This window comes from Myceligenerans crystallogenes (assembly GCF_039529775.1).
GTDB lineage: Bacteria > Actinomycetota > Actinomycetes > Actinomycetales > Cellulomonadaceae > Myceligenerans > Myceligenerans crystallogenes.
This window is the reverse complement of the sequence record NZ_BAAANL010000008.1, coordinates 1-56,697: the sequence shown is the minus strand read 5'-3', so window position 1 is coordinate 56,697 and position 56,697 is coordinate 1. Positions and strand designations below refer to the sequence as shown.

General features: G+C 73.5%; 56 protein-coding genes (1 of these 56 only partly in view). 9 read left to right on the top strand and 47 right to left on the bottom strand.

What is annotated here, in order from left to right; genetic code table 11:
- Together dxr and ABD208_RS17490 are read right to left on the bottom strand one after the other, a co-directional pair.
- On the bottom strand, positions 1-689 hold the 5' portion of the coding sequence (gene dxr / locus ABD208_RS17495) for a 1-deoxy-D-xylulose-5-phosphate reductoisomerase (RefSeq protein WP_344105412.1). 481 nt of this gene lie to the left of the window's left edge; the window shows 689 of its 1,170 coding nt (coding positions 1-689); its start codon is at positions 687-689; its stop codon lies beyond the left edge, outside the window.
- A gap of 114 nt (positions 690-803) precedes the next feature.
- Entirely contained in the window at positions 804-3,662 is a 2,859-nt protein-coding gene (locus tag ABD208_RS17490; protein ID WP_344105410.1) for a tetratricopeptide repeat protein, read from the bottom strand.
- A gap of 197 nt (positions 3,663-3,859) precedes the next feature.
- On the opposite strand from ABD208_RS17490, the gene ABD208_RS17485 reads away from it, so the two are divergent.
- The 5 genes from ABD208_RS17485 (at position 3,860) to ehuA (ending at position 8,468) form a co-directional block, all read left to right on the top strand.
- Complete coding sequence (locus ABD208_RS17485; RefSeq protein WP_344105408.1) at positions 3,860-4,723, top strand: hypothetical protein; 864 nt, start codon at positions 3,860-3,862, stop codon at positions 4,721-4,723.
- A gap of 397 nt (positions 4,724-5,120) precedes the next feature.
- Positions 5,121-6,014 carry an ectoine/hydroxyectoine ABC transporter substrate-binding protein EhuB gene (ehuB, locus tag ABD208_RS17480; RefSeq protein ID WP_344105406.1) on the top strand — a complete coding sequence of 298 codons (894 nt, stop codon included), beginning with the start codon at positions 5,121-5,123 and terminating at the stop codon, positions 6,012-6,014.
- Positions 6,015-6,029: 15 nt separating this feature from the next.
- Complete coding sequence (locus tag ABD208_RS17475) at positions 6,030-6,776, top strand: amino acid ABC transporter permease (protein ID WP_344105404.1); 747 nt, start codon at positions 6,030-6,032, stop codon at positions 6,774-6,776.
- Positions 6,776-7,630, top strand: a complete 855-nt coding sequence (gene ehuD, locus ABD208_RS17470) for an ectoine/hydroxyectoine ABC transporter permease subunit EhuD (protein ID WP_344105402.1) — start codon at positions 6,776-6,778, stop codon at positions 7,628-7,630. Before ABD208_RS17475 ends, ehuD begins: the two co-directional genes overlap by 1 nt.
- The gene (gene ehuA / locus ABD208_RS17465; RefSeq protein ID WP_344105400.1) at positions 7,617-8,468 is read left to right on the top strand and encodes an ectoine/hydroxyectoine ABC transporter ATP-binding protein EhuA; all 852 of its coding nucleotides are present in this window, start codon (positions 7,617-7,619) and stop codon (positions 8,466-8,468) included. Before ehuD ends, ehuA begins: the two co-directional genes overlap by 14 nt.
- Positions 8,469-8,506: 38 nt before the next feature.
- Here the strand turns inward: ehuA and ABD208_RS17460 are convergent, their stop codons facing one another.
- The 9 genes from ABD208_RS17460 to ABD208_RS17420 form a co-directional block, all read right to left on the bottom strand.
- Positions 8,507-9,295, bottom strand: coding sequence for an SDR family NAD(P)-dependent oxidoreductase (locus ABD208_RS17460; RefSeq protein WP_344105397.1), 789 nt, complete (start codon positions 9,293-9,295; stop codon positions 8,507-8,509).
- A gap of 60 nt (positions 9,296-9,355) precedes the next feature.
- Positions 9,356-9,898, bottom strand: coding sequence for a DivIVA domain-containing protein (locus tag ABD208_RS17455; protein WP_344105752.1), 543 nt, complete (start codon positions 9,896-9,898; stop codon positions 9,356-9,358).
- An 8-nt stretch (positions 9,899-9,906) separates the two neighbouring features.
- Positions 9,907-11,001: a dual-specificity RNA methyltransferase RlmN gene (gene rlmN, locus ABD208_RS17450; RefSeq protein ID WP_344105749.1), complete on the bottom strand. Its 1,095-nt coding sequence runs from the start codon at positions 10,999-11,001 to the stop codon at positions 9,907-9,909.
- Positions 11,002-11,122: 121 nt separating this feature from the next.
- Positions 11,123-12,046: a phosphatidate cytidylyltransferase gene (locus tag ABD208_RS17445; RefSeq protein WP_344105394.1), complete on the bottom strand. Its 924-nt coding sequence runs from the start codon at positions 12,044-12,046 to the stop codon at positions 11,123-11,125.
- 59 nt (positions 12,047-12,105) lie between these two features.
- A complete protein-coding gene (frr, locus tag ABD208_RS17440; protein ID WP_344105392.1) occupies positions 12,106-12,663 on the bottom strand; it encodes a ribosome recycling factor in 558 nt (185 codons plus the stop codon).
- 84 nt (positions 12,664-12,747) lie between these two features.
- Positions 12,748-13,503, bottom strand: a complete 756-nt coding sequence (gene pyrH, locus ABD208_RS17435) for a UMP kinase (RefSeq protein ID WP_344105747.1) — start codon at positions 13,501-13,503, stop codon at positions 12,748-12,750.
- Between the two features lie 149 nt (positions 13,504-13,652).
- Positions 13,653-14,492, bottom strand: coding sequence for a translation elongation factor Ts (gene tsf / locus ABD208_RS17430; RefSeq protein WP_344105390.1), 840 nt, complete (start codon positions 14,490-14,492; stop codon positions 13,653-13,655).
- Between the two features lie 33 nt (positions 14,493-14,525).
- Positions 14,526-15,491 (bottom strand): 30S ribosomal protein S2, encoded by a 966-nt coding sequence (gene rpsB, locus ABD208_RS17425; protein WP_344105387.1) that lies wholly within the window; start codon positions 15,489-15,491, stop codon positions 14,526-14,528.
- Between the two features lie 314 nt (positions 15,492-15,805).
- Positions 15,806-16,495 (bottom strand): YoaK family protein, encoded by a 690-nt coding sequence (locus tag ABD208_RS17420; RefSeq protein WP_344105385.1) that lies wholly within the window; start codon positions 16,493-16,495, stop codon positions 15,806-15,808.
- A 142-nt stretch (positions 16,496-16,637) separates the two neighbouring features.
- On the opposite strand from ABD208_RS17420, the gene ABD208_RS17415 reads away from it, so the two are divergent.
- A complete protein-coding gene (locus ABD208_RS17415) occupies positions 16,638-17,345 on the top strand; it encodes a murein hydrolase activator EnvC family protein (RefSeq protein WP_344105383.1) in 708 nt (235 codons plus the stop codon).
- A gap of 9 nt (positions 17,346-17,354) precedes the next feature.
- Here ABD208_RS17415 and ABD208_RS17410 read toward each other — a convergent pair whose 3' ends face one another.
- From ABD208_RS17410 to ABD208_RS17275, 28 genes are all read right to left on the bottom strand, one after another.
- On the bottom strand, positions 17,355-18,308 hold the full coding sequence (locus tag ABD208_RS17410; RefSeq protein WP_344105381.1) for a tyrosine recombinase XerC: 954 nt from the start codon (positions 18,306-18,308) through the stop codon (positions 17,355-17,357).
- Positions 18,309-18,417: 109 nt separating this feature from the next.
- On the bottom strand, positions 18,418-19,638 hold the full coding sequence (gene dprA, locus ABD208_RS17405) for a DNA-processing protein DprA (protein ID WP_344105379.1): 1,221 nt from the start codon (positions 19,636-19,638) through the stop codon (positions 18,418-18,420).
- A gap of 169 nt (positions 19,639-19,807) precedes the next feature.
- Complete coding sequence (locus tag ABD208_RS17400; protein ID WP_344105377.1) at positions 19,808-21,340, bottom strand: YifB family Mg chelatase-like AAA ATPase; 1,533 nt, start codon at positions 21,338-21,340, stop codon at positions 19,808-19,810.
- Positions 21,340-21,744 (bottom strand): YraN family protein, encoded by a 405-nt coding sequence (locus ABD208_RS17395; RefSeq protein ID WP_344105375.1) that lies wholly within the window; start codon positions 21,742-21,744, stop codon positions 21,340-21,342. Before ABD208_RS17395 ends, ABD208_RS17400 begins: the two co-directional genes overlap by 1 nt.
- Before the next feature lie 200 nt (positions 21,745-21,944).
- On the bottom strand, positions 21,945-22,244 hold the full coding sequence (locus ABD208_RS17390; RefSeq protein WP_344105373.1) for a DUF2469 domain-containing protein: 300 nt from the start codon (positions 22,242-22,244) through the stop codon (positions 21,945-21,947).
- Entirely contained in the window at positions 22,241-22,924 is a 684-nt protein-coding gene (locus ABD208_RS17385) for a ribonuclease HII (RefSeq protein ID WP_344105745.1), read from the bottom strand. Before ABD208_RS17385 ends, ABD208_RS17390 begins: the two co-directional genes overlap by 4 nt.
- Positions 22,925-23,003: 79 nt before the next feature.
- The gene (lepB, locus tag ABD208_RS17380; RefSeq protein ID WP_344105371.1) at positions 23,004-23,783 is read right to left on the bottom strand and encodes a signal peptidase I; all 780 of its coding nucleotides are present in this window, start codon (positions 23,781-23,783) and stop codon (positions 23,004-23,006) included.
- An 11-nt stretch (positions 23,784-23,794) separates the two neighbouring features.
- Positions 23,795-24,568, bottom strand: a complete 774-nt coding sequence (gene lepB, locus ABD208_RS17375; RefSeq protein ID WP_344105369.1) for a signal peptidase I — start codon at positions 24,566-24,568, stop codon at positions 23,795-23,797.
- Between the two features lie 152 nt (positions 24,569-24,720).
- Positions 24,721-25,077: a 50S ribosomal protein L19 gene (gene rplS / locus ABD208_RS17370; RefSeq protein ID WP_344105367.1), complete on the bottom strand. Its 357-nt coding sequence runs from the start codon at positions 25,075-25,077 to the stop codon at positions 24,721-24,723.
- A 214-nt stretch (positions 25,078-25,291) separates the two neighbouring features.
- Positions 25,292-26,134, bottom strand: coding sequence for a tRNA (guanosine(37)-N1)-methyltransferase TrmD (gene trmD, locus ABD208_RS17365; RefSeq protein ID WP_344105742.1), 843 nt, complete (start codon positions 26,132-26,134; stop codon positions 25,292-25,294).
- Position 26,135: 1 nt separating this feature from the next.
- Positions 26,136-26,777 carry a ribosome maturation factor RimM gene (gene rimM, locus ABD208_RS17360; protein ID WP_344105365.1) on the bottom strand — a complete coding sequence of 214 codons (642 nt, stop codon included), beginning with the start codon at positions 26,775-26,777 and terminating at the stop codon, positions 26,136-26,138.
- 136 nt (positions 26,778-26,913) lie between these two features.
- Positions 26,914-27,153 carry an RNA-binding protein gene (locus ABD208_RS17355; protein ID WP_344105363.1) on the bottom strand — a complete coding sequence of 80 codons (240 nt, stop codon included), beginning with the start codon at positions 27,151-27,153 and terminating at the stop codon, positions 26,914-26,916.
- Positions 27,153-27,605, bottom strand: a complete 453-nt coding sequence (gene rpsP, locus ABD208_RS17350) for a 30S ribosomal protein S16 (RefSeq protein WP_344105361.1) — start codon at positions 27,603-27,605, stop codon at positions 27,153-27,155. The genes ABD208_RS17355 and rpsP overlap by 1 nt, the downstream gene beginning before the upstream one ends.
- Positions 27,606-27,818: 213 nt before the next feature.
- Complete coding sequence (locus tag ABD208_RS17345) at positions 27,819-28,928, bottom strand: amidohydrolase family protein (protein ID WP_344105359.1); 1,110 nt, start codon at positions 28,926-28,928, stop codon at positions 27,819-27,821.
- Positions 28,925-30,553: a signal recognition particle protein gene (gene ffh, locus ABD208_RS17340; protein WP_344105357.1), complete on the bottom strand. Its 1,629-nt coding sequence runs from the start codon at positions 30,551-30,553 to the stop codon at positions 28,925-28,927. The genes ABD208_RS17345 and ffh overlap by 4 nt, the downstream gene beginning before the upstream one ends.
- 23 nt (positions 30,554-30,576) lie before the next feature.
- A complete protein-coding gene (locus ABD208_RS17335; RefSeq protein ID WP_344105355.1) occupies positions 30,577-32,322 on the bottom strand; it encodes a [protein-PII] uridylyltransferase family protein in 1,746 nt (581 codons plus the stop codon).
- A 52-nt stretch (positions 32,323-32,374) separates the two neighbouring features.
- Positions 32,375-32,713, bottom strand: a complete 339-nt coding sequence (locus ABD208_RS17330; protein WP_344105353.1) for a P-II family nitrogen regulator — start codon at positions 32,711-32,713, stop codon at positions 32,375-32,377.
- A gap of 65 nt (positions 32,714-32,778) precedes the next feature.
- Complete coding sequence (locus ABD208_RS17325) at positions 32,779-34,077, bottom strand: ammonium transporter (RefSeq protein WP_344105351.1); 1,299 nt, start codon at positions 34,075-34,077, stop codon at positions 32,779-32,781.
- A 222-nt stretch (positions 34,078-34,299) separates the two neighbouring features.
- Entirely contained in the window at positions 34,300-35,592 is a 1,293-nt protein-coding gene (ftsY, locus tag ABD208_RS17320) for a signal recognition particle-docking protein FtsY (protein ID WP_344105740.1), read from the bottom strand.
- Between the two features lie 31 nt (positions 35,593-35,623).
- Positions 35,624-36,139: a hypothetical protein gene (locus ABD208_RS17315; protein WP_344105349.1), complete on the bottom strand. Its 516-nt coding sequence runs from the start codon at positions 36,137-36,139 to the stop codon at positions 35,624-35,626.
- 108 nt (positions 36,140-36,247) lie between these two features.
- Entirely contained in the window at positions 36,248-40,135 is a 3,888-nt protein-coding gene (gene smc / locus ABD208_RS17310) for a chromosome segregation protein SMC (RefSeq protein WP_344105347.1), read from the bottom strand.
- Positions 40,136-40,263: 128 nt separating this feature from the next.
- Positions 40,264-40,710: a nucleoside-diphosphate kinase gene (gene ndk / locus ABD208_RS17305; protein ID WP_344105344.1), complete on the bottom strand. Its 447-nt coding sequence runs from the start codon at positions 40,708-40,710 to the stop codon at positions 40,264-40,266.
- A gap of 93 nt (positions 40,711-40,803) precedes the next feature.
- Positions 40,804-41,271 (bottom strand): DUF4233 domain-containing protein, encoded by a 468-nt coding sequence (locus tag ABD208_RS17300; RefSeq protein WP_344105341.1) that lies wholly within the window; start codon positions 41,269-41,271, stop codon positions 40,804-40,806.
- A 9-nt stretch (positions 41,272-41,280) separates the two neighbouring features.
- A complete protein-coding gene (locus tag ABD208_RS17295; RefSeq protein WP_344105339.1) occupies positions 41,281-41,979 on the bottom strand; it encodes a TetR/AcrR family transcriptional regulator in 699 nt (232 codons plus the stop codon).
- On the bottom strand, positions 41,976-42,692 hold the full coding sequence (gene dhaM, locus ABD208_RS17290) for a dihydroxyacetone kinase phosphoryl donor subunit DhaM (RefSeq protein WP_344105337.1): 717 nt from the start codon (positions 42,690-42,692) through the stop codon (positions 41,976-41,978). The genes ABD208_RS17295 and dhaM overlap by 4 nt, the downstream gene beginning before the upstream one ends.
- On the bottom strand, positions 42,689-43,357 hold the full coding sequence (gene dhaL, locus ABD208_RS17285) for a dihydroxyacetone kinase subunit DhaL (RefSeq protein ID WP_344105335.1): 669 nt from the start codon (positions 43,355-43,357) through the stop codon (positions 42,689-42,691). Before dhaL ends, dhaM begins: the two co-directional genes overlap by 4 nt.
- An 88-nt stretch (positions 43,358-43,445) precedes the next feature.
- Complete coding sequence (gene dhaK, locus ABD208_RS17280; protein ID WP_344105333.1) at positions 43,446-44,441, bottom strand: dihydroxyacetone kinase subunit DhaK; 996 nt, start codon at positions 44,439-44,441, stop codon at positions 43,446-43,448.
- 122 nt (positions 44,442-44,563) lie between these two features.
- On the bottom strand, positions 44,564-45,910 hold the full coding sequence (locus ABD208_RS17275) for a bifunctional folylpolyglutamate synthase/dihydrofolate synthase (RefSeq protein WP_425561124.1): 1,347 nt from the start codon (positions 45,908-45,910) through the stop codon (positions 44,564-44,566).
- A gap of 124 nt (positions 45,911-46,034) precedes the next feature.
- Here ABD208_RS17275 and ABD208_RS17270 point away from each other — a divergent pair, with 124 nt between their 5' ends.
- Together ABD208_RS17270 and ABD208_RS17265 are read left to right on the top strand one after the other, a co-directional pair.
- Entirely contained in the window at positions 46,035-47,981 is a 1,947-nt protein-coding gene (locus tag ABD208_RS17270; RefSeq protein WP_344105330.1) for a hypothetical protein, read from the top strand.
- A 4-nt stretch (positions 47,982-47,985) separates the two neighbouring features.
- Positions 47,986-49,272: a folylpolyglutamate synthase/dihydrofolate synthase family protein gene (locus ABD208_RS17265; RefSeq protein ID WP_344105328.1), complete on the top strand. Its 1,287-nt coding sequence runs from the start codon at positions 47,986-47,988 to the stop codon at positions 49,270-49,272.
- Positions 49,273-49,402: 130 nt separating this feature from the next.
- On the opposite strand, the gene ABD208_RS17260 is transcribed toward ABD208_RS17265, so the two are convergent.
- The 8 genes from ABD208_RS17260 to ABD208_RS17225 all read right to left on the bottom strand — a co-directional run bounded on the left by ABD208_RS17260 (position 49,403) and on the right by ABD208_RS17225 (position 56,380).
- Positions 49,403-50,047, bottom strand: a complete 645-nt coding sequence (locus tag ABD208_RS17260) for an MSMEG_1061 family FMN-dependent PPOX-type flavoprotein (protein WP_344105325.1) — start codon at positions 50,045-50,047, stop codon at positions 49,403-49,405.
- A 67-nt stretch (positions 50,048-50,114) separates the two neighbouring features.
- Complete coding sequence (locus ABD208_RS17255) at positions 50,115-50,723, bottom strand: response regulator (RefSeq protein WP_344105323.1); 609 nt, start codon at positions 50,721-50,723, stop codon at positions 50,115-50,117.
- Positions 50,720-52,129: a sensor histidine kinase gene (locus ABD208_RS17250; protein ID WP_344105321.1), complete on the bottom strand. Its 1,410-nt coding sequence runs from the start codon at positions 52,127-52,129 to the stop codon at positions 50,720-50,722. The genes ABD208_RS17255 and ABD208_RS17250 overlap by 4 nt, the downstream gene beginning before the upstream one ends.
- On the bottom strand, positions 52,119-52,994 hold the full coding sequence (locus ABD208_RS17245; RefSeq protein WP_344105319.1) for an ABC transporter permease: 876 nt from the start codon (positions 52,992-52,994) through the stop codon (positions 52,119-52,121). Before ABD208_RS17245 ends, ABD208_RS17250 begins: the two co-directional genes overlap by 11 nt.
- Complete coding sequence (locus ABD208_RS17240; protein WP_344105317.1) at positions 52,991-53,923, bottom strand: ABC transporter ATP-binding protein; 933 nt, start codon at positions 53,921-53,923, stop codon at positions 52,991-52,993. Before ABD208_RS17240 ends, ABD208_RS17245 begins: the two co-directional genes overlap by 4 nt.
- A gap of 133 nt (positions 53,924-54,056) precedes the next feature.
- Complete coding sequence (locus tag ABD208_RS17235) at positions 54,057-54,935, bottom strand: hypothetical protein (protein ID WP_344105315.1); 879 nt, start codon at positions 54,933-54,935, stop codon at positions 54,057-54,059.
- 92 nt (positions 54,936-55,027) lie between these two features.
- A complete protein-coding gene (locus ABD208_RS17230; RefSeq protein ID WP_344105312.1) occupies positions 55,028-55,969 on the bottom strand; it encodes an HNH endonuclease in 942 nt (313 codons plus the stop codon).
- 27 nt (positions 55,970-55,996) lie between these two features.
- Positions 55,997-56,380: a helix-turn-helix domain-containing protein gene (locus tag ABD208_RS17225; RefSeq protein WP_344105310.1), complete on the bottom strand. Its 384-nt coding sequence runs from the start codon at positions 56,378-56,380 to the stop codon at positions 55,997-55,999.
- 171 nt (positions 56,381-56,551) lie between these two features.
- On the opposite strand from ABD208_RS17225, the gene ABD208_RS20480 reads away from it, so the two are divergent.
- Positions 56,552-56,697: DUF1156 domain-containing protein (locus tag ABD208_RS20480; RefSeq protein ID WP_425561129.1), on the top strand; the 146-nt coding region annotated here is incomplete at its 3' end.

Sequence of the window (56,697 nt, the reverse complement as noted above, 5' to 3'; positions counted from 1 at the left end):
ACGTCGAACAGCAGGTGGGCCTCGATGACCTCCAGGCCCTTGTTGACCAGCGTCGCGGAGTTCGTCGTGATGACGCGGCCCATCGAGAAGTTCGGGTGCCGCAGCGCCTGCGCGGGCGTCACGTCGCGCAGCTCGGCCCGGGTGCGGCCCCGGAACGGCCCGCCCGAGGCCGTGACGACCAGCTTGCGCACCTCCGCCGTCGTCCCCGAGCGCAGGGACTGCGCGATCGCGGAGTGCTCGGAGTCGACCGGCACGATCTGGTCCGGGCGCCGCACGGCGTCCTTGACGAGCGCGCCGCCGATCACGAGCGACTCCTTGTTCGCGAGCGCCAGCGTGGAGCCCGCGGCCAGGGCCGCGAGGGTCGGCCGCAGGCCGACCGACCCGGTGATCCCGTTGAGGACGACGTCGCTGCCGCGGCCCGCGAGCTCCGTGGCGGCCCCGGGGCCGGCCAGGATCTCCACGGGGCCCGCGCCCGCGGCGGCGAGCGCCTCGCGCAGGTCGCCGGCACGCGCGTCGTCGGCCACGGCGACGGTGGGTACGCCGAGCTCGGCGGCCTGTCTCGCGAGGGCGGCGACGTCGCGCCCGGCGCTCAGCGACTCGACGCGGAAGCGGCCGGGATGGCGCCGGACGACGTCGATCGCCTGCGTGCCGATGGAACCGGTGGAACCGAGGATGCTGACGCTGCGCACCGGACCATCCTTCCAGACTCTGTTTTCCCGAGCCGCCGGGCGTCGGCCGTCCTCGGCTCGTTCCTCGCCTCCGGGCGGCCGCCGCTACGCTCCGGCGGCCGGGGACCGGCTGAGTCACGTGACCTGGGCGCGGGACCTCGCCGTGGTCGGCACGATACGCGGGTCGCACGCCCCCGCGAGCACCGCGAGCGACGTCTCCAGGTCCTCGCGGAACCGGTCGCCGTGCAGGGCGACGAGCTCCCGGCGGATCGCGACCGCCTCGCTCGCGTGCTCGACCGCGGCCTCGCCGCGGCCGAGCCGCCCCTCGAGCCCGGCGAGCATGGAGCAGGCCTGGGCCAGGTCCGGCCGGAACCTCGCGGGGTACACGCCGGCGAGGCCGCGCAGCAGCTCCACGGACTCGGTCAGGAGATCCGCGGCCTCGGCCGTGCGGCCGAGGTCCGTGTACGTGGCGCCCAGGTTGACGCAGGCGGAGGCGAGGTCGGGCTGGTGGCGGTCCGGATCGGTGCGGGTGAGGCGGCGCAGGATCGCGACGGCCTCCTGGGTGGGCTCCACGGCGAGGGCGGGCTCGCCCAGGTCGGAGTGCCGCACGCCGAGGTTCGACAGCGAGCGCGCGAGGTACTGCTCGTACCGCGCGGGCACCTCGTGGGCGAGGTCGCGCCGGATGGCCAGCGCCTCCCGTTCCAGGGGCAGTGCCTCGCCGTACCGGCCGAGCCGGGAGCAGGTCACGCCGAGGTTGGACAGGGAGGACGCGAGCGCGGAGGCATGGCTCCGCGCGTTCTCGCGGGCGAGCCGGCGGCGGATCGCGAGCGCCTCGCTCTCCAGCGCGTAGGCGTGCTGGGCGCGCCCGAGCACCGAGAGGTGGGCGCCGAGGCGCGCGAGCGAGGTCGCCAGGTCCTTCTCGAACCGGTCGGGCCCGGCCGCGGCGAGGTGCCGGCGCAGTTCCAGGGCCTCGGTCTCGGCCACGATGGCCTCCTCGAGCCGCCCGAGCTCCGCGAGCACGCGGCCGCGCGCGGAGAGGGTCCGGGCGAGCTGCGCCTCCACCCCCGCGGCGTGCTGGCGCGCGAGCCGCCGCCAGAGCGCGAGGGCCTCGGTGGAGACCTCGAACGCCTCGAGGGGACGCCCGTGGTCCACCAGGACGAGGCGGCCGAGCAGTGCCCGGCCGAGCTGCGCCTCGAACTGCGCGGGGTCGCGGGCCACCAGCCGGCGCAGCACCGCGATCTCCTCCAGGCCGGTCCGCTCGAGGTCGGCGTCCCGCCCCAGGTCCTCGTAGGTCTCGGCGAGGGCACGCAGCGTGGCTGCCAGCTCGGGTTCGGTCCACTCCGCGTCGTCGGGCGACGCGTTGCGCAGGATCGCGAGCGCCTCGGTCAGCACCTCCAGGGCGTCGGCGTGCCGGCCGAGGCTGTGCCGGACGGCGCCGAGCCCGGTCAGGGCGCGGGCCAGGCAGGTGCCGTAGCGCCGGGGCTCCCCGGCGGCGAGGGTCCGCCAGGCGGCCACGGCCTCGGAGGCGACCTGGAGGGCGTCGGCGTGCCGGCCGAGGGTCCACAGCGCGCGGGCGCGGTGGGTGAGGGTGTCCGCCCAGTTCACCGGGGTGGTGTCGAGGGCCAGGAGGCGCCTGGTGAGCGCCTCGGCCAGCTCCCCGGGCAGCACGGGTCGCTGCGGGAGCAGGCGCAGCACGGCGGCGAGCGCCTCGGCGTCGGCGGGCATCTCCTCCACGAGGCGGCGCAGCACCGCGTCGACGGGGGCGCGTTCCGTCTGCGGCGCGGCGTCGGCCTGGATGCCGGCGACGACGACGGCGACCCGGTGGGCCGCGTCGGCCGGGAGCCTGCGGATCCATTCCTGGGCGAACCAGGGCGTGGCGGTCAGGCAGCGTGCGACGTGCCGCTCGGCCAGGCGGTGCGGCAGGGCGGGGATCGCGCGGAGCCAGGCGACGCCGGCGCCGGTGGCGAGCACGGGGGCGGTGCGGTGCAGCGCCTCGCGGGCGGCGTCGTCGGTGGCGGCGCCCAGCAGCATGCCGGCGGCGACGGCGCGGTCGACGTCGTCGGTGGGCAGGCCAGCCCGGGCGGCGGTGGTCATCCACCGGCTCCGCTCGCCGTCGAGCAGCGCGCCGACGGCGCGCGCGGGGTCGACGAGGATCGCCGTGCCGTCGGCGGACGACGGCGCGCCCGCCCCGATCGCCGCTCCTGCCGGCATGAGGCGCCCGGTACCGGGCGTGGCTCCCGCGGCCGCGCCGGTGACGGCGCCGGTGACGGCCTCGAGGGCGGCGGCGTGCAGGTCGAGGGTGCAGGAGCGGTCCACCGACCGGGGGACGGCGAGCCGCGGCGCCGTCGTGCCGAGGCGGTGCGCGAACGCGCGCGCGGCGAGGTTCACGAGGGTCTGCTCGTCGTGGTCGCCGGCCGGGGTCAGATGGGTGTGGGAGGTGCCGACGACGTCGTCGCGCCACAGGTCGCACGCCCAGCGCAGGCGGTGCCACCACTCGCGGCCGGTGCGGGCCAGCAGGAGCACGCGCAGGCGGGTCCCGGGCACCACGGGCAGCCCGCCGAGGATCGCGGACAGGTCCGCCCGGCGGGCGGCGTCGTCGACGATCACGAGGAGGCGGCGGCCCGACGCCGCGTCGCGCGGCAGGCCGGCGGCCGGGGTCCCGGGCCGTACCCACACGCAGCGCCAGCCCGAGCGGGCCAGGCGGCGTGCCGCCTCGACGGCGAGGCGCGTCTTGCCGACGCCGCCGGCGCCGGTGGTCAGGCGGACCTGGGCGGGGTGGGGGGCCCGGCACCATTCGAGCAGTTCGGCGAGCTCCGCGTCGCGGCCGGTGAACGGCACGACGCGGGACGCGGGGTCGAGGAGTTCCGCGAGGCCGTCGCGCGGCCCGGCGGCCTCGGATGCACGGGGGCCGACGGTGCGGACCACGTTCCGCCAGACCTTCCGTGCGCTCGGCAGGCCCGGCAGTCCTGGCGTGCCGTCGATGTCCAGATTCATGCCGCACAGTGAACCGGCGGCGCCGGGCCGGATCCAGTGCTGGATGTGATGCGCTCTCACCGGGGTTGCCCGTGATCGACCTTATGGCGCTTATATGAGTCTTCAATCCGATTCAGAAGACTAATGGGGCCAAACGATAGTTAAAAATCTGAAGATTCACGTTGCGGTAGAAGATGAGGCCATTTAGCGTCTCAAGCATGGAAGCTCAATCCGACCAGAAGCCACGAAGGCCACGGGTCGTCGCGCTCCGCAGGCGGCCCACCCCTCTCGCCACCCTCACCGCCGCCGCCGTCACCCTGGCCGCCGTCGTCGCCCCCGTCGCGGCGTCCGCGCCGGCCGCGGCGGCGACCGACCCCTCGGGCGCGCCGGTCTACCGCGTCTACGCGACCCGCGAAGGGCTCGTCGGCGGCACCACCGCGAACGGGCACCGGATCGTCACGCACGACCACTTCGTGGCGCTGCCGTCCCCGCTCGCGCTGTCCGACGACGGGCAGGGGAGCTACTCGGTGCGGGTCTGCGCGCCGTCCACCGGACGCTGCGAGTACGCGCCGGTCTGGGACGTGGGGCCCTGGAACATCCGGGACAACTACTGGAACTCCGCGCCCTACCGGGAGCGCTTCAAGGACCTGCCGCGAGGGGTCCCCGAGGCCCAGGCCGCCTACCTGCAGGGTTACAACGGCGGCAAGGACGGGTTCGGCCGCAAGGTCACCAACCCCGCCGGCATCGACCTCGCCGACGGCACCTTCTGGGACGGGCTGAGGCTCCAGGGGAACGCCTGGGTCGACGTCACCTACCTCTGGCTGGGCGACGGGCCGCGGGGCACCATCCGCACCGGCACGGGGCGGCCGCTCAACGTGCGGTCCGGGCCCGGCACCAGCCATCCGGTGAAAGGGATGGCGGCCGCGGGCGCGCGCGTGAACATCCGGTGCACCGTGTGGGGCGAGTGGGTCGACGGCCACCTGGGCAGCACCCCGCTGTGGAACAAGATCGGGCCCGGGCACTTCGTGTCCGACGCCTACACGCGGACCGGGACCGGGCGGCCGGTGGCGCCGCCGTGCTGAGCACCGGCGACCCAGGGCGCGCCATGGCATCAACCGGCCGGTACGCGTTACCACCGTCATCAGGAACCCATGGCTTGCCTATGCCAAAGGGTCACGGATCCGTAACGATGCCCCTGGACATTCCGGGCGCCCGCAGGACTCCCGGGGAAGCCGATGAAAGTGCAGGTCATAACGTATTTTCACCCTCGCGCGCGACACGCGCGCACGCGCGCGAAAGTGCGAGTCACCGCGGTGACCGGCCTCGTTGAGGATCCGGACGGCATCCGCATAAGGTCAAAAGCGCTCCAGGCAAACCAAAGGCGTGCCAGGACCGCGCGCCGCACGCAACCGAAAGGTCGTAGCCACGATGGCCCTCCGACTGGCCCTCCGACGGAAGCACGCTCCGACCACGAGCTCGGTGACCGCAGCGACAGCCGTGATCGGCGCCCTCGCCCTCGCGGGCTGCGGGGGCGGCACCACGGGCGGGACGGAGACCGGCGGCGCGGACGCCGGCACCGGCGACCCGGGGAGCACGAGCCTGACCATCGGCATCGCGAACGAGCAGCCGTACGGCTACATGGGCGACGACGGCGAGGCGACCGGCTTCGACCCGGAGATCACCCGGCAGGTCCTGGTGAACCTGGGCTACTCCGAGGAGAACCTCGAGTTCAGGGTGGTCGAGTTCGGGCAGCTCATCGGCGGGCTCCAGGCCGGCCAGTTCGACCTCGTCGCGGCGGGCATGTACATCAACCCCGAGCGTCTCGAGCAGGTGCTGTTCACCGATCCGGACTACTGCACGTACGAAGGGCTCGCGGTCGCCGAGGGCAACCCCGAGGACATCGCCGACTACCAGTCGTTCACCGAGAACCCGGACCTGACGATCGCCGTCGCCACCGGCACCGTCGAGGAGGGCTACGCCAAGGACGCCGGGATCCCCGCGGAGCAGATCGAGAGCTTCCCCGGCATCGACCAGATGTACGAGGCGCTCGCCGCCGGCGAGGTGGACGCCGTGACCGGGACGGCCGCGACGGTCAACACCCACGTCGCCGCGACCGAGGGCATCGAGGCCGTCGAGCCGTTCTTCCCCGAGGACGCCGAGGGCAACGAGACGCTGCCCTGCGGCGGCATCGCCTTCGCCCAGGACGACGGCGCGTTCCGCGACGAGTTCAACGAGGAGCTGAACACGCTCCGCGAGGACGGCACCACCACCGAGATCATCACCTCCTACGAGGACCAGGACGGGAACCCGTACTTCACCGAGCAGGACGTCGAGACGGCCAACGAGCTGACTGTGGACGACTTCCGCGGGTAAGGGGGCTGATCGCCGATGGACTCGTGGCTCCTCACCGGGAACCAGTACGGCCTGCTGCTCGGCAGCTCGCTCGTCACCATCCAGATCCTGGTGTACTCGTTCGCGCTCGGGATCGTCCTGTCGCTCGTCGTCGGCGTGGGCCGCCTCTCGCGGCACGCGTGGGTCCGCGGGATCTCGCTGGTCTTCGTGGAGCTCGCCCGCGGGATCTCCTCGATCGTGCTGCTGTTCGTCGTGGCGATCGCGCTGCCGATCCTGTTCGGGCTCGACCAGGCGAACCTGATCCTGCTGGCCACCATCGCCCTCGGGATCAACATGGGCGGCTACGGCGCGGAGATCATCCGCGGCGCGATCCAGTCCGTGCCCAAGGGGCAGACGGAGGCCGCGATCTCGCTGAACCTGACCCCGTTCCAGCGCCTGCGGCACGTCGTGCTGCCGCAGGCCATGACGGTGATCCTGCCGCCGCTGGGCAACCTGACCATCGAGATCCTCAAGGGGACCGCGCTGGTCAGCCTGGTCGGCACCACCGACATCATGCAGATGGCGCGCAACATCCGGCAGCAGCAGCTCGCCGAGGCCGTCGGCACGCTGCCCGGGCTGTACCTCAACGTGCTGATCCTGTACTTCGTGCTCGCCCAGGTGATCAACCTGCTGTTCAAGCTGGCCGAGCGCCGCAACGAGGCGCGGTACCGGGGCGGGCCCGCGCTCACCGGGAGCGAGCTCGCGCCGCTGACCGCGGCCGCGAACCGAGGGGGGAACCGCTGATGGGCGCCACCAGGACGCGGCAGGCGCCCGAGGCGCCGGATCCCGCGGCAGTGTTCCGGCCGCACCGGCGGTGGTACCGGCGCCCCGGCGTCGTCGTCCCCGTCGCCCTCGTCGTGATCGGGTACGCCCTGCTCGCGGGCGCCGTCCAGGAACCGGGCAGCTACGCGCCCGAGGTCTACCCGGACGGGGACCTGAGGTTCGACTGGAACTTCTTCGTCTACCTCGTCCCGATGATGCTCACCGGGCTCCTGGTGACCGCGAAGGCCACGCTGTGGGGATTCGCGGCCGCGCTCGTGCTCGGGTTCCTGCTCGCGCTGGGACGGCGCTCGCGGCGGGCCTGGGTGCGCTGGCCGGTCACGGCAGGGATCGAGTTCGTGCGCTCGACGCCGCTGCTGGTGCAGCTGTTCTTCTGGCAGGCGTCCGTGCGGGCCGTCGACTGGATCGCCCTGCAGCCGCTGGAGATCCTGACCCTCGGCCTGGGCATCCACTACGCGACGTACTGCTCGGAGGCGTACCGGGCCGGGATCAACAGCGTTCCCGCGGGCCAGTGGGAGGCGGCGACCTCCCTGAGCCTCGGGCCCGTGACGACGTGGACCCGCGTGATCATCCCGCAGGCGGTGCCCAACGTGCTGCCGGCCCTGGGCAACTACCTGGTCGCCGCGTTCAAGGACGCGCCGATGGGCTTCATCGTCAACGTGCACGGCCTGCTGTTCTTCGCGAACTCCATCCGCGACACGGCCTTCCGCCCGGTCGAACCGTACCTGCTGGCCGGGCTCGGGTTCCTGCTGGTGAGCATCCCCGCGGCCTGGGCCGTCCGCCTGCTCGAGAAGAGGATTTCCTATGAGCGCATCTGACACCGCCTCCGGGGCCCCGTCCGGGGCCGCAGCCGCCGGCCGGGGCCTGGACCAGATCTCCCCCGAGGGCGCGGCGGGCGTCCGGTTCCGGGGCGTGACGAAGGCGTTCGGCGCCAACGTCGTGCTGCGCGACCTCGACCTGGACGTGGCGCCCGCCGAGCGCGTGGTCGTCATCGGCCCGTCGGGCTCCGGCAAGACGACGATCCTGCGCACCACGATGACCCTCGAACGGCCCGACTCCGGGACCATCGAGATCGGCGGCAGGCACCTCTACCACGAGGAGTCCGACGGCAGGCTGCGGCCCGCGCGTGAGAAGCACATCCGGGAGGTGCGGTCCGACGTCGGCATGGTGTTCCAGCACTTCAACCTCTTCCCGCACCTGACGGCGCTGGAGAACGTGATGCTGGCGCCGATGAAGGTGCACGGCAAGTCGCGGGAGGAGGCCCGGGACCGCGGGATGTACCTGCTGGACACGGTCGGGCTCGCGCACGCGGCCAACCAGACGCCGGGGCAGCTCTCCGGCGGCCAGAAGCAGCGCGTGGCCATCGCGCGATCCTGCGCGTGCGAGCCGAAGGTCATGCTGTTCGACGAGGTCACCTCGGCCCTCGACCCGGAGCTCGTGGGCGAGGTGCTGAGCGTGCTGCGCGACATCGCGGCTCTCGGCACGACGACGATGCTGCTGGTCACCCACGAGATGGGCTTCGCGAGCGAGATCGCCGACCGCGTCCTGATGTTCGACGACGGCCAGGTCATCGAGCAGGGCCCGCCGGACCAGGTCCTCGGCGACCCCCGCCACGAGCGCACCAAGGCCTTCCTGGGCGCGGTCAGGTCCCACTGACCGGGGGCCGGGCCGCTCGCGGGCGGCCCGGCACCGGCTCACCTCGGCTGCATGCGGATGCCGCCGTCGAGGCGGATCGTCTCGCCGTTGAGGTAGGGGTTGGCGATGACGTGCCGGACCAGGGCGGCGTACTCCGCCGCGGTGCCCAGGCGCGACGGGTGCGGGACCTGGGCCTCGAGGGAGGCCCGGACGTCGTCGGGCATGCCGGCCATCATCGGCGTGTGCATGATGCCGGGGGCGACCGTCACCACGCGGATCAGCTGCCTGGCGAGGTCGCGCGCGATCGGGAGGGTCATCGCCGCGATGCCGCCCTTGGAGGCGGCGTAGGCCGCCTGCCCCACCTGGCCGTCGTAGGCCGCCACGGACGCGGTGGAGACGACGACGCCGCGCTCCGGCGTCTCCGGCCCGCCCGGCACCTGGCCGACGGCGGGATCGTTGGCGGACATCGCGGCCGCCGCCAGGCGGATCACGTTGAACGTGCCGATCAGGTTCACCGCGATCGTGCGCTCGAACACGTCGAGCGGGGCCGGGCCCTCGCGGCCCACCGTGCGCGACGCCGAGACGATGCCCGCGCAGTTCACGACGGCGCGCAGCGGCGCGATCCCCTGCGCGGCGGTCACGGCGGCCCGGACCTGCTCCTCGCTCGTCACGTCGGCGGCGACGAACCGCGCGCCCTCGCCGATCTCACGCGCGGCCTCCTCGCCCCGCGAGGACGGCAGGTCGAGCAGGAGCACCGTCGCCCCGTCGCCCGCCAGCGCCTTGGCCGTCGCGAACCCGAGGCCCGAGGCCCCGCCCGTCACGATCGCCGATGCTCCGTCCAGCTTCATGCTGCCTCCTAGTCGTCACGCGGGGTCTCCGCGTCGGACCCAGCCTAGAAGGAAGCGGGCCTACTCGACGCCCAGCAGCACTTCCACCGCGCGCGAGAAGAACGCGTCCACGGAGGCCTCCTCGTACGCCTCCGGGCCGCGGGCGCGGCCGAACGTGGCCGAGCGGACGTCGGCGGCGGTCAGCGGCTCCTGCCGGTCGAAGTAGCCGACGAGCCGGTCGCACAGGTCGTCGACGTCGTCCATGTTGTAGCCCTGCTGGCCGCGCTCCGCGGGGGCGAACTTCTCGCCGTCGGGCCGCCCCAGGCGGCCGTACAGGGTGCGGGCACGCTCGGCCAGCGCGTTCATCCACGCCTGCTGCCCGTTCGCCGCCACGTACTCGGAACGCTGGCGCGCGATGAACGCGGCCTCGAGGCGGTCCAGCGCGGCGTCGACCTCGTGGGTGTTGTAGCCGCCGCGCACCAGGTCGAAGGTCGAGGCCTGGATGTCGGCGCTCGTCACGCGCTCGGCGGTGCGGCCCTCGTACGCCTGGCGCGCGTGCTCGAAGAACTCGTCGACCTCGTCACGGTCGTAACCGGTGCGGTACGCGGGAACGTTGTTGAACATGCCACCACTCACTCGTCGTCCTCCTCAGCGGCCAGCTGTCCGCAGGCGCCGTCGATGTCGCTTCCGCGGGTGTCCCGGATCGTCGTGGGAATACCGTGACCGCGCAATCGTGCCACAAACTCGTCCTCGACCTCGCGATCCGAGGCCGTCCAGATCGAGCCGGGCGTGGGGTTCAGGGGGATCGGGTTGACGTGCACCCAGCCCCGGCCCCGCGCGTTGAGCTTCTTGCCCAGCAGGTCGGCACGCCAGGCGTGGTCGTTCATGTCCTTGATGAGCGCGTACTCGATCGAGACGCGGCGGCCCGTGACCTCGTAGTAGTGCCGCGCGGCGTCGATCGCCTCGTCCACGCTCCACCGCGTGTTGATGGGGACGAGCTCGCTGCGCAGGTCGTCGTCGGGCGCGTGCAGGCTCAGGGCGAGGGTGACGGGGATGCCCTCGTCGGCGAGCTTGCGCATCGCCGGGACCAGGCCGACCGTCGAGACGGTGATGTTCCGCGCGCTCATGCCCAGGCCGTCCGGCTGCGGCGCGACCAGCGTGCGCACGGTCTCCATGATGGCCTTGTAGTTGGCCAGTGGTTCCCCCATGCCCATGAACACGAGGTTGTTCAGCCGTGCCCGGCCGCCGGGGATCTCGCCGCGGTCCAGCGAGCGGAACGCGGCGCGCACCTGCTCCAGGATCTCGGCCGTGGAGAGGTTGCGGGTGAGGCCGAGCTGGCCGGTCGCGCAGAAGGGGCACGCCATGCCGCAACCCGCCTGGCTCGAGACGCACAGGGTGGTGCGGTTCGTGTACCGCATGAGCACCGACTCGACCTTGGCGTCGTCGAACAGGTGCCAGAGGGTCTTGACGGTGGTGCCGCCGTCGGCCTCCATGACCTTGGTGGGGCGGATGAGCCGCGGGAACATCGTCTCGGCGAGGGCCGCGCGGCTCGCCGCCGGCAGGTCCGTCATGTCGTCCGGGTCGGACGTGAAGTGCGTGAAGTAGTGGGTCGCGAGCTGCTTGGCGCGGAACGGCTTCTCCCCCGCCTCCACGACCGACGCGACGCGCTCGTCGGCGGTCAGGTCCGCGAAGTGGCGCGGCGGCTTGCCGCGCCGGCGCGGCGCCATCTGCAGGGGGATCGGCTTGGTCTCGTCGCCGGGACGGACCTCCGCCAGCGGGGCGGACTTCGGGAGCGGCGGCGTCCTCGTTGCCTGAGGAGCCGACGACGACGGTTGGTTTACGGGCATATCAGGCGACCACCGAGAGAACGAGATAGACGAAGGGTGCGGTCATGAGCAGGGAGTCCAGGCGGTCCATGACCCCGCCGTGTCCGGGGAGCAGCGAGCCGATGTCCTTCAGCTCGAGGTCGCGCTTGAGGAGCGATTCCGCCAGGTCCCCGATCGTGGCGGTGACCGCGGTCAGCACGCCCAGGACGACGCCGACGAGCGGGTCGACGTGCAGCAGGTAGACCGCGCCCAGCACCCCGACGCCGGACGCGAGCACCAGGGAGCCCATCAGCCCTTCCCAGGACTTCTTCGGGCTCACGGTCGGTGCCAGCGGGTGCCGGCCGAGCAGCACCCCGGCGATGTAGCCGCCGGTGTCGCTGGCCACGGCCAGGAGCACGAAGAGCGCCACCCGCAGCTCGCCGTCGGGCTGCGCGAGCATGAGCGCGACGAAACCGCCGAGGAACGGGATGTAGGCCGTGCCGAACACCGCGGCGGCGGCGTCACGCACCGCCGTCGTCCCCGAGCCGTCCAGCGCGCGCCACACGACGCACGCGCCGACGGTCAGCACGAACGCGACGAGCAGGCCCTCCGGGCCGCTGTAGTAGGCGGACGCGATGATGCCGACCGTGCCCGCGAACAGCGGGGTCAGGGGCAGCTTCAGCTCGCGGCGCGCGAATGCCTGCCGCAGTTCCCACAGCCCCGCCCACATGAGGATCACCTCGAGGCCGAGGAACGGCTCGGGGCGCCAGTACAACGACGCGGCCACGGCCGCGAGGAGGAGGAGCCCGACGGCGATCGCGGCCGGCAGGTTGCGGCCGGCGCGTGACGCGCGCTCGGCGGCCGCTTCCGCGGGCACGGGCGGCTGCGCCGGGCGCGGGGGTCCGAGCGGGCGCTGCTTGCGGGAGGGCTTCGGCTTCCGCCCGGACGCCTTCGAGGGCCGGGGCATCGAGACCTCCTTCCCGAACGGCGCGGGGCCGGCGGTGCGGGGCTGGGGTTGTCGGGACATCAGACCTCGAGCAGCTCGCTCTCCTTGCCCGCCAGCAGCTCGTCGACCGCGTCGACGTGGCGCTTGGTGAGGGCCTCCAGGTCCTTCTCGGCGCGCGCGACCTCGTCCTCGCCGGCCTCGCCGTCCTTGACGATGCGGTCCAGCGCGTCCTTGGCCTTGCGCCGCACGTTGCGGACGACGACGCGCGCGTCCTCCGCCTTGTGCTTGGCGAGCTTCACGTAGTCCCTGCGGCGCTCCTCCGTGAGGGCGGGCATGATCACGCGGATCGCGTTGCCGTCGTTCGACGGGTTGACGCCCAGATCGGACTCGCGCAGGGCCTTCTCGATCGTGGTCATCGAGCCCTTGTCGAACGGCGAGATGAGCACCGTGCGGGCGTCGGGGATGTTGAACGAGGCAAGCTGCTGCAGCGGTGTCGGGGCGCCGTAGTACTCGACGGTGATCTTGCTGAACATCCCAGAGTTCGCGCGCCCCGTGCGGATGCCCGCGAAGTCCTCCTTGGCGACCTCGATCGCCTTCTCCATCTTCTCCTCGGCCTCGAGGAGGGTCTCGTCGATCACCGTTGCTCCTGTCTCTTGCTGCTGCTGGTGGCGTCGTGCACTGCTAGGTCACTCTACTGGGACAAGGCCCGCCGGGCAGGCGGCCTACCGGGCCGTCACGAGGGTCCCGAGCGGCTCGCCCCGCAGCACGCGCGTCACGTTGCCCTTCTCCTCCATGCCGAAGACCCGCATGCGCACGTCGTTGTCGCGGCACATGCTCAGCGCGGTGGCGTCCATCACGCCGAGGTTCTTCACCAGGGCCTCGGTGTAGGTGACGTGCTCGAGCTTGCGGGCGTCCGGGACCTTGCGCGGGTCGGCGTCGTACACGCCGTCGACGCCGTTCTTGCCCATGAGCACCTGCTCGCAGTGCGTCTCCAGGGCCCGCTGCACCGAGACCGTGTCGGTCGAGAAGTACGGCAGCCCGGCGCCCGCCCCGAAGATCACGACGCGGCCCTTCTCCAGGTGCCGGATCGCGCGCAGCGGGATGTAGGGCTCGGCGACCTGGCCCATCGCGATGGCGGTCTGGACGCGCGTGGTGACGCCGGCCTGCTCCAGGAAGTCCTGCAGGGCCAGGCAGTTCATCACGGTGCCGAGCATGCCCATGTAGTCGGCACGCGCGCGGTCCATGCCCGCCTGGCTCAGCTCGGCGCCGCGGAAGAAGTTCCCGCCGCCGACGACGATCGCGACCTGGACCCCGCCGCGCACCGCCTCGCCGACCTCGGCCGCGATCCGCCGCACCACCGTGGCGTCGAGGCCGACGCTGCCGCCGCCGAACGCCTCACCCGAGAGTTTCAGCAGCACCCGGCGGGCGGGTGCGCCGCTGGCGTCGACCGCCTGGCCCGGGGCCGCGTGCGGTGTCATCGCTGCCGCCGCGGGGAGCAGCTGCTCCGTACGGCTCCTGTCGTCGTGGTCGGTCACGTCGCCCTCGTCCTTCGCTCGTGGAAATGCCCCGGGGAGATTACACAACGGCCCGGCCCGCGCACGCGCGCGGGCCGGGCCAGAGTGGTGCGTCAGGAACCGACGCGGAAGCGGACGAACGCCTGCAGGGTCCCGTTGGCGGCGGCGACGTGCTTGCCGACCGTCGTCTTCGAGTCCTTGGCGAGCGGCTGGTCCACGAGCACGGCCTCCTTGAAGAAGCCGTTGAGGCGACCCTCGACGATCTTCTCCAGCGCGGCCTCCGGCTTGCCCTCGGCGATCGAGACCTCGCGCGCGATCTCGCGCTCCTTCTCGACGACCTCGGCCGGGATCTCCTCGCGGGTCAGGAAGCGCGGCGCCAGGGCCGCGATGTGCTGCGCGACGTCCTTGGCGACCTCGGCGCCCGCCTCGTCCGTGACGACCAGGACGCCGACGCTCGGCGGCAGGTCCTTCGCGGTGCGGTGGAGGTAGGTCGTGACCTTCGGGCCCTCGACGCGGGCCACGCGGCGCAGGACGACCTTCTCGCCGAGGGTCGCGCCCTCGCTGGCGATGAGGTCCGCGACGGTGCCCTCACCGGCGGGGGCGGCCGCACCGGACGCCTCGTCCGACGCGCCGGCGGCCGCGACGGCCTCCAGCACGGCGTCGGCGAGGTTCACGAACTTCTCGTTCTTGACGACGAAGTCGGTCTCGGCGTTCAGCTCGATCATGGTCGCGACCTGGCCGGCGGCCGAGTCGGAGACCTTGACCGCGACGAGGCCCTCCGAGGTGGCGTTGCCCTCGCGCTTGGCGGCGCGGGCGAGGCCCTTCTTGCGGATGATCTCGACTGCCTTCTCGGCGTCGCCGTCGGCCTCGTCGAGCGCCTTCTTGACGTCGAGCATGCCCGCGCCGGTCTTCTCGCGCAGGGCCTTGATGTCAGCGGCGGTGTAGTTCGCCATTGTCGTTTGTCCTCCGTGCAGGTAGGTCGGCTGTCACTTCTCGGTGGACTCGGCGGCGGCCTCGGCGGCCGGCGCCTCCTCGGCGACCGGCGCGGTCTCCTCGGCGACGGCCTCCGGAGCGGCCTCGACGGCAGCCTCGGGGGCGGCGGTCTCGGCAGCGGCCTCCGGCGCGGCGGTCTCCTCGGTGACGGTCTCCTCGGCGGCGGCCTCCGGCGCGGCGGACTCCTCGCCCGACAGGAGCTCGCGCTCCCACTCGGCCAGCGGCTCGGCCGCGGCCGGGGTCTCCTCCTCGGCGCCCGACTTGCCGGAGTGGCGCTTCATGAGGCCCTCCGCGGCGGCGTCGGCGATCACGCGCGTCAGCAGGGCGACGGAGCGGATGGCGTCGTCGTTGCCCGGGATCGCGTAGTCGACCATGTCGGGGTCGCAGTTCGTGTCGAGGATCGCCACGATCGGGATGTTCAGCTTGCGGGCCTCGTCGACGGCGAGGTGCTCCTTGTTCGTGTCGACGATCCACACGGCCGAGGGAACCTTGGCCATGTCGCGGATGCCGCCGAGCGTGCGCGTGAGCTTGTCCTTCTCACGGCGCAGGACGAGGAGCTCCTTCTTCGTCAGGCCGGAGCCGGCCACGTCGTCGAAGTCGATCTCCTCGAGCTCCTTGAGGCGCTGGAGGCGCTTGTGCACGGTGGAGAAGTTGGTGAGCATACCGCCCAGCCAGCGGTGGTTCACGTACGGCATGCCGACGCGGGCGGCCTGCTCGGCGACCGCCTCCTGCGCCTGCTTCTTCGTGCCGACGAACAGGATGCTGCCGCCGTGGGCGACGGTCTCCTTGACGAACTCGTAGGCACCGTCGATGTACGACAGCGACTGCTGGAGGTCGACGATGTAGATGCCGTTGCGCTCCGTGAAGATGAATCGCTTCATCTTCGGGTTCCAACGGCGGGTCTGGTGTCCGAAGTGGACACCGCTCTCGAGGAGCTGACGCATGGACACGACGGCCATGACACGTCCTTCCGGTGCACCGCCGGGCTCCGCCCGGGTCTGGGTGCACACGATCAGGCGGCGGGCGCTTGGCTCCCGCCGCGGTTTCCGGTTCCGGTGCCCGCGTCCGCGGACACCCCTGGCGCCACCCCGCCAGGCACCGCCGTCGGCCAGGAGCCGCAGGCGGACCGCTGCCGTGAAGGGCTTGCGTGACGCGCGATGTCGATCGGTGAGGTGGCACGGGCGTTCATCGCTGCCCGCGAACCCACCGATCGCGGCTCGAAGTCTACAGGGTTTTCCCGGGGTTGCCCCGCCCGTGCAGCGGCACGGTGCGCTCAGACGTGCCGGACGTGGCCGACGACGGTCACCGCCAGGCTGCCGAGCCCCGCCACCAGCATCCCGAGGCCCACCCCGGCGTCGCCGGTGAGCCGCAGCAGGACGGCCCCGACCCCGGCCCCGGCCAGGATGAGCACCACCGCGAGCAGCCGCCGAGCCCAGTTCTCGTCGTTGCCCCGGGCGAGGCGCGAGTCGGCCGCCAGGCCCGTCAGCGTCGAGGTGACCACGACCGTCGTGACGTCCTTCACCGCGATCCGCCGGGCTGCGGCGGCCTGGAGGCCCATCGCGACGGCCATGAGACCGGTCACGGTGAAACCCCACGCGGTGTCCGTCCGGGGCGGGAAGATCATCGCGACGATGCCGAGCGACGTCGCGAGCGACCCCGTGACGCCGAACGCGACGGTCGAGGCGCGCGCCCAGTCCCGCGGCGCGGCGTTGGTGAGGCGGCCCCCGATGAGGGCGCCGGTGAAGAAGGCGCCGAGCGCGAGCACCGGCCCCGCGACGGGGAGGTCGTCGCCGCCGGCGAGCGCCATGCCGAGGATCACGACGTTGCCCGTCATGTTGGCGATGAAGACGCGGTCGAGGCCGAGGTAGCCGACCGCGTCGATGATCCCGGTGGTGAAGGTGAGCACCAGCAGCAGCACCAGCTGGGAGGGGATCCGCGGCCCGGTGGCGGGAAGGGAGTTCACGCGGACATGTTGCCACGGAGGTCCCCTCCCGACGGGAACAGGCGCACCCGACGCCGACGGCGGGCTGTGGAAACCGCCGTTCGTGCACAGGGGGGTGCCCCGGGCCCGGACGGCCCGGCGTGGGCCGGCGCACGCTCGGACCATGAACATCGCCGCAGCAATCTTCCTGACCCTGGTGCTGGTCGTCGTGCCGGCCGCCCCCCTGCGCGGCGTGGCCGCGGGCCAGTCGGGGCCGCCGGTCGCCGCCGCACCTTCGCTCGCGGGCGGGTCGCGGCCGCCGGTCGTCGCCGCGTCTCCGCTCGCGGGCGGGTCGCGGCCGCCGGCCGCCGGCGCACCTTCGCTCGCCGGCGGGTCGCGATCGCCGGGAACGACGGCCGGCGGCCCGGCCCTCGCCGACGCGGCGGCGCCCGCCGCCGTCCCGTCCGTGACCGGGTACACGTCGCCCGCCCCGGCGGCCTACCCGCCCGCCGGGGTCATCAGGCGCTTCGACCCGCCGCGGAGTCGCTGGGGCGCCGGGCACCGTGGCGTCGACCTGGCGACCACGGCGGGCGCACCCGTCGTCGCGCCCGGCGCCGGGACCGTGACGTTCGCGGGCGACGTCGCCGGGCGGGGCGTCGTCGTGGTGACGCACCCGGACGGGCTGAGGTCTAGCCTCGAGCCGGTGCGGGCCACCGTGACGGTGGGCACCGGGGTCGCGGCGGGCGACGTCGTGGGCAGCGTCGAGGACTCGATGTCGGACCACTGCGGCCCTGACGCCTGCGTCCACTGGGGCGTCCGGCGCGGCGACCGCTACCTCGACCCGCTCCACCTGCTGTACCGCCCGGTGATCGTCCTGCTGCCGGACGAATGAGGCTGCCCGTCAGGCTCGGGGGAAGGCCTGGGCGTAGACGGCGCGGAGGCGGTCGGCGTCCACGTGGGTGTAGCGCTGGGTCGTGGCGAGGCTGGCGTGGCCGAGAACCTCCTGGACCGAGCGGAGGTCGGAGCCGCCCTGCAGGAGGTGGGTGGCCGCCGAGTGCCGCAGCGCGTGCGGTGCGATGTCCTGGACGCCGGCGAGCGCCGCGAGCCGGTGCACCGCCTCGCGGACCTGGCGTTGTCCCCAGCGCCCGCCGCGCTCCCCCACCAGGAACGCGTCGCGGCTGGCCGCGGTGGCGAGCTCCGGTCGCCCCTCGCCGAGCCACTCGTCGACGGCGCGGGCGGCAGGGATGCCGAACGGCACCACCCGTTCCTTGCCGCCCTTGCCGAGCACCCGGACGAGGCGCTCGGCCCGGTCGACCTGGCCGACGTCGACGGACACCAGTTCCCCGACGCGCACGCCCGCGCCGTAGAGCAGTTCGGCGGCGACCCACGCGCGCAGGGCGCCGGGACGTGCGTGGCCCTCGGTGGTGTGCGCCGCCTCGCGCGCGACGTCGAGCAGGCGGGCGGCGTCGCCGACGCCGAGGACGGTGGGCAGCGTCCGCGGGACCTTGGGGCTCGCCAGGCGGGCCGAGACGTCCTCGTCGACGAGTCCGGCGCTCACCGCCCAGCGCAGGAACGCCCGGGCCGACGCGCCCCGCCGGGCCAGCGTGGAACGAGCCAGCCCGCGTTCGGACTGCGCGGCCAGCCAGCCGCGCAGGGTCGCGAGGTCGAGCGCGCGGAGCGACTCGCGGCCGTGCCGCCTGGCGTACCGCAGCAGGTCGGTCACGTCCGCCACGTAGGCCCGCCGCGTGTGCACGGAGTGACCGCGCTGCGCGTCGAGGTGCGTGGCGAAGCGCCGCACCGCCTCCGCCAGATCGTCGGGGAGCCGCGGCAAGCCGGACAGGTCCGTTAGGTCCACGTATTCCAGTCTGCTCCCGCACCCGCCGTTCGGCACGCAGGCACCACGGCGTGTCACCGCCGGGGTCGTTCCCGACGGCACGTCCCGCACGACTATGCACGACGGCGTGTCACCGCCGGGTGCAGCGCCAGTTCGCTCCCTCTCGCTCGGCGAGCCCGGCCAGGAGCAGCCGCCCGAGCTTCGCCGTCGTCTCCTCCACGCCGAGCCCTGCCACCCGGGCCACCGATTCGAGAGAGGCGGCCCGCCGCACGGGAAGTGCGTCGAGCACCTTCCTCGCCACCGGGTCCAGCCCGTCCCGCGGCCCACGGTCACCGGCGCGATCCGGGGCGGCATCCGCGGTCAGGTCGCCGGCGAGTTCCGCCGCCTCGGCCGCGTCCGTCACGCACACCGCGGCCCCGGACCGCATCAGCTCGTGGCAGCCCGCCGACGCCATCGAGGTGACCGGCCCCGGCACCGCCCCGAGCGGGCGCAGCAGCCTGTCCGCGTGGTTCGCCGTCGACAACGCCCCCGACCGCAGCGCGGCCTCGACCACCACCGTCGCCGAGCCGAGCGCCGCGATGAGGCGGTTGCGCGCCAGGAACCGCTGCCGGAACGGCGTGGACCCGGGCGGCACCTCGGCGACCAGGGCGCCGTCCGCGGTCGCGGCCTCCATCACCCGGCGGTTCGCCTCCGGGTAGAGCCTGTCGACGCCTGATGCCAGGAGCACCAGCGTGCGACCGCCGCCCGCGAGGGTCGCACGGTGCGCCTCCGCGTCGATCCCGTGGGCACCTCCGGACACGACGGTGAACCCGCGGGTGACGAGCCCGGACGCGAGGTCCCGCGCGACGCGCTCCCCGTAGCTCGTCGACGCGCGCGATCCCACGAGCGCCACCGCGCGCCGGGACGCCCGGGCCAGGTCGGCCTGGCCCCGCACCCAGAGCGCGAAGGGTGCCGCGGGCCCCAGGTCGTCCATCGCTTCCGGCCACCGCGGGTCGCCCGGTACGAGGAGCGTTCCGCCCAGCCGGTCCACGGTCTCGAGGTCCCTGGCGGGCACGAGGTCCCCCAGCCGGGACGCCCAGCGCCGCACTCCTGCCATCAGCGCGACGGCGGGCGAACCCGCGTCCTCGCCGCCGAGCGCCCGCGCCACCCGGCGGCCGGACTCCACCCGTGCGAGTTCTGCCGCGGCGCCCCCGGGTCGCTCGACGGCCCGCACCACCCAGTCCAGCGCCTCGCCGGGCCCGAGGGCAGCCACGAGAGCTCCGGCGACCACGTCGCCCGGCTCGGCCAGCCGGGACCACGCGGCCCGGGCCGGTAGCGGATCCCCGACGTCGAACGGAAGTCGCGGGAACACCCTCGGCGCCGGGCCACCGGACGCTTCCGGACCACGGCCGGGCGAGCCGGGCGCGGGCGGGAGCCCCGGCGGCGCCGGTGTCGGCGCCGGCGCCTGTGCCTGTGCCGGTATCGGTGCCTGTGCCGGTATCGGTGCCGGCGAGCCAGGAGCGGGCAGTCCGAAGAGTGGGTCAGCCATGGCGCAGCCCCTGTCGCATCGTGACGGCGGTGAGGACGTCGTCCTCGACAGGCGCGTCGCGGCCCGCCAGGTCCGCGAGCGTCCAGGCGACGCGCAGCACCCGGTCCACCCCGCGCAGGCTCAGGGTCCCGTCCGCCAGCGCCCGGTCCATCAGGTTCTCGATCCCCTTCGTGGTGCGCAGCCGTTCCCGGAGCCATCGCCCCGGCACCTCGGAGTTCGTCGTCCAGCCCGTGCCCCGCAGCCGTGCGGCGGCCGCCTCGCGGGCGGCGGCGACGCGCCGGGCGACGACGGCGGTGGGTTCGCCCGCGCCGCCGGCCCTGTCGACCTTGTCGACCGGCTGCACCTCGATCTGGAGGTCGACGCGGTCGAGCAGCGGCCCGGACAGCCGCCCGAAGTACCTGCGCCGCATGACGGGCGTGCACGTGCACTCCAGGCCCTTGCCGATCGACTTGCCGCAGGGGCAGGGGTTGGCCGCGAGCACCATCTGGAACCGCGCCGGGTACCGCGCCACCCCGCCCGACCGGTGGATCACGAGCTCGCCCTGCTCCAGCGGCTGCCGGAGCGTGTCCAGGACACTGGGCCGGAACTCGGCCACCTCGTCCAGGAACAGGATGCCGCGGTGCGCGCGGGTCGCCGCGCCCGGCCGGGGCAGGCCCGATCCGCCGCCGACCACCGCGGCCTGTGTCGCGGTGTGGTGCGGGGCCTCGTACGGCGGGCGCCGGATGAGCCCTCCCGCGGGATCGAACGTCCCCGCGACGGAGTGCACGGCGGTCACCTCCACGGCATGCCGCTCGGTCAGGTCCGGCAGGATCCCGGGCAACCGGGAGGCGAGCATCGTCTTGCCCGAGCCGGGCGGACCGACGAAGAACACGTGGTGCCCGCCGGCGGCCGCGACCTCCAGGGCGCGCCGCGCCGCGGCCTGCCCGACGACGTCGGACATGTCCCCGGGCGTGGCCGTGTGGCCGGCCGCCCGCGGCCGTTCCACCCGTTCGACCTCCCGGACCACCGCGCCCTCGCCGCCGTGCAGCGCCACGACCTCGGCCAGGCTGGCCGCCCCCACCACCCGCGCCCCGGGGACGAGCCGCGCCTCGGGGGCGTCGCTCGCGGCCACCACGATCCGTTCGTACCCGGCGTCGACCGCGGCGGCCACGGCGGGCAGCACGCCCCGTACCGGCTGGATCCGCCCGTCGAGCCCCAGCTCGCCGAGATGCACCACCGAGTCGAGCCCGCCGGCCGGGATCTCCCCGGCCCCGGCGAGGATCGCCACCGCGATCGCCAGGTCGTAGCCGCTGCCCTGTTTCCGCAGCGCCGCCGGCGACAGGTTCACGGTGATCTTCCGGACCGGCCAGGCCAGGCCGGTCGACGAGACCGCCGCCCGCACCCGGTCCCGGGACTCGCTGAGGGCCGCGTCGGGCAGCCCCACCACCGTGAAACCCGGGACGGTCGCCGACAGGTGCGCCTGCACCTGGACCATGTGCCCCTCCAGCCCGACCAGGGACACCGCCGCCGTCGTCGCCACCTCCATCAGACCACCGCCTCGAGGTGCTCGACCACGGGCCCGGCGTCGCGGGGAAGCAGCACCGAGACGACGTCGATCCGCACGGCGGACCAGTGGGGCGGCACGTCCACGCCCTCGCGTTCGGCGGCCTCCTCGGTGGCCCGCCGGTGCACCATGAGCCACTGCCCGGCCAGCCGCCGCAGCCGCGCGAGCTTCTTCGCGGTCACCCCCTGGCTGGGATGCCCGAACCCCGTACCCGACCGGGTCTTCACCTCGACCACCACCAGCACGTCACCGTCGAGCGCGACGATGTCGATCTCCCCCTCGCGCCCGCTGCGCCAGTTCGTCGCCAGCACGGTCCACCCGCGCGCCACGACATGCTCCAGCGCGATCTCCTCGCCGCGCCGCCCGACCTCGTCCTTGCTGAGCATCCGCCCCACCTCCACGACGAGCCTGCGCGTCCACGCGCCATCACGCCGGAGATGAAACCGGGAAAAAGCGACTCCTGTCGATGGATCGGGATATCCACAGGGTCGCGTCGGCGTCGGATCCGCAGAACACCGTCCGAGGGGTCCACGAAAGCCGGCAAGGAATTTCCGGGCCGGGACGAAAGATCACCCGGCCCGGATCGTCAGAGCGTCAGCTCCGCCTTCGCCAGCTCCTCGACGTTCACGTCCTTGAACGTCACCACCCGCACCGACTTCACGAACCGCGCCGAGCGATACACGTCCCACACCCACGCGTCGCTCATCGTCAGCTCGAAGTACACCTCACCGGCCGCGGACCTGACCTGCAGGTCCACCTGGTTGGCGAGGTAGAAGCGTCGCTCGGTCTCCACCACGTACGAGAACAGCCCCACGACGTCCCGGTACTCGCGGTAGAGCGCGAGCTCCATGTCCGTCTCGTAGTTCTCGAGGTCTTCGGCACTCACCCGGCCATCATCGCACCCGGCAGGTTCCATGACCGACGGTGCAACACGCACGGACCGTGATTCGCGAGCGCATCGAGGTGCGCCGGGGCGCTGTACCCCTTGTTCGCCTCCCAGCCGTACTGCGGATGGTCGGCGGCGAGTTCCGTGAGGATCGCGTCCCGCTCCACCTTCGCCAGCACGCTCGCCCCGGCCACGGTGGAGCACCGCATGTCGGCCTTGATCATCGTGACCACATCGGGCCCGGCGCCGGCGCCGCCCTCGGACACCAGCACGCCCGCGCCGTCGTCGTCCCCGGTCAGCCCGCCCGCCGCGAACAGGTCCGGCCCCGGATCGCTCAGCCAGTCGTGCTTCCCGTCCAGCAGCACCACGTCGACGTTCCCCACCTCGGACTGCACCTGGTGCAGCGCCCGCCGGCCGGCGAGCCGCAGCGCGGCGATGATGCCCTGCTCGTCGATCTCGGCGGCCGAGGCGTGCCCGACGGCCGAGGCGAGCGCCCACCGCCGCACCTTCGGGGCCAGGTCCACGCGCGCGGCGGGGGTCAGCAGCTTCGAGTCCGCGATCCCCTGCGGGGCGGTCCGCGTGCGCGCGTCGATCACGACGACGCCCACGCTCACCGGCCCGGCCAGCGCCCCGCGGCCCACCTCGTCCATCCCGGCCACGAGCCGTGGCCCGGCCGCCATCAGCGAGCGTTCGGTGCGCAGGTTCGGCTTCACCCGCGACACCCCGTTGCCTTCCGCCACCTGCGCAGACCTCCCGGGTCTAGCTCGCCGCGGCGCCGGCCGCCGGCACGTCCTGGAACACGGCGGACGGGTTCGAGTGCCACGTCAGCCGGTCGAGCGGCCAGACGGTGGCGAACGCCGCCCCCACCACATTGTCCACCGGGACGAACCCGCCGCCGGGCTCCTCGGTGTTGTACCGCGAGTCCGCGGAGCTCTGCCGGTTGTCGCCCATCACCCACAGCGAGTCCTCGGGCACGGTCACGTCGAACGGCTTGCCGCTGCTCGGCGTGGTACCCGGCTTGATGTACGTCTCGGTGACCGCCACGCCGTTCACGTGCAGCGGCCCGCCGTCGTTCGCGCAGGCGTCGTCGCACACGACGTGGTCGCCCGGCAGCCCGATCACGCGCTTGATCAGGTGCTCGCCCATGTCCTCCGGCAGCAGGCCCACCGTGGTCAGCGCCGCCGTGATCGCGTTGCCGACCGCGCCGCGGTCCGCCTCGAAGGGGTACGGGTCGAGCCAGCCGCCCGGGTCCACGAACACGACGACGTCCCCGCGCTGCAGGTCGACCGGGCCCGGGGCGAGCCGCGACACCATGACCCGGTCGCCCATCGTGAGCGTGTCCTGCATCGACGCGCTCGGGATCGAGAACGGCTGCATGAGGAACGTCTTGATCAGGAACGACAGCAGCAGGGCGCTCACCACGATGACGAGCGTCTCCTTCAGGATCGCCAGCCCGCGGGACTGGCTCTTCTCCTCGGAAGGCCCCTGGTCGTCTGCCATGTCGTCTTCGGCACGGTTGTCGGTCTGGTAGGTCGTCACGGGACTCACTTTCAGGTGGTGGGCTGCGGCGCCGGGGCGGTCGGCTCCGGGACCCCGGCGAACACGCCGGACGGGTTCGAGTGCCAGGTCATCCGCTCGAACGGCCACACCGTGGCGAACGCGGTCCCGACGATGTTGTGGACGGGGACGAACCCGCCGCCCGGCCTGCTGGTGTTGAAACGGGAGTCCGCGGAGTTCTGCCGGTGGTCGCCCATCACGAAGAGCATCCTGTCGGGCACGACGACGTCGAACTTCTTGGCGCCGCTCGGCGTGTTGCCCGGCTTGAGGTAGGTCTCGTCGATCGCGGTGCCGTTGACCGTCACCGGCCCGCCGTCGTCGGCGCAGGCGTCGTCGCACATGATGTGATCCCCGGGCAGGCCGATCAGCCGCTTGATCAGGTGCTCGCCGGTGTCCTCCGGGAGCAGGCCGATCGCGGTCATCGCGGCCGTGGCCGCGTTCCCGACGGGCCCCCGATCGGGCGCCGTGTACACGGGCAGCCAGCCACCGGGATCGATGAAGACGACGATGTCGCCGCGCCGCAGGTCCACCGGGCCGGGCGCGAGCCGCGACACCATGACCCGGTCGCCCACCGTGAGGGTGTCCTCCATGGACGCGCTCGGGATGTAGAACGATTGCACCAGGAACGTCTTGATCAGGAACGACAGCACCAGGGCGCTGATCACGATGATCGCGATCTCCTTGAGCACCGCGAGCCCACCGACCTGTTCCCCGGGCTCACCCAGGTCCTTGGGCCGCGCATGCCGCGCCACACGGTACGTCGTCACGGAACTCACTTTGTCTCGGTGTCACGCCTTCTCGTACGACGACATCACGTACGACGACGCCGGGCCGCCACCCTGATCCGGCGTCGGCCCCACAAGTATGCGGTACCGACCTGGGTTCAGCGTGCCGACCCGGCGTTGTTCTCTCCGGGCGATCAGGACGCGACGGTCGCGCGCTTCTCCTTGATCTTCGCCTTCTTGCCGCGCAGTTCGCGCAGGTAGTAGAGCTTCGCGCGGCGGACGTCACCGCGGGTCACGACCTCGATCGACTCGATCGTGGGCGCGTGCACCGGGAAGGTGCGCTCCACGCCGACGCCGAAGCTGATCTTGCGGACGGTGAACGTCTCGCCCACGCCGCCGCCGTGGCGGCGGATCACGATGCCCTGGAACGCCTGGACACGGGAGCGGTTGCCCTCGATGACCTTGACGTTGACCTTCAGGGTGTCACCGGCGCGGAACTCCGGGATGTCGTCGCGCAGCGAGGCGGCGTCGACGCTGTCGAGCTTCTGCATCGTTCTCTCCGGGCCTGCCACAGGTCAGGCGCGAAATCAGCGGCCGTACGGGACGGCCGCGAGCGAATAAGGTGGTGACGCGCCGTGTCGACGATCGTGCCGGGCCGGAGTTCCGGCCCGACGGCATCCCCTGTGGCAGAGACCTGACCGTCGGCGCACCGAGGGCCCATTCTGCCACAGCGCCGCCGTACCGCCCGCGCGAGCAGGTGTGACGTCAGCCCGCCGCAGGCTCCGGCGGCACCGGGGCCTGCGCGCCGTCGTCCTGCCGCGCCAGGCGCCCGCCGTCGGCCACGATCCACCCGAGCTCCGTCAGCAGGGCCCGGTCGTGCTTGTCCAGCACTGTCCCGTCCAGGCCCGCGATCATGTCCGGCCGCCGCGCGGCCGTGCGGCGCAGCGCCTCGTCGCGCCGCCAGCGCTCGATGCGCGCGTGATGCCCGGACAGCAGCACCTCGGGGATCCCCCGCCCGTGCCACTCCGGCGGCTTCGTGTAGACCGGGTACTCCAGCAGCCCGGCGGCCCCGTGCGACTCCTCCACCAGCGACTCCGGGTTCCCCACCATTCCCGGCACCAGCCGCGCGACCGCCTCGATCATCACGAGCGCCGCGACCTCGCCGCCGTTGAGCACGTAGTCGCCGATCGACAGCTCGCGCACGTCCAGCCCCGCGTCGCGGTAGTGCCCCGCGACCCGTGCGTCGATCCCCTCGTACCGGCCGCACGCGAACACGAGCTGCCCGGCCCCGGCCAGCTCCTCGGCGTGCCGCTGCGTGAACACCTCCCCCGACGGCGTCGGCAGGATCAGGATCCTGCCCGGCGACGCCGCGGCGGGCTCGCCGCCCAGGACGTCGTCGAGGGCCGTGCCCCAGACGTCCGGGCGCATCACCATGCCCGCGCCGCCGCCGAACGGGGTGTCGTCGACGGTGCGGTGCCGGTCCGTGGTCCAGTCCCGCAGGTCGTGCACGCGCAGGTCCAGCAGGCCGCGCTGCCGCGCCTTGCCCACGAGCGACAGGTCGAGCGCGGCCAGGTAGTCCGGGAAGATCGTGACGACGTCGATCCGCACGTCAAGCGCTCCCGTCGTGTCCGGCGACGCCGGATCCGCGGGCGGGGCGATCCCGCTCGTCCTCGTCGCCGGCATCGTCGTCCGGCTCACCGGGCGCGCCGTCGTCGTCGCGCTCGCTGATCAGGGCGTCCGCGTCGCGGGCGAGCAGGCCGCCGGGCGGGTCGAGGACGACCCGGCCGCCGGCGACGTCGACCACCGGAACGATCGCGCGCACGAACGGGACGAGCGTGCGGACGGTGCCGGACGGCAGCGGCTCGTTCACCACGAGCACGTCGTGCGCGGGAAGGTACTCGAGCCCCGCCACCTCGCCGACCACGGTCCCGTCCGTGAGCTCCGCGCGCAGGCCGCGCAGCTCGTGCGGGTACCAGGCGTCCTCCTCGTCCGAGGCGTCCGCGTCGACGACCAGCTCCACCCCGCGCAGCGCCTCGGCGGCGGAACGGTCGGGCGCCTCGGCGAACCGGACCAGCCAGCGGTCCTGGTGCACGCGCGCGGCGGTCACCGTCAGCGGGCCGACGCCGGCGGGCTCGGTGCGGAGCACGGAACCTACCCCCAGGCGGCTCTCCGGGTCGTCGGTACGCAGCTCGACCGAGACCTCACCCTTCAGCCCGTGCGCCCGCCCGATGCGGGCTACGACCAGCTCCATCCGCTACTCCCCGATGAATCCTTGAGATGGTGTGAATCCGAGCGCGATCCTGCGCGGACCGACCCGGACGACGAGCGAGGCCCGGTCCATGCGGACCGGGCCTCGTCTCGGCGGTGTCGCGTGAGCGGCAGCCCGCTCAGCGGCGGTCGACGTCGACCACGTCGACGCGGACCGAACCGTCCGCAGCCAGGGCGCCGACCACCGTCCGCAGCGCGCGGGCGGTCCGGCCGCCGCGGCCGATGACACGGCCGAGATCGTCCGGGTGCACACGGACCTCGAGCAGGTCTCCCCGGCGCAGCGACTTCGCGGACACGCGGACGGCGTCCGGGTTGTCGACGATCCCGCGCACGAGATGCTCGAGGGCCTCCGCGAGCATCAGGCCTCGGTCTCGGCCGGGGTCTCGGCGTCCTCGGCCGGAGCAGTCGCCTCGGCGGCGGTCTCCGCCTTCGCGGCCTCCGCCTTGGCGGCGGCGTCGGCCTTGACCTTCTCGGCCTCGGCGTGGATGGCCTCGATCGCGGCGGCGGAGTCCGCCTTGGACGCCTTGACCTTGAGGGTGCCCTCGGCGCCCGGCAGGCCCTTGAACTTCTGCCAGTCGCCGGTGACCTTGAGCAGGGCCAGGACGGGCTCGGACGGCTGGGCGCCGACCTTCAGCCAGTGCTGCGCGCGCTCGGTGTCGATCTCGATGAGCGAGGGCTCCTCGGTCGGGTGGTACTTGCCGATCTCCTCGATCGCACGACCATCGCGCTTGACCCGCGAGTCCATGACGACGACGCGGTAGTACGGCGCCCGGATCTTGCCGAAGCGCTTCAGACGAATCTTGGTGGCCACGAAGTGGTCTCTCCTGGTTCTTAAGAATGGGTGACCTGGCCCGCCGATCCGTGGGGGTGGATCACGATGCCGTGGTCTGGACCGGGTACGCACGGGAGAGAGGGGCCCAGGCGTACCGAGTACCCGGTCATTGTGCCAGACGGCGCACAGAGCCACCAACCGCGACCACGGTTCTCCCTTCCAGGTCCCCGGCCCCCGGCGGCCCGGGAGAACTCAGTGGACCTCGCCGCGCAGCACCACGGCCCGCGGGTACCGCAGCACCTCGATGTTCTCGCGCGGGTCGTCCGGGTACACCACCAGATCCGCGCTCGATCCCTCCACGACCGCCCCCAGCCCGAGGTACGACCGCGCCCGCCAGGACGCGAACGCCACCACCTCGGCGGCGGGGATCCCGGCGGCCACGAGCTCCGCGCACTCCCCCGCGATCAGCCCGTGCCCGATCGTCCCGCCCGCGTCCGTCCCGACCAGGAGCCGCACCCCGGCGTCGTACAGGTCGCGCACCTGCTCGTACCGGCGTGCGTGCATGCGCCGCATCCGCGCGGCGTAGGCCGGGAACTTCTCCGCGGCCTGGTCCGCGATCGCCGCGAACCGCTCCACCTGCAGCAGCGTCGGCGTGACCGGCACCCCCGCCGCGGCCGCCCGCCCGATCTGGTCCGCGGTCATCCCGGTGCCGTGCTCGATGCCGTCCACCCCGGCGTCCAGCAGGGCGTCGACGGTCTCCGTCGCGAACGTGTGCACGGTGACCCGTGCCGCCTCGGCGTGCGCCTGCGCCACCGCGTCCTGCAGCACGTCCGCGGGCCACAGCGGCGTCAGGTCCCCGGCGGACCTGTCGATCCAGTCGCCCACCAGCTTCACCCAGCCGTCGCCCCGCCGGGCCTGCTCGCGCACGGCCGCGGGCAACCCGGCGGCGTCGTCCAGCTCGAGCCCGAAGTTCCGCAGGTACCGCGCGCGCAGCGCGAGGTGCCGCCCCGCGCGGACGAGCCGCGGCAGGTCGGCACGGGAGCTCATCCATCGCGTGTCCGACGGCGAGCCCGCGTCCCGGATCGCCAGCACCCCGGAGTCCCGGTCGGCGACGGCCTGCCGCTCGGCGATCTCCCGCGACACCGGCCCCTCGGCCCCGAGCCCGATGTGGCAGTGCGCGTCCACGAGCCCCGGCACCGCCCAGCCCTCCAGGACCCGCAGGCCTGCGCCCTGCGCGGACGGACGGGTCAGGCTGACGCGCCCGCCCCGGACCCAGAGGTCGCCCACCTCGCGCTCGTCGTCGAGCAGGATGTGCCCGCGCACGTGGATGGTGGGGACCGTGTCCGAGGGCGGCACGATCACTTGCCCAGGAACTTCCCGAGCTGCTGCTCGAGCGCCTCCATGTCGGGCGGAGCCTGCGGCTGCGGCGCCGCCGCGCCGAACGCCGAGCCCGCGGCGGCCGGCTTGCCGCCGCCGAGCGCCCGCTGCATGTCCTCGCGCTCCTGCTGCGCGCGCTTGGCCGGGTTCCCGGACTTGCCCTTCTTGCGCTTGGCGGGCTGCTGCTTGCCGCGGGCCTTCTTGCCCATGCCCATCCCCGGACCACCCGGCATGGCGGGCATCCCGCCCGGCCCCATGCCCGGCACTCCGCCGCCGCGCGACATCTGCTTCATCATCTTCTGCGCCTGCGTGAACCGCTCGAGGAGCTGGTTGACGGCGCTCGCCGAGGTCCCGGAACCGCGCGCGATCCGCGCGCGCCGCGAACCGTTGATGATCTTCGGGTTGTCCCGCTCGACCGGCGTCATCGACTGGATGATCGCCTCGATCCGGTTCACCTCGCGCTCGTCGAACTGGTCGAGCTGCTCGCGCATCTGGCCCATGCCCGGCAGCATGCCGAGCATCTTCTTCATCGAGCCCATGTTCTTCAGCTGCTGCATCTGCACCAGGAAGTCCGCGAGCGTGAAGTCCTGCCCCGTGGCCACCTTCTGGGCCATCTTCTCGGCCTGGTCGGCGTCGAACGCCTTCTCGGCCTCCTCGATCAGGGTGAGCACGTCACCCATGTCGAGGATGCGCGAGGCCATCCGGTCCGGGTGGAAGACCTCGAAGTCGGTGAGCTTCTCACCGGTCGAGGCGAACATGATCGGCCGGCCGGTCACCTTGGCGACCGAGAGCGCGGCACCACCGCGCGCGTCGCCGTCCAGCTTGGACAGCACGACGCCGGTGAAGTCGACGCCGTCGGCGAACGCCTTCGCCGTGTTCACCGCGTCCTGACCGATCATCGCGTCGATGACGAACAGGACCTCGTCCGGCGTGACGGCGGCGCGGATGTCCGCGGCCTGCTTCATCAGCACCTCGTCGATGCCGAGGCGGCCGGCGGTGTCGACGATGACGACGTCGTGCAGCTTGGCGCGCGCGTGCGCGACGCCGTCGCGCGCGACGGCGACCGGGTCGCCGATCAGCGGCGCGTCCAGCGCCGGGTCGTCGGCGGACGACGTGTTGCCGGGGTGCGGCGCGTAGACGGGAACGCCCGCCCGCTCGCCGACGACGCTGAGCTGGTTCACGGCGTTCGGCCGCTGCAGGTCCGCAGCGACCAGCAGCGGGGTGTGCCCCTGCCCCTTCAGCGCCAGCGCCAGCTTGCCCGCCAGCGTCGTCTTGCCCGCACCCTGCAGACCGGCGAGCATGATGACCGTCGGCGGCGTCTTGGCCAGGCTGAGCGGCCGGGTCTGCCCGCCGAGGATCTCGACCAGCTCGTCGTTGACGATCTTGACGACCTGCTGCGCGGGATTCAGCGCGCCGGAGACCTCCGCCGACAGCGCACGCTCCCGCACCGCGGCGGTGAACTCGCGCACCACGGGCACCGCGACGTCGGCGTCGAGCAGCGCACGCCGGATCTCGCGCACGGTGCCGTCGATGTCCGCCTCGGAGAGGCGCCCGCGCGTACGCAGGTTCTTGAACGTCTGGGTCAGCCGGTCGGACAGGGAATTGAACACGACGTCAAGGGTACCTGCGCGAACTACCTCTCGCGGAGGGCCGCGCGGGCCTTGCGGGTCAGCGCGTCGACCAGGCTGGCGCGCCACGGGGTCCAGTGCTTCGGCCCCAGCGACGTGGTGTCCGCCTCCGTGAGCAGACGCAGGACGTCCAGGAGGTCCGCGCGGTGTCCGACGGCGTCGAGCAGCGCCGTCACCGTCGCGGGGTCGTCGGGGTCGCCGCCCACCGCCAGCTCCGAGAGGACGAGGTGGTGCCGGACCATGCGTGTCACGTCCTCGGTCAGGGCGTGGTCGAAACCCATGCGCCGCAGGATCGCGGGGGTGCGGGCCGCGCCCTCGGCCGAGTGATCCGCGGCGCCGCGGACCTTGCCGATGTCGTGCAGGATCGCCGAGAGCAGCAGCACGTCGCCGCCGTTCTGCCCGGCGCCGGTCCCGGCGTCGCCGAAGGTCGCCCCGCGGCGCAGCCGGGCGGCGAGGCGGGCGACCTCCACCAGGTGCCGGTCCACCGTGTGCCGGTGGACGGCCGCACGCTGGGGCCGGTTGCGCACGTCGGCCCACTCGGGGATCCACGAGGTCACGACCCCGGCCAGGTCCAGTTCCTCCCACACCGGCACCTGCGCGCTGCCCGCCGCCAGGAGGGTGAGCAGGTGGGCGCGCGCGGCCGGCGGCCACGGCTCGGGCAGCGGCGGGCACCGGCGCAGCGAGTCGATGGTGACGGGCGACAGGAGCAGCCCGGTCCGCGCCGCCGTCGCGGCCGCACGCAGCGACATCAAGGGGTCCGACGACGGACGCGCGCCCACCGCGAGCACCAGCTCGCCGTCGTGCTCCACGAGGCCGTCCGCGACCTGCCGCAGCTGCGGCGGCTTGCGCTTGCCGCGCACGATGAACGGCTTGCCGATCGGCCGCCGCTCCAGGGCCTTGCGGGCGCGCCGCACGGTCGAGTCCAGCGCGTAGCTCACCTCGCGGCCCACGGCGGCCAGGCTCGCCAGGAGCTCGTCGCCGTCGTCGTACCCGCAGCGCCCGGCGACCTCCTCGAGATCCGCGAGCAGCAGGCGGGTGGTGCGGCGGCGCGCGGTGACCTGCAGCACGTCGCGCACGTCGAGCAGGTGGGCGTAGGCGTCGTCGACGGCGCCGTGCGGGCGGTCGGTGAGCCAGGTGGCGGCGAGCGCGGTGAGGACGACGGCGTCGCGGATGCCGCCGCGGGCCTCCTTGAGGTCCGGCTCGATGAGGTAGGCGAGCTCGCCGGACCGCTCGGCGCGCTCGCGCACGCTCCCGAGCAGTTCGGGCAGACGACGCCGGGCGGCGTCCCGCCAGTCCGTCAGGACCCCGGTCGCGGCGCGATGGACGACGGCGGTGTCCCCGGCCAGCGCGTGCACGTCCAGCCAGGACACGGCGGCCTTGAGATCGCCGGAGGCGACCTTGCGGCACTGCGCCAGCGAGCGCACCGAGTGGTCGAGGTCCACGCCCGAGTCCCACAGCGGGTACCACAGCCGCTCGGCCACCCGGGCGAGGTCGGCGTCGGAGTGGGTGCGCCCGTCGTGCACGAGGACCAGGTCGAGGTCGCTCAGCGGGCCCAGGTCGCCGCGGCCGAGGCTGCCGACGGCGGCCAGGGCGATGCCGTCCGGCGCGACCTCGGCCGTCGCGTGCTCGAAGAGCGCCGTGAGGCGCTCGGTGACGTGCCCGACGAGCGCGGCCCGGCGAGCGGCGCCGGAGTGGCCGGGGCCCGTGGCGTCGTCGGCGATCTTGAGCAGTTCGTCGCGGAGGCCCCGCATCCCGCCGATGGGATGCGAGGCCTCCGTGGGGTGATCGGTCAAGACGCCGGCGTCAGAGCGCGGCGTCGCCGTGCTCGCCGGTGCGGACGCGGGCGACGTCGTCGACCGAGACCACCCACACCTTCCCGTCGCCGATCTTGCCGGTCTGCGCCGCGCCGACGATGGCGTCCGTCACCGCGGTGACGTCCTCGTCGGACACGAGCACCTCGATGCGGACCTTCGGCACCAGGTCGACCGTGTACTCCGCACCGCGGTAGACCTCGGTGTGGCCCTTCTGACGGCCGTAGCCGCTGGCCTCGGAGACGGTCATCCCGCGGACACCGGCGGCCTCGAGTGCCGACTTCACGTCGTCGAGCCGGTGCGGCTGGATGATTCCCGTGACGAGCTTCATGCGCGTTCCTCCTTGAGTCTCATGCTGCTGCTAACAGTAGGTTCCGTGGAACCCACCGGCCAGGGTCAGCGCACCTCGGCGATGGTGGAGTTGGCCTCGTACGCGGTCTCGCCGTGCTCGGCGAGGTCGATCCCGTCGACCTCCTCCTGCTCGGTGACGCGCCAGCCGAGGGTGACCTTGAGCAGCAGGCCGATCCCGTACGTCAGGACGAACGAGTACACGACCGCGATGAGCGCCGCGACGACCTGCGTGACGAGCTGGATGGCGCCGCCGCCGTAGAAGAGGCCGTTGAGCGAGCCCTCGAAGTAGAACGAGCCGTACTCGCCGTTGGTCGCGAAGAAGCCGATGAGCACCGTGCCGACGAGACCGCCAACCAGGTGGACGCCGACGACGTCGAGCGAGTCGTCGAACCCGAACTTGAACTTCAGGCCGACGGCCAGGGCGCAGAGCACACCGGCGACGAGGCCGATGACGAGCGCGCCCTCGGTCTGCACGGTGCCGGCGGCCGGCGTGATGGCGACGAGGCCGGCGACGACGCCGGAGGCGGCACCCAGCGAGGTGGGCGAGCCGTCACGCAGCTTCTCCGTGGCCATCCAGGCGAGCATCGCGACGCAGGTCGCCAGGAGCGTGTTGACCCAGGCGCGGCCGGCCGTGCCGTCGGCGGCCAGCTCGGAGCCGGCGTTGAAGCCGAACCAGCCGAACCACAGCAGGCCCGCGCCGAGCATGACGAACGGCAGGTTGTGCGGGCGCATCGGCTCGGTGCCGAAGCCCTTGCGCTTGCCGATCACCAGGGCGAGCGCCAGGCCCGCGGCACCGGCGTTGATGTGCACCACGGTGCCGCCGGCGAAGTCGATCGGGAGGGAGAGGGCGTCCACGATGGGCCCGGCAGCCAGGATGCCGCCGCCCCAGACCCAGTGCGCGACCGGGGTGTACACCAGCGTCACCCAGAGCACCGCGAACGTCAGCCAGGTGACGAACTTGACGCGGTCGGCGATGGCGCCGGAGATGAGGGCCACCGTGATGATGGCGAAGGTCGCCTGGAAGCCGGCGAAAACGAGGGCCGGTACGCCCGTGTCCGCAGCGCCCCACCATTCCCCGTCGTCCAGCTTGAGGAACAGCGCGTCGGCCGGGTTGCCGATGAAACCACCCGCCGTGTCCGCGCCGAAAGCCAGGCCGTAACCGTAGACCGCCCAGATGATGCCCACCACGCCGATGGCGCTGAAGCTCATCATCATCATGTTCAGGACGCTCTTCCCGCGCACCATGCCGCCGTAGAAGAACGCCAGACCAGGCGTCATCAGCAGCACGAGCGAGGAGGCGGTGAGCAACCAGGCAGTGTTGCCCGGGTTCAGCTCGAACTCCATGTGTTTGCCTCTCTCCACGCCAGCCGGGGGTGGCTGGTCAGGGCCCCACCGTCGCGAAGAGTCGTTACACCGGGCGGGCCCTGGTGTTACGGACATGTGACACAGTGCGAATGCGTGTAAACACTTGATTTCATCGCCGACGTGACCGAAATTTCCCGGCACATCGTGACGGAATCGTGATAGCGCGGAAATGTGCGTGTGACCCGGCCAGGATCACGCGGCTCAGCCCAGGATCCCGTCCACGAACTCGCCCGCCTCGAACGGCGCCAGGTCGTCCGGCCCCTCGCCCAGCCCGATGAGCTTGACCGGCACGCCGAGCTCCCGCTGCACCTGGACGACGATGCCGCCCTTGGCGGTGCCGTCCAGCTTCGTCAGCACGATGCCCGTGACGCCCGCGACCTCGGCGAAGACGCGCGCCTGCGTCAGGCCGTTCTGGCCCGTGGTGGCGTCGAGCACCAGCAGCACCTCGCTGGGCGCGGCGACCTTGGAGGTGACGCGCACGATCTTGCCCAGCTCGTCCATGAGCCCGGCCTTGTTCTGCAGGCGCCCCGCCGTGTCGACGAGCACGACGTCCGCCTTCTCGTCACGGCCGCGTGCCACCGCGTCGAACGCGACCGACGCCGGGTCCGCGCCCTCCTTGTCCGAGCGCACCGTCTCGACGCCGACCCGTGAGCCCCACGTGGTGAGCTGATCGGCGGCGGCGGCGCGGAACGTGTCGGCCGCGCCCAGCACCACGGACTTGTCCTCGGCCACCAGCACGCGGGCGAGCTTGCCGACCGTCGTCGTCTTGCCCGTGCCGTTGACGCCGACGACCAGGACGACGGCGGGCAGTCGCGTGCCCTCCTGGTCCGCGGGCTCCAGCCGCAGCGAGCGGTCCATCGGCCTGCCGGCGGCGTCGTTGTCGACGAGCGCGACGAGTTCCTCGCGCAGCAGCTCCCGCACCGCCGACGGCTCGCGCACCCCGAGCACCCGCACCCGGGTGCGGAGCGCCCCGAGCAGCTCGGTGGCGGGGTCCATGCCGATGTCGGCCAGGAGCAGTTCCTCCTCGAGGTCGTCCCAGTCGTTCTCGGTGAGGGAGTCCCGGGACAGCACGGCGAGCAGGCGCGAGCCGAGCGGCGAACCGGAGCGGGCGAGGCGGTCCCGCAGCCGCACCAGGCGCCCGGCCACGGGGGCGGGCTTCTCCAGGGGCGGGGCGGTCCGTGCCTCCTCGACGGTGGGCTCACCGGGCGCGGGCTCCGCCGCGGGCGCGCCGGGCGTCTCGGCGACGGGCCGGTCCTCGACCGCGGCTCCGGCATCCCCGGGTTCCCGGATGACGGCGGTCCCCGACGTGCGCCCGGCCGCCTCCTGCGAGGCGCCGTCGCTCTCGGGCCGCTCGAGCGTCCCGACGCCGCCCGCGGCACCGCCCGTGTCATCGGCGTCGCGCTGCCTGCGGCGGCTGGCGATCCACCCGACGACGCCACCGCCGCCCGCGACGACGACCAGCCCGGCAATGATCTCGATCCAGGGAAGCTCCATCACGCCTTGGATTCTCCCAGACCCGAGGTCGTCACGCGGGCTCGTCCTCCTTGGGCCCGCCGGCTCCGCCGCGCAGCGGCCGGGGGACAAGGTTCTGCAGCGCCCGCGGGTCGCTCAGGACCGGGCGGACCGTCTGGATCGGCACGTTGACGGCCTTGGTGGCCTGCTCACGCGCCTTGCCGAGCAGGTCGGCCATCTCCTCCGCGTCCAGGTAACCGGGCTTGTCCTCGACGGTCGCCTCGAAGAACTCGGACATCTCCATGTCCACCGGGCGGTCGTCGCCCTTGGCGCCACGGATCACGCCGGGCTTGCCGACCCACACCGAGGGCGCCCCGACGGCGTGCACGGCGACGGCGGACGCGCCCCGGACCCTGCCGCTCTGCTTCGGCCAGCCGCCGCCGGCCACCCGGTGCAAGCCGGCCGTGAACCGGCTCCCGAACGAGTCGGTACGACGATTCCCCTCGGCCGCGTCCATGACGTTGGCCACCAGGAAGACTCCTGCGGCCAGCAGCAGGCAGACGGCGAGAAGAAGAATCGACCACCACATGGCCCTAGTCTCCCCTGAAATCCCGCGGGTCGCGCCCGATGACGCGCCGTGGGCGCCCACTACACCACAACCCGCTCAATCTCTTCACAGCGAAGTGATATGCGGACCTCACACATCGGCGGTCTCCCGCTCCCCCATCCGCTGCGAGATCACGGTCGTGACGCCGTCGCCGCGCATGGTCACGCCGTAGAGCGCGTCCGCCACCTCCATCGTGCGCTTCTGGTGGGTGATCACGATGAGCTGGGAGTCGCGCTGCAGCTCCTTGAAGATCTCGATCAGGCGGCCCAGGTTCACGTCGTCGAGCGCCGCCTCGACCTCGTCCATGATGTAGAACGGGCTGGGCCGCGCCTTGAAGATCGACACGAGGAACGCCACGGCGGCCAGCGACCGCTCGCCGCCGGACAGCAGGCTCAGCCGCTTGACCTTCTTGCCCGCGGGCCGCGCCTCCACCTCGATACCGGTGGCGAGCAGGTCCGAGGGGTCCGTGAGCGTGATCCGGCCCTCGCCGCCCGGGAACAGCCGCGGGAAGATCTCCAGGAACTTGTCGGCCGTGTCCTGGAACGCCTCGGCGAACACCTGCTGCACGCGCTCGTCGATGTCCGCCACGATCTGCAGCAGGTCCTCGCGCGACTTCTTCAGGTCCGCCAGCTGGGTCTCCAGGAACTGGTGCCGCTCCTCCAGCGCCGCGAACTCCTCCAGCGCCAGCGGGTTCACGGCGCCGAGCCGGGACAGCGCCTTCTCGGCCCGGGCCAGGCGCGCCTCCTGCTCCTCGCGCACGTAGGGGACCATCCGGTCCGGCTCGGGCAGGCGCGGCCCGGCGGCACGCCCTGCGGCGCCGCCCTCGGCGTCGTCGCCCGAGCCCTCGCCCGCCTCCGCCGCCTGCTCCTCCGGATCGGCGGGCTCCGTCCCCGCGACCTCCTGCACGATCTTCGCCGCCTCCGGATCGGCCGGGTCCAGCCCGAACTCCCGCAGCGCGGCCGCGCGCAGCTGGATCGCCTCCGCCCGCGCGGCGGCACCGCGCGGCAGCTTCGGGTCCCCCTCGTACCGGATCGGGTTCCCCTCGTCGTCGCGTTCGACGACGGGGCGGCGCTTCCGGCGCCGCAGGGGCACGTCACCCTCGTACACGGGGATGGGCTGGTGCGGGCCGAACTCCTCCACGAGCTTGGCGGGGTCGGTGCCGAGCTCGCCGATCGCCCGCCCCTCGAGCTGTTCGAGGCGCAGCCGCTGCTGCGTCCGCGCGACCTCGTCCTTGTGCGCGACGTCGGTCAGCTCCCGCAGCTCGGCCGTGAGCGACTCGACGGTGCCCCGCACCGCGACCAGCTCCGCGTTCCCGGCGGCCCGCGCCTCCTCGGCCGCGGCCTTGTCCTGCTCGGCGCGCTGCAGCGACCGGCCGATCCGTTCCAGGGCGACAGCGGCGGCCTGCCGCACGACGACGGCACGCGCCGCGTCCCGCTGCCGGGCGGCGGCTCGTTCCGCGGCGGCGGCCCGGGCCTCGCGTTCCTGCTGCGCGGCGGCCGCCAGGGCCTGCGCCCGGCCGGAGACCGCGCGCGCACGCTCCTCGGCGGTGCGCAGCGCGAGCCGCACCTCGGTCTCCCGGGCGCGCGCCTCGGTCGCAGCGGCCGCGGCCCGGTCCCTGGCGGCCTGGGCCTCGTCCTGGGACCCGGCGGCCCGCTCGGGCTCCTCCTCGGCCGCATCGAGCCGCTCGACCAGGGCGGCGAGCTCGATCTCGTCCTCCTCGCGGCGGGCCATCGCCTGTTCCAGCGCGGAGCGGTGCCGCTCGGCCTCCTCGCGGGCGGACCGGGCGGACGCCCGCAGCGACCCGAGCTGCTCCGCGGCCGCGGTCATCGCGGCGTCGGACTCGTTGAGCCGCGCGAGCGTCTCGTCGTGCCGCTGGGCGGCGGTCGCCAGCTCGGCACGTGCCACCACGAGCCGGGCCTCGAGGTCCTCCTGGCGCCCGGCGGCGTCGTCGCGCGCGGCCTTGGCCTCGTCGAGCGCGGCCTGCAGGTGCAGCACGCTCGGCGCGGCGGCCGAGCCGCCCCACGCCCGCGTCCCGCCGAGCAGGTCACCGGCCCGGGTGGCGGCCACGAGCTCGGGCCGCTCCCGCACGAACGCGCGCGCCCGCGCCAGGTCGTCGACGACGACGACGTCGCGCAGCACGGTCCGCAGCCCGGCCGCGGCAGGTCCGGCCACATGGACGACGTCCGCCGCCCACCGGACGCCGTCGGGCAGCGTGACCCCGGCCCGGCGGGCGTCGTCGTGGCCGGGAACGGCCGGCGAACCGCCCGACGATCCGACCAGCAGGCTCGCGCGCCCCGCGTCCTCGTCGCGCAGGAGCCGCAGCGCGTCCACGGCCGCGTCGAGCCCGGAGACCGCGACGGCGTCGGCCAGCGGGCCGAGCGCGGCGGCGACCGCGTCCTCGAAACCGGGCTCGACGCCCAGCAGCGCCGCGACCGAGCCGAGCACGCCCGGCTGGTTCGCGGCCAGCAGCGTGCCCGCGCCGTCCTTGCGGTCCAGGCTCAGCTCCAGCGCCTCGACCTTCGCGCCGGCGGCGCCGCGCTCCTTCTCCGCGCCCGTCTTCTCGGTGGCGAGCCGCTCGACCGTACCGCGGGCCAGCTCCAGGTTCGCCACCGCGGCCTCGTGCGCCACGTCGAGGCCGGGCTCGCCCTCGCCGACGCCGGACACCTCGGATTCCAGGGCCGTGAACTGCAGGCCCGACTCCTCGGCACGGTGCTCGGCCTCGAAGACCGCGTCGCGCAGGCGGGTCAGCTCGGCCTCGGCCGCCTCCACCCGGCTGCGCCGCGCCGCGACCTGGCCCGCCAGCCGGGCCATGCCCTCGCGGCGGTCGGCCGCGGTACGCAGGAGGGCGGCGAGCGCCTGCTCGGCGTCATGGGCGGCGGACTCCGCCTCGGCGCGCAGCTCCACGGCCTCGGCCACCGCCTCGGCGGCGATCTCGACCTCGGAGGTCAGTTCCTCCTCGCTCGCCCGGGCCCGCGCGGCCTGCGCGTCGAGGTCGTCCGGATCCTGCCCCTGGTGGTGCGCCTCCTGCGCGGCGCCGAGCAGCCGGGCGCGCTCGTCGGCCAGCGACTGCAGCGAGCGCAGCCGCTCGCGCGTCTGGGAGAGCGCGAACAGCGCGTCGCCCGCGCGGCTCACCTCGGTGGACGACGACGACGCGACCTGCTCGAGCTGGGCCAGGGCCGCGCGGGCCTCCGCGAGCCCGGCCTCGGCCTCCGCCTGGCGGCGGCGCAGCGATGTCTCGCTCTCGAGGTCCGCCTCGATCTGGGCCTGGATCTGGGCTATGTCGTCCGCGAGCAGGCGGGCGCGGGCGTCGCGCAGGTCGCGCTGGACGGTCTGCGCCTTGCGCGCCGCCTCGGCCTGGCGGCCCAGCGGCCCGAGCTGGCGGCGCAGCTCGGCGGTGAGGTCCGCGAGCCGCGCCAGGTTGCCCTGCATCTGGTCGAGCTTGCGGAGCGCCTTCTCCTTGCGCTTGCGGTGCTTGAGGACGCCCGCCGCCTCCTCGATGAAGCCGCGCCGCTCCTCCGGCGTCGCGCGCAACACGGCGTCGAGCTGGCCCTGCCCCACCACGACGTGCATCTCGCGGCCGATGCCGGAGTCGCTCAGCAGCTCCTGGATGTCCAGCAGCCGGCAGGAGCTGCCGTTGATCGCGTACTCCGAGCCGCCGGTGCGGAACAACGTCCGGCTGATGGTGACCTCGGTGTAGTCGATCGGCAGCGCGCCGTCGGTGTTGTCGATTGTCAGGCTGACCTCGGCGCGCCCGAGCGGGGCGCGGCCGGAGGTCCCGGCGAAGATGACGTCGTCCATCTTGCCGCCACGCAGGGACTTCGCCCCCTGCTCGCCCATCACCCAGGAGAGCGCGTCGACGACGTTCGACTTGCCCGAGCCGTTGGGGCCCACCACGCAGGTGATGCCCGGCTCGAGGTTGAGCGTTGTCGCCGACGCGAAGGACTTGAATCCCTTGAGCGTGAGCGTCTTGAGGTGCACCCGGAAACCTTAACGGCTGCCGCGCTTCACCTACGGCACGCCGAGGTCACCCAGGGTGTCGCCGCCCCACCTGCCGCGACGCCGGCCACCTGTCCCGGCGCCGGGCCGTCAGGCCAGACGTCGGGCCGTCAGGCCAGGCCGGGGAACCAGAGGCCGATCTCGCGGGCCGCCGACTCGGGCGAGTCGCTGCCGTGCACGAGGTTCTGCTGCACCTTCAGGCCCCAGTCGCGGCCGAGGTCGCCGCGGATCGTGCCGGGCGCGGCCTCGGTCGGGTTCGTCGCGCCCGCCAGCGAGCGGAAGCCCTTGATGACGTCCTCGCCCTCGACCACGGCGGCCAGCACCGGGCCCGACATCATGAACTCCACCAGCGGCTCGAAGAACGGCTTGCCCTCGTGCTCGGCGTAGTGCCGGTGCAGCACGTCCGTGGTCGCGTCCAGCAGCTGCACGGCCCGCAGCACGTAGCCCTTGGCCTCGATGCGGCGCAGGATCTCGCCGGACAGGCCCCGGCGCACGCCGTCGGGCTTGACCAGGACGAGGGTGCGCTCGGTCGGTTCTTCGGTGACGTTCTCGGTCATGACGCCAGCGTAACGGCCGGATCCGACACCCGGGCCCGACGACGGCCCGGTGCCACCCACGTCACAGGCGACGGCCGGTCCGAGTCCCGCTCGTCAGATGTTGGGCGCCGTCTCCGGATGCGCGGCGTCGTACGCGGCCCGCTCGCGGTCCACGCGGGAGCCGAGCCGCAGCGCCATCACCCACAGCGCCACGAACACCACGTTGACCAGCGTCGCGAGCGGCACCACGAGGCCGGTCGCGAGGACCAGCACCTGCCCGAGCGTCCCGCCCACGATGCCCACGGGCCGCTTCGTCAGCCGCGAGAGCACCAGCAGGACCAGCGCGATCCCGCCGCCCACGCCCCACACGACCGCGGGCGAGTCGGACTGCAGCGGCCCGCGCTCGTAGCCCAGCCCGCGCAGCCCGAACGCGGCGAGCGTCACGAACAGCACGAGCACCGCCTCGCAGGCGAGCACGGTGGAGGTGAACTGCACCAGCGCCGACGGCCGGGCCTTGATCCGGTCCCCGGCCCGCGGCAGATCCTTCGGCACGGGCCGTTCGTCAGGCTGATCCTTCGTCACGCCCCCACCCTATCCCCGCGCGAAACCGCCGTGAGCGTGACCTTCGCCGCTTGACGACGCCCGGTCGCCCTGCTCTCCCGACGACGTCCCCGGCGACCGGGGCGCCGGGGACAGGGCGCCCCGCAGCTCGGCCGCCGCCCGGCCGAGGTGGGCCCGGATCGGTTCCGTCCCGCCGGAGCGGGCCCAGGCCAGCGTCGTCGCCTGCGCGAGCGCGCCCGTGAGCGCCAGCAGCGTGTCCGGATGAGGTGTCCCGGGAGCCGCCTCGCACCGCGCCTCGAACAGACCGATCAGCTCGGTGCGATGCCGCTCGACGGCGTCCTGGTGGTGCTCCAGCAGCGTCGGCTCCCGCCGGACGAGCTCGACGGCGGTCATCACCCGGGCCGGGTCGTCGCCGAGGTGGTCGAGCATCCCGCCCAGCAGCTCGCCCAGATCGGTGAGCAGGTGCCCGGTGGGCCCCCCGGCGGCGAACTCCCGCGAGGTCCCGGGGTCGAGGACGACGGCGCCGGGCGAGATCCCGACGACCGCCTGGTCCTTCGACTCGAAGTAGTTGAAGAAGGTGCGCGCCGAGACCCCCGCCTCGGCCGCGATCCGGCCCGTGGTGACGGCGTCGTACCCGTGCTCGCGCACGAGGCGCTGCGCGGCGTCGATGATGGCACCCCGGCGGGCGCGCTTGTTCCGCTCGCGCTGACCGGGCTCGCGGGCCGTCATGCCTCGCCGAAGCCGGAGCCGATCATCTCGGCCAGCGTTCTCGCGGCCGAGGCGGCGCCGGGTCCGCGCACGGTGATCGTCAGCTCGCGGCCCTGGGTCGCGCCGAGCGCCATGAGCTGCAGCACGCTGGACGCGTCCACGCCGTCGACCTGCACCGACGCGCCGAGTTCCGCGACCTTGCGGGACACGAGCGCGGCAGGCCGCGCGTGCAGGCCGAGCGGGTTGCGCAGGGTGGCGGTGGTCGTCACCACGTCCTCGCCGTCCGCCGCGGCGCCGTCGTCCGGCCGCGACGTCGTGTCCGACGACGACGGCGCACCCGCCGCCGCGGCGAAGGTCAGCCCCGCGTCGCGGACCGCGGCGGCGACCCCGTCGGCGTCCGCCCCGCCGTGCGCGGCGACCGCGGCCGCCACCGCGCCCTCGACGAACGGCCCCGGCGCGTGCACCACCGACGCCGCGAGTTCCTCGTCCACCTCCAGGGCGGACTCGACGGTGAGCACGGAGGATCCCAGGTCGGCCAGGACGACGACGGCGTCGGACGCCTCCGCGGCCTTGCGCAGCGCGGCGGCGACGTCGTCGAACGAGCTGCCGAGGCCGCCCCCGGGCAGGCCACCGGCCGGGACGAGCATGACGTCCGGCGCCATCTGCCCGGCGAGCTCGGCGAGGCCCTGTGCCACCGCCGCCGAGTGGGACACGAGGACGATCGCGACGCTCATGCTGACCGCTCCGCGAGCGCTTCCACCGCTGCCCCAAGCAGGAGAGCGGTCGAACGGGCGCCCGGGTCCTCGTGGCCGGCGCTACGTTCTCCCAGGTAGGAGGCCCTTCCCTTGGTCGCCACCAGGGGGATGGTCGCGGTCGCCCCGGCGGCGGCGGCCGCTGCCGCGGCCCGCAGGACGGCGGCCTCGTCGCCGCCCTCGCTCGCGGCCTGCGCGGCGGCGTCGACGGCGGGCGTCCAGGCGTCGACCATCGTCTTCTCGCCCGGCGTCGCCTTGCCGCGCACGGTGATGCCCTCGAGCGCGGACTCGAGCATCGCCACGACCGCGCGGGTGTCGATGGACTCGCGCCCGGTGACCTTGGCGGCACGCAGGAAAGCCGTCCCGTACAGCGGCCCGGACGCCCCGCCCACCGTGGACATGAGGGTCGTCGCGGTGAGCTTGAGGACGTCGCCGACGAGCCGCGGGCCCGCGGCCTCCGTCGCGCCGTCCTGACCGTCACGGGCGTCCAGCTTGGCCACCACGGCACGGAACCCGCGCACGAGGTTCTCGCCGTGGTCGCCGTCGCCGATCTGCCGGTCCAGCTCGGTCAGCTCGTCGCGGCGGCCGGCCACGGTGTCGGCGGTGCGCCGGATCCACCGTTCCGCCCAGTCAGCATCCAGCGTCACCGCAGCATCACCTCGCGTGCCTCCCGCCGGCCCGCAGGCCGGCTCGCTCGTCAAGTACCTTCACCCGTTCCGGCTGCGCGCCGGCGCCTCACCAGCGCAGCGCCGCCGTGTGCACGGGCGCGTCCCACAGCGCCGCGAGCTCGTCGTCCAGCCGCAGCACCGTGACCGACGCGCCCTGCATCTCCAGGGAGGTGACGTAGCTGCCCACCAGCGAGCGAGCGACCGTGACCCCCCGCTGTTCGAGCAGGCGCCGCGCTCGACCATAGACCACGTAGAGCTCCGAGGCCGGGGTTCCGCCCATACCGTTGACGAACAGCAACACGCGCTCGCCCGCGGACAGCTCGAGGTCGTCGGCCACGGGGTCGAGCAGCATCTGCGTGACCTCGTCGGCCGGGACCGCCTTGACGCGGCGGCGCCCGGGTTCGCCGTGGATGCCGATGCCGATCTCCAGCTGGTCCCCGGGCAGGTCGAAGCTCGGCGCGCCGACGTGCGGCACGGTGCAGGCGGTGACCGCGACGCCCATCGACCGCACGTTGTCCACGACGCGGTGCGCGACGCCGGTGACGTCGGCCAGGTCACCGCCCTGCTGGGCGGCCGCGCCCGCGATCTTCTCCACGCAGAGCGTCCCGGCCACGCCCCGGCGGCCGGCCGTGTAGGTCGAGTCCTCCACGGCGACGTCGTCGTTCACGAGCACCGTGGCGACGTCGAGGCCCTCGGTCTCGGCGAGCTCGACGGCGAGGTCGAAGTTGAGCACGTCGCCGGTGTAGTTCTTGACGATCGCGAGCACGCCCGCGCCGCCGTCGGCGGCCTGGAGCGCGGGCAGGATCTGATCGGGCGTGGGCGAGGTGAACACGGCGCCGGGGACGGCGACGTCGAGCATCCCGTCCCCGACGAACCCCGTGTGCAGCGGTTCGTGGCCGGCGCCACCCCCGCTGACCAGGCCGACCTTGCCGGTCGTGGCGCCACCGACCCGCGTGACGTAGGCGGGGTCGTGGTGCACCTGGATGATGTCGGCGTGCGCGAGGGCGAAGCCGGCGAGTGAATCGGCGACGGCGTTCGCTGGGTCATTGAGCAGCTTCTTCACGGAACCACCCTCCTTGGCGACATACCCATCCTCCCCCATCCGTGCGTGAACCATAGCGGCAGCGGCCGGATCGGGCGCCTGGCCCTGGTCAGCGCCGGGCCCTGGTCAGTGCCTGGCCCTGGTCAGCGCCGGGACACCAGGAGGGAGCGGGCGTCGGCGACCGTGACCACCGAACCCGTGATCAGGACCGCGGTCCCGGTGCCCCCGCCCGTCGGGTCGGCCTGCTCGGCGAGATTCGTCGCCACCTGCAGCGCCTCGGGCAGGTCCGGGGCGAGGCGCACGCGGTCCTCGCCGAAGACCTCCCGGGCCAGCTCGGCGAGGTCCTCGGCGGGCATCGAGCGGTCGTTGCTGTTGCGCGTGACCACCAGCTGGGCAAGGACCGGCTCGAGGACCGACAGGAGGCCCTCCACGTCCTTGTCGGCCATGACCGCCAGCACGCCCACCACGTGGTCGAGGTCGAACGCCTCCTCCAGGGCGCTGACCATGGCCTCGGCGCCCGCCGGGTTGTGCGCCACGTCGACAATCATGGCGGGGCTGGACCGCACCACCTCCAGGCGCCCGGGGCTGGTGACGCCCGCGAAGCCGGCCTCGACGACGCCGCCGTCGAGCGCCCGGCCGCCGCCGAGCAGGACCTCGGTCGCCGCGAGCGCCAGCAGCGCGTTGTGCGCCTGGTGCTCGCCGTGCAGGGGCAGGTAGACGTCGGTGTACAGGGCCGCCTGGGTGCGGAAGGCGACCAGCTGGCCGCCGACGGCGAGCTGCCGCCCGGCCACCTCCAGCTCGACGCCCTCCCTCAGGAGGCGGGAGCCGGTCTGCTCGGCGCGCGCACGGATCTCGGCGTCGGCCTCCTCGCGCTGGGCGGCGACGACCGCCGTGGCGCCGTCCTTGATGATGCCCGCCTTCTCGATCGCGATGTCGCGGATGGTGTGTCCGAGCCACTTCTCGTGGTCCATCGCGACGGGCGCGATGACGGCGACCTCGCCGTCGACCACGTTCGTGGAGTCCCACCGCCCGCCGAGGCCGACCTCGACGACGGCGACGTCCACGGGCGCGTCCGCGAACGCGGCGATCGCCATGACCGTGAGCACCTCGAAGAAGCTCAGGGGCGGGCCGCCGTCGGCCTCCGACTCGCGGTCGACGACGCCGATATACGGCGCGACGTCCTCGAAGACCTCGACGAAGCGGTCCTCGTCGAGGGGCGCGCCGTCGATCTGGATGCGCTCCGTCACGGAGCTGAGGTGCGGGCTGAGGAACAGCCCCGTGCGCAGGCCGTGCTCCCGGACCAGGGCCTCGGTCATGCGCGCGGTCGAGGACTTGCCGTTCGTCCCGGTGACGTGCACCGTCCGGAACGCCCGCTGGGGGTCGCCGAGCAGTTCCATGACGCGCTCGACGCGCGCCATCGTGGGGTCGATCTTGTGCTCGGGCATCCGCGAGAAGATCTCGCGGGAGACGGTCTTGAAGGCGTCGTTCACAGGACCGAGGATATGTGTCCGCGACGGTGCGGGCGGATCGCGGCCGCTCTTCCGGGATCCGGGCGGGTGAGGCGTTACGGTTGGTCCGACCTGGTCGGATCGAGGAGCCTGGGGACAACTGCCGATGAGCGATACCCCCCCCCCAGCGATTGACGTCGCTGCACGATGGCGGGCGCTGGAGCGGGCGTTCGCCGCGCGGCGGTACGACGGGGACCGGCCCGAGGCGCTTCCCGGGCGGTCGCTGACGGAGCCCTCGCCCGGGATCGTCGAGATCGCGGGGACGTCGCGGCCCGGGCTCGTCGTCACCGCGGTGCACGCGACGAATCATGCGCGGCACGGAACGGCCAAGTGGGCGGATCGCGGGACGGGCGGGCTGGCGTTGCTGCTGGCGGAGCTCACCGGGTGCGGGGCGCTGGTCGCGGTCGGCTCGCTCGCCGCGGAGCCGGGCGACGCCAACTTCGACGCCGCCCATCCGCTCAAGGACCGGCTCGCGGAGCTCGCCCCCGGCGTCGTGCTCGACCTGCACGGCATGCGCACCCGCGACGGGTTCGACGTCGACCTCGGGTGCGGCGAGGGCGCGCTCCCGGAGCGGCTGCTCGCCGCCCTGGACGCCGCTCCCCTGCGTGTCACGCGCAACGCGCTGTTCGACGCGATGCGCCCGACGACGGTCGCCGCGTTCGCCCAGGCCCGCGGGATCCGGGCGGTGCAGGCGGAGATCGGGGCGCACCTGCGGCTGCCGGAGTCCGCCGATGCGCGGCTGGTGGCGGCGCTGGCCGCCGGGATCGAGGCGGAGGCGGCCGTCTCGTCCCCCGGGCTGTCGGCGCCCGGCGCGGCCGCAGCAAAGGACGCGCCTCGTTCCGTCACGCATCGGCTGGACACCGTGCTCGCCCCGATGTTCGCCGGGGTCCCGATGGTGGTGCTGCATCCGGGCCTGCTGCCCGGCGCACACGGCGCCGTCCCGGTCACCGTGCGCGCCGGCGGGCGCAGCACGATCGCCTGGGCATGGGCAGCGGACGCCGCGGGCGTGCCGTCCCGCCTGCGCGAGCTCCCGCCTGCGCGCGCCGGGCTCACCCGGATGACCGTCGCGGCGCTCACGGCCGGGTCCGGGCTCGGCACCGCCGTCGATCGCGCCGAGGTCGTGATACCGCCGATGCGCCGCCTGCGGATGGTGTCGGCCCTGGGCGACGACCTGCCCGGCCCGCACGAGGTGCAGGTGAGCGGGCAGGACTTCCCACGGCCCGGTGCCTACCTCCTGGTCCGGGACGGCGTCACGGAGTGGGTCACCGCGGTGCCCCGGGAGCACGTCCGGCCCGGTACGGTGCGGATCGACCACGCGCACCGGACGCTGACCTCCGTGCGGACCGAGCCAGGGACCGCGCCCGCGCCCGACGCCCCCGGGTATCTCGCCCTGGTCTCCGCGCCGCGTGCGCTCGTCGACCGGCCGTACGCCGCCCCGGCGCCGCGCCGCGCGGCCACCGCCGCCGACCAGCAGGCGGAACGCCTGTGGCGGCGCGTCTTCGGCGCCCCCGAGTTCTCGGCCCGCGTCCTGCAGGCCCACACGGGCGACGACAGCACGTCGGTCGTCACGCTCAGCCGGGGCGCCTTCGACCGCATCGGGATCACGCCGGGCATGGAGGTCATCGTGCGCTGGGGCGGCAGGGAGGCCGTGGCGCGGGCGGTCGAGGAGCACGAGGAGCCCTTGAACCCGGACCAGGCCGCCAAGCGGCAGCAGCGGGTCAACCTGGTCTGGCCCGATGTCCCGGCCGAGCTGTCGGCCCAGGACGTGGTGCGGCTGTCCGTCCGCCTGCGGGCGCAGCTCGGCGCGCCGGTGTCCACCGTGGTGACGGTGCGGCGGCGGATGCGGACCTACCTCACGGCGAACCTCTACAAGTTCGCGGTGCCGGTGGCGGGGTTCGGGCTGGCGATCCACCAGATCAACGACCCGCGCTGGCCGGTGATCGGCGGCGCGGCCGCGGTGATGACCCTGTTCGCGCTGGCCCGGCTGCGGATGCCGCGGCCACCGCGGCACCCCCGCGTCGACAAGAGGTGGATCGACAAGATGGCATCGTAGGGGTGTGACCGCTCAGCACCTGCCCGCAGACGACGCCTTCTTCGCCGAGTGGGCCGCGAAGGCTCCCGGGCAGCGCCGGTCGCTCGGCCGGGCCCGCGCCGTCGGCGCCGAGCTGGGGACGTGGGACGGGACGCCGCCGGTCCTCGCCGTCGTCGGCTCGAAGGGCAAGGGGACGACGGCGATCCACGCGGCCGCCGCCCTGTCGGCGGCGTTGCTGCCGCGAGGGGCCGCCGGAGCACCGCGCCGCGCCCGGGTCGGCCTGGTCACCTCGCCCGGCCTGCGGGTCAACCGCGAGCGCATGCGGTTCGACGGGGCGGCGATCTCGCCCGGGGAGTACGACGCCGAGGCCGCGCGGCTGGACGCGGCGCGGGGCGTCGTCGTCCCCGACGGTTCCGGTTACCTGTCGCCGACCGGGGCGTACACGATCACCGGCGCGGCGTGGGCCGCGCGGCGGGGCGCGGATGCGCTGGTCCTGGAGGAAGGGCTGGGCGGGCGGTCCGACGAGGTGAGCCTGTTCGACGCGCGGGTGGTGGCCGTGACGAAGGTGTTCTACGAGCACGGCGACGTGCTGGGGCCGACGCTGGACGACGTCGCCCGCGATCTGCTCGGCGTCGTGGGGCACGGCACGCGGACCATCGTGACGGTCGAGCAGGACCCGGACGTGACGGCGCTCGTGGAGGAAACCGCGGCGAAGTTCGACATGGAGCTGGTGACCGTGGGCGCCGGGTCGGTGTCGTGCGCCCCGGCCGGGCTGCCACCGCTGACGCGGCTCAACGCGACGGCGGGCGAGGCGGCGGCGCGGTCGCTCGCCGCCGGCCTGGGCTGGTCGCTCGGCGACGCGGACGTGGCCGCCGCGCTGCGCACGGTGCGCGTGCCGGGGCGGATGAGCAGGCTTCCGACGCCGGGCGGGCCGGTCATGCTCGACGGCGCGATCTCGCCGGAGGGGGTGCGGGCGACGGTCGCCGCATGGCGGGCATGGCGCGCCGAACTGGGGTACGACACCGCTGACCTCGGGACGGTCGTGGCGAGCTTCCCGGACACGAAGGACGCGGAAGCCTGCTTCGCGGAACTGCGCGACTTCTCCCGGGTGATCCCGTCCCGCGCCGACGACTACCTGTCGTTCGCGAGGTCGGAGGCCCTGCACGGCGACGTCCTCCCCGCTCGCGAGGCCCTCTCGCGCGGCCTGGCCGACGGCGCGTGCCTCGTCGTCGGGACCCAGTCGTTCCTGGCGATCGCCCTGGACGTCCTCGACGTCCCCACGACCCGGGCCTACGAACCGCTGGACGGATGATGCCGCTCCGAGCGGTGCGTCTTTCGGGCACCTGAGGATCACGGCCCGGGCTCGCACGGCCGACGCCTGGCCTGACGGCCAAGAGGGCTCGCCTCGCCGGCGCCGGCCGGAAGACCCCGCGCCTGCGGCGTCAGCCGTAGATCGACTCCGCGTACTTCGGGCCGTAGTACTCGTCGAGTTCCTCGATCGTCTTGTCCTTCTTCTCCAGGGTCTTGGAGATGACGGCGCGGCGCGGGGCGGCGTCCGGGTTCCAGGCGTCCGGCTCCCAGGCCTTCGAGCGCAGGAGGGCCTTGGAGCAGTGGTAGAAGACCTCCGCCACCTCGACCTCGATCCCGATGACGGGGACGTGCCGGCGCACCTGCAGGTCGGCGAACCAGGGCGCGTCCCTGACGATGCGCGCGGTGCCGTTGATCCGCAGGGTGTCGCCGCGGCCGGAGACGAGGAACTCCAGGCCGACGCGCGGGTCGGCGAGCAGGTTGTGGAAGCCGTCCGCGCGGCGGTTGCCGGGCCGCTCGGGAATGGCGATCGTGTGGTCGTCGAGCACGACGACGAGCGATCCCGCCGGGTCGCCCTTCGGGGAGACGTCGAGGTGGCCGCCGGGTTCGGCGGTGGCCAGGAAGCACAGGGACGACGCCGCGAGGAACTCCCGGTCCAGCGGGTGGAGTTCCGCCCGGGTCTTGTCCCGGGTCGTGGCCAGCGGGACCCCGACGATGCCCTCCAGGTCCTCGGCGGACGTGATCGCGGTACCGCGTCGTGAGCTCACTTCAGCAGTCATGATTTCACCGTATCCCTCCTGGCCGGCGCATCCCGGCCATTGTTCGTCGGCTTCCGGCCACCGTTGCTCACCCGATCCAGCCCCTGGAGCGCGCCGTCGTGACCGCCGCCGTGCGGTCCTGGACGCCGAGCTTGGTGAAGATGCGGATCAGGTGGGTCTTGACGGTGGCCTCGGAGATGGAGAGTGCCGTGCCGATCCCCGCGTTGGACCGGCCGCTCGCGACCAGCCGCAGCACCTCCAGCTCACGGCGGGTGAGCCGCTCCGTGCGCACGGAGGAGACCAGCCGGGTCGCGACGCTCGGCGTGAGCGCCGCCTCGCCGCGGGCCGCCGCCCGGACGCCGGCGACGAGGTCCTCGCGCGGCGAGTCCTTGAGGAGATAGCCGGTTGCCCCGGCCTCGACGGCCAGCAGGATGTCGGCGTCCGTGTCGTAGGTGGTGAGGACGACGACGCGGGACGAGTCGGCACGCAGGATCCGCTCGGTCGCGGCGACGCCGTCGAGCACGGGCATCCGCAGGTCCATGAGGACGACGTCCGGCGTGAGCTCCCGGGCCAGCTCCACGGCCTCCGCGCCGTCGCCCGCCTCGCCGACGACGTCGAGGTCGGGCTCGGCGGTGAGCATGCCGATCAGACCGGAGCGCACGACGGGGTGATCGTCGACCACCAGTACCCGGATCATCCTGTCTCCTTCGTGTCTGCGCGGGTGGATGGACCCGGCGGGTCACCGTCTGCGCCCGGGTCTGCGGGCGGGCCAAGGGCATACCCGCCGGCACCGGCGGATGTGCCGTGCATGCCTGTGTCGGCGAGAGCGCGGGGTCCGGCGGGAGTGCCGGGTCCGGGCGCGCCGGCCGGTGTGCCGTGCCCGTCGGCGAGCGGCAGCGAGGCCGCCAGCGTGGTGCCGCCGCCGTCCCGGGACGCGATCGACAGGTGGCCGCCCGCGCTCGTGACGCGCTCCCTCATCCCGGCCAGGCCGAACCCCTCCGATCCCGGCCCGAAATCGGCCGGCAGCCCGCGCCCGTCGTCGGACACCTCGAGTCGGACCGTGTGCGCGGTGGCGACCAGGCGGACGTCGACCTGGCTCGCGTCGGCGTGCCGGCGTACGTTCGCGAGCGCCTCCTGCGCGACGCGCAGCAGCACGACCTCGGCCGAGGGCGGGAGCATGAGCGCGCCGTCCACGGTCAGGACGCCTTCGATGTCGGTCTCGGCGCCGAACCGGCGGACCGCGCGGGTGAGGGCCTCGCCGAGCGAGCTGCCCTGGAGGGGCGCCGGTGCGAAGGCCGCCACCAGTGCCCGGGCTTCGGCCAGGTTGTCACGCGCGGTGTCCTCGATGAGCCAGAGCCGTTCGCCGACCACCTCCAGGTCGTCCCTGCCGAGCGCCACCGAGGCCGCCTGCGTCTGGGTGACGACGCTCATGAAGCCCTGCGCGAGCGTGTCGTGGATCTCGCGGGCGATCCGGGCGCGTTCGGCCTCGACCCCGGCGGTGTGATGGAACGTCGCCAGGGCGTCCTGCGCCGTCCGCAACTCGGCGACCAGGCGCGCGTGCTCCTCGCCGCGCCGCATGGTCCAGCCCATGAAGATCCCGAGTCCGACGGCGAACACGAGCACGACCGCGAGCTGCGCGGGGATGACGAGCAGGGTCTCCCGGCTCACGCCGACCCTCGTGAACGTCCCGGCGGCCACCGACCCGGCCAGGATCACGCTGGTCACGATCGACGCGCTCTGCCGGTCCAGGAGCATCCAGCACTGCGCGAACAGCACGAACAGCAGGAAGGAGGCGTCACCGGTCCGCGTGAGGGCGATCCCGATCGCGATCACGCAGACCGCCAGGTACAGGTAGGCCTTCGTCTGATCCCGTCCGCTCGCCGCACGGTGGCCCCACACGAGGTAGGCGAGGCCCATCGCAGCGAGCGCCCCGTACGCCACCGCGAGATCCAGACCGCGCACACCGACCAGGACGATCTGGGCCGCGGTGAGACCGAGCACCGTCCAGAAGGCGAGGTGCCACCAGATCACGACCCGGGCCCAGCCCGCGTACGGGCCGCCCGGCGCCGGCGGTGCGTCGTCGTGCTGCTGGTCAACCGTCATCGCGCCTCCGCCAGCGGAACGTCCGGACGCCGATCACGAGTCCCAGGATCAGCCAGATCCCGAGTGTGGCGGCGATCGCGGGATGCTGCCACTCCCCGGCGGGTTCGACCGCGGCGAACGCATCGGGCAGGAACACCGAACGCATGCCCTGGGCGATCCACTTGAGGGGGAAGAGCGCGGCGATCTGCTGCATCCAGCCCGGCAGGGAGGGGAACGCGAAGAACACCCCGGAGATGAACTGCAGCACCAGGACCACCGAGGTCACGACGGCCGACGCGGACCGCCCCGAGCGCGGCACGGTCGAGAACGCCACGCCGCAGACCGTCCCGGTGGCCGTGCCGAGGACGAACACCCAGGCGAACGTCAGCCAGCGCCCGTCGTCGGGCAACGGCACGTCGAACGCGAGCGCCGCGAGCGCGACGAGGCCGGCGGTCTGTGCCACCGAGACGAGCAGAACCTGCCACACCTTGCCGAGGAAGTAGGAGACGGCGGGCAGCGGTGTGGCGCGCAGGCGTTTGAGCGTGCCGTCGTCCCGTTCGACGGCGATGGAGATCGCCACCGTCTGGAAGCTCGACAGCATGGTGCCCGTGGCGATCATGCCGGGCAGGAAGTACTGCGCGAAGTCGATGCCGACCGCGGCCGGCCCCATGTCGAACGCCTGCTCCTCGCCGCCGAACACCGCGGCGAAGATCGCCATCATGATCAGCGGGTAGGCGAAGATGAAGACGACGGCGTCGCGTTCGCGCAGGAAGCCGAGCAGTTCGACGCGCGCCCGGACCAGGCCGAGCGCGAACGGGCTCGGCAGCCGGGCCGGGCCCGCCGCGGGGGCCGGCCGTGCGGAACCGGTGGTCTCGGTGGCGGTCATCGTGGGTCCTCGCTGGTGGTGTCGTTGCCGATGAGGTCGAGGTAGACGTCCTCAAGGGTCGGGCGGGTCACGGTGAGGCCCGGGATCTCGCCGCCCTGGACGTCGAGCTCGTCCCGCAGGCGGGTCACCGCCGCCGTGGGCTGGTCCGTGCGGAGGGTGCGGCGCTCGCCGTCGTGCAGCCAGCTGACCCGTGGCGTGCGCGCCTCGGTGCCGCCCAGCTCTTCCGGTGCTCCGAGCGCGACAACGCTTCCCCGGTTGATCACCGCGACCCGGTCCGCCAGGTGCGCGGCCTCGTCCAGGTAGTGCGTGGTGAGCAGGATCGTGGTGCCGCCGTCACGGAGCCCGGACACCAGCTCCCAGAACGAGCGGCGGGCCTGCGGGTCGAATCCCGTGGTGGGCTCGTCGAGGAACAGCAGCTCCGGCTGCCCGATGATCCCGAGTGCCACGTCGAGCCGGCGCCGCTGGCCGCCGGACAACACCCGCACGCGCTTCCTGGCGTGCTCCGCGAGGCCGACGGCGTCGATCACCTCGGCCGGATCGCGCGGCGCCGGGTAGTACCGTGCCGTCGCGCCCACGTGCTCGGCGACCGTCAGCTCGCCCAGGTCCCGGGAGTCCTGCTGCACGACACCGATCCGGGCGCGCCACGCCCGCCCGGCGCGCGCGGGATCCTCGCCCAGCACCGAGACCTCGCCGGCGTCACGGTCCCGGAAGCCCTCCAGGATCTCGACCGTCGTCGTCTTCCCGGCACCGTTCGGCCCGAGCACGGCGAAGATCTCGCCACGCCCGACCTCGAGATCGAGCCCGTCGACCGCCGTCGTCGCCGTACCGCCGTGCCGTGCTCGATACGTCTTGCGCAGCCCGCGCACGGCGACCGCCGCCTCACCTCGCGCCGGTGCCGCCACGGCTACCGGCGCTCTCTTTGTTCGCATGCCCTCATGCTTCCGCGCACGCCCCGGTCGGCGACAGAACCGTTCGGACGAACTTCGACTCGACCGATCGGTTGACCCTTCACACCGGACCCGCCGTCCGCGCTCTCGGCGGCAAGGGTGCTGACGGCGGCGGTCACGACGCCGTGTCGAGGGTCTCGTGCGCCGCCTCGGCCGCATCGGTCCGGGACCGGAGCCGCCAGGCCGCGACCGCGACACCCATCTGCACCGCGATCAGCCACATCGCGAGGGGCCCGTGCTCCCCCGGGTCGACGAGAGTATGGCCGAGGTGATCCCCCAGGACGATGAACGGATCCGTCGGGTACTCCCGCAGGTAGCCGGCTGCCGCCCGAAGCTGCTGCAGGGTCGCGTCCATCGCGTACGCGAGCGACTGCGCGAGCCACACCAGCGTGAGCGCCGGCACCCACATCGCCCAGGTCCACACCCTCTCGAGCCCCACGCTCGCCCCGAGCGCCACCCCGAGGAGCACCGCGCCAAACCACTGCGAGTCGATGTCGAGCACCGGCACGGGAGGCACGACGGCGTCGAGCGCGTCCTGCAGGAAGACGACCGGCACCGCCAGCGCGCACGCCCGCCACCACACGGGCCCGAACACCGCGAGCAGCGCGAGCAGGAACCCGGCGACCGTCGCGACCAGGATCACCGCGCCCGTCCCGACCTGCATCGTGGTCCCGCCGCCCCACGGCACCACCGGACCGACGCCGGGCAGCACGAAGGTCACGGCAGCCGTGACAAGCACCCCGAGCGCCACGGCCGCGACCGCTCTCCCCGCACCCCCGCACCGCCGCCGGAACAGACCCGCCAGGCACCCGGCGGCCGCGCCACCGGCCACGGCCCCGGTGACGATCGTCCCCGCGCCGAGACCGCCCGGCCCGGCCAGATGCGTCGGCAGCGCGGTGATCGCGAGCCACGTGACCGCCGCGACACCCATGGCGACGGCGAGCCACGACCAGCTCCGGCCGGCCGTACCTGGGATGTCATCGCCGTCAATCACGCGGGCGATCCTGGCAAACAATCTTCACCCTGGTCAACCGAACGTTCCTGAGTGCCCTGGCCGCGCCACCCGACGAACCACCGGCCACCGCTTCAGCCGGCCCGGCGCCGGAACCGCGTGTCCATGTGCCACTCCAGCGCGTCACCGCTCGGCCTGTCCGCCTTGCGCTCCGGCAACCTCAGCACCTGCTCCCCCGCCCGCGCGTAGAACCACTCGCCGTTGCCGGTGTCCTCACGCAAGGTCGGGCTCACGTGGAGCCGGTAGGCCCGGTCCACCCCGATGTATCCCAGGTCGAACAGCCGGTGCACGTCCGACCGCATCAACAGCCCGTTGTCCACACGGTTCTGCCCGTCGGCCGACACCGGAACGATGTGCGCGGCCTCCAGCGCCGGCGTGATGCGGTTCCCGGTCAGCGCGCAGGTCCGCCGGTAGGCCGCCGTCACGGCGGCTCGGAACGCACCCTGGCCCGCCCTGCTCCACACCAGGTCCGGGGTGCTCCGGAAAACGGGGCCGGGGACGACGGTCGGCGCTCCGTCGTCGTCCCTCAGCCGCACGCCCGTCGACGTCCCGAGCAGCATCTCGAAGGCGCGTGTGATCTCGGCCCCCTGAGTCAGCGCGTAGGACTTCCCCGAGACGATGTTCATGGCGAAGTCCGACGGCGCGGGAAGGGTTCGTCCGTCAGGCGCGAAGAACACCCCGCCCAGGATGCGGCACCCGATCAGGGGATCCTCGCCCGTCCGTACCGGCTCCGCCTTGTCCCGCCGGTGACGCACGATCGCGTCTCGCAACGCCGCCTCGGAGGCGACCCCGTTGCCCTCACCGAAGAACTCCCACGCCTCCGAGACCGTCAGCACGCGGTACGACAGCAGGAAGCCGCCCCCGACGAGCCGGTTGTCCGGGGCGTGGGTCTTGAACAAGAACGGCTCGCCGGGCTGGATCGCGTTGAACGACGCCGCGGGTGTGGGCTTCCAGAAGTTCACGACGTCGAGGTCGGTGCGCGCCCTCAGGAACGCCGCCCAGGCGTTGTCCGTCACGCCGACATAGGCCCGCTGCAGCACGGTTCAGCTCACGCGGTCACTCGGCCGCACGGCGTCCGGGAGCGGATGTCGCCCGACGACGTCCGCGAGCTCCACCTTGAGCTCGCTCCACGACGCCTCGGCGGTAGAGCGGTACTCGGCCCGCGGAACCCCTCCCGGCAGCAGCACGCCGACCGGGACACCGAGCGCCTGGGCGATCTCGTAGAGCTTGCGGATCGAGGGGTTGCCGTCGGACTCCTTCGGCGACGACCGTGACCGTTCGATGTTCTGCAGCATCGAGCGCGAGAGCCCTGCCACGTTGGCGAGCTCGGTCTGTGACACGTTCCGCAGCTCCCGCACCGCCGCGACCCGGCGGCCGATCTCCTCCGCGTACGCCGACCAGTCCAGGTCCAGGTGCGATTCCGCCACGACCTGACGTTCGCCGTTACCGATCCGCAACGCTGCACAACATATTGGGCATTTGTGGTACGGGACGGCGGCGGCGCATCGCGCAGGGACTCGCCATAGCTTCACGGAGTTCACCCGTCGCGGCCAGCCAACTCGCGTCGCGCGCCAGGCAAGGCCCAATATATTGAGCATGTGACATCTCAGGCGCCGCTCCGCAGAAAGCTCATCGAGGTCAGCCTCCCCCTGGAGGAGATCAACGCGGAGTCGGCAAGGGAGAAGTCGATCCGGCACGGCCACCCCTCGACGCTGCACCTGTGGTGGGCCCGGCGCCCGCTCGC

Bases quoted from the DNA above. Each gene is read 5' to 3' on its own strand.
- ABD208_RS17445 (WP_344105394.1), bottom strand. From the start codon at position 12,046: ATGCCCCGGCCCTCGAAGGCGTCCGGGCGGAAGCCGAAGCCCTCCCGC.
- ehuD (WP_344105402.1), top strand. From the start codon at position 6,776: ATGGGCGCCACCAGGACGCGGCAGGCGCCCGAGGCGCCGGATCCCGCG.
- ABD208_RS17460 (WP_344105397.1), bottom strand. From the start codon at position 9,295: ATGAAGCTGGACGGAGCATCGGCGATCGTGACGGGCGGGGCCTCGGGC.
- ABD208_RS17400 (WP_344105377.1), bottom strand. From the start codon at position 21,340: ATGGAGGTGGCGACGACGGCGGCGGTGTCCCTGGTCGGGCTGGAGGGG.
- ABD208_RS17250 (WP_344105321.1), bottom strand. From the start codon at position 52,129: ATGACGGTTGACCAGCAGCACGACGACGCACCGCCGGCGCCGGGCGGC.
- rpsB (WP_344105387.1), bottom strand. From the start codon at position 15,491: ATGGCCGTCGTGTCCATGCGTCAGCTCCTCGAGAGCGGTGTCCACTTC.
- ABD208_RS17325 (WP_344105351.1), bottom strand. From the start codon at position 34,077: ATGGAGTTCGAGCTGAACCCGGGCAACACTGCCTGGTTGCTCACCGCC.
- ABD208_RS17260 (WP_344105325.1), bottom strand. From the start codon at position 50,047: ATGACTGCTGAAGTGAGCTCACGACGCGGTACCGCGATCACGTCCGCC.
- rplS (WP_344105367.1), bottom strand. From the start codon at position 25,077: ATGCAGAAGCTCGACAGCGTCGACGCCGCCTCGCTGCGCGACGACATC.
- ABD208_RS17455 (WP_344105752.1), bottom strand. From the start codon at position 9,898: ATGTTCAACAACGTTCCCGCGTACCGCACCGGTTACGACCGTGACGAG.
- ABD208_RS17355 (WP_344105363.1), bottom strand. From the start codon at position 27,153: ATGCTCGCGGAGGCCCTCGAGCATCTCGTGCGCGGGATCGTCGACAAC.
- ABD208_RS17315 (WP_344105349.1), bottom strand. From the start codon at position 36,139: ATGTGGTGGTCGATTCTTCTTCTCGCCGTCTGCCTGCTGCTGGCCGCA.
- ABD208_RS17485 (WP_344105408.1), top strand. From the start codon at position 3,860: ATGGAAGCTCAATCCGACCAGAAGCCACGAAGGCCACGGGTCGTCGCG.
- rimM (WP_344105365.1), bottom strand. From the start codon at position 26,777: ATGGAGCTGGTCGTAGCCCGCATCGGGCGGGCGCACGGGCTGAAGGGT.
- rlmN (WP_344105749.1), bottom strand. From the start codon at position 11,001: ATGGCGCCGCGCCGGCGCGGCAAGCCGCCGCGCCACTTCGCGGACCTG.
- ABD208_RS17255 (WP_344105323.1), bottom strand. From the start codon at position 50,723: ATGATCCGGGTACTGGTGGTCGACGATCACCCCGTCGTGCGCTCCGGT.
- ABD208_RS17415 (WP_344105383.1), top strand. From the start codon at position 16,638: ATGAACATCGCCGCAGCAATCTTCCTGACCCTGGTGCTGGTCGTCGTG.
- ABD208_RS17475 (WP_344105404.1), top strand. From the start codon at position 6,030: ATGGACTCGTGGCTCCTCACCGGGAACCAGTACGGCCTGCTGCTCGGC.
- dhaM (WP_344105337.1), bottom strand. From the start codon at position 42,692: ATGAGCGTCGCGATCGTCCTCGTGTCCCACTCGGCGGCGGTGGCACAG.
- ABD208_RS17245 (WP_344105319.1), bottom strand. From the start codon at position 52,994: ATGACCGCCACCGAGACCACCGGTTCCGCACGGCCGGCCCCCGCGGCG.
- ehuA (WP_344105400.1), top strand. From the start codon at position 7,617: ATGAGCGCATCTGACACCGCCTCCGGGGCCCCGTCCGGGGCCGCAGCC.
- ABD208_RS17240 (WP_344105317.1), bottom strand. From the start codon at position 53,923: ATGCGAACAAAGAGAGCGCCGGTAGCCGTGGCGGCACCGGCGCGAGGT.
- ABD208_RS17335 (WP_344105355.1), bottom strand. From the start codon at position 32,322: ATGCGGGGCCTCCGCGACGAACTGCTCAAGATCGCCGACGACGCCACG.
- tsf (WP_344105390.1), bottom strand. From the start codon at position 14,492: ATGGCGAACTACACCGCCGCTGACATCAAGGCCCTGCGCGAGAAGACC.
- ABD208_RS17395 (WP_344105375.1), bottom strand. From the start codon at position 21,744: ATGCTCAGCAAGGACGAGGTCGGGCGGCGCGGCGAGGAGATCGCGCTG.
- ndk (WP_344105344.1), bottom strand. From the start codon at position 40,710: ATGACCGAGAACGTCACCGAAGAACCGACCGAGCGCACCCTCGTCCTG.
- ABD208_RS17270 (WP_344105330.1), top strand. From the start codon at position 46,035: ATGAGCGATACCCCCCCCCCAGCGATTGACGTCGCTGCACGATGGCGG.
- pyrH (WP_344105747.1), bottom strand. From the start codon at position 13,503: ATGACACCGCACGCGGCCCCGGGCCAGGCGGTCGACGCCAGCGGCGCA.
- ABD208_RS17330 (WP_344105353.1), bottom strand. From the start codon at position 32,713: ATGAAGCTCGTCACGGGAATCATCCAGCCGCACCGGCTCGACGACGTG.
- ABD208_RS17295 (WP_344105339.1), bottom strand. From the start codon at position 41,979: ATGACGGCCCGCGAGCCCGGTCAGCGCGAGCGGAACAAGCGCGCCCGC.
- ABD208_RS17490 (WP_344105410.1), bottom strand. From the start codon at position 3,662: ATGAATCTGGACATCGACGGCACGCCAGGACTGCCGGGCCTGCCGAGC.
- ftsY (WP_344105740.1), bottom strand. From the start codon at position 35,592: ATGGAGCTTCCCTGGATCGAGATCATTGCCGGGCTGGTCGTCGTCGCG.
- ABD208_RS17385 (WP_344105745.1), bottom strand. From the start codon at position 22,924: ATGGCGGCCGGGCCACGGCTCGTGGCCGGGATGGACGAGGTGGGCCGC.